Source organism: Paenibacillus sp. J31TS4 (genome assembly GCF_018403265.1).
Classification (GTDB): Bacteria; Bacillota; Bacilli; order Paenibacillales; family NBRC-103111; genus J31TS4.
Genome location: NZ_BOSI01000004.1, coordinates 173,015 through 229,435, shown reverse-complemented (window position 1 = coordinate 229,435; position 56,421 = coordinate 173,015). Strand labels below are relative to the sequence as shown.

The following is a 56,421-nucleotide window of genomic DNA, read 5'->3' as shown; positions in this document are numbered from 1 at the left end:
GGGACATGCTGGTGAGGCAGCCGGCAAGCCCGGGCAGGCGGGAGCTTTCCGTCTTCCTGTGGAAGGAGCGGGTTCGGGAGATAGCCACAAAAGGGGGAAAACTACTAGTAGCTTTCTAGGAAGGGCCGTGAGAGAATGGGAGAGAGGCGGATGCCGGGCGGCTGACAGCCGAGGCCTCCGAACCACACCATAGATACCGAGAGAGGAAGATCGAATCAGAATGACTTCACCGGACAAGGGCGGATGGCGGAAAGAGATCGCGCCTTACGAAAAGCCTCGCATGAAACACAGTGTGTGGCAGCTAATCAACACGATGGTTCCTTTCTTTCTGCTCTGGTTTTTCGCCTATTGGAGTCTATCTTTTTCTTATTGGCTGACTCTTGTTTTTGCGATCCCGGCCGGCGTTTTCTTGATCCGGGTGTTCATCATCTTCCATGACTGCTGCCACAAGTCGTTTTTTCGCAGCAAGCTGGCGAATGAGATCGTCGGAACGATCACCGGCATTCTCACCTTCTGTCCGTACTACCAGTGGCGGCACAGCCACTCCGTCCATCATGCGACGAGCGGCAATCTGACCAAGCGGGGCGTCGGCGACATATGGACGCTGACGGTGAACGAATACTTGGACGCGCCGCCTCTGCGGCGGCTCGCTTACCGGCTATACCGCAATCCGTTCATCATGTTCGGGCTCGGACCGATCTATATCTTCCTGATCGACTACCGCTTCAACCGCAAGCGGGCTGGCCTACGGGAACGTTTCAATACCTATTTGACCAATTTTGCTCTCGTGGCGATCGGCGGCCTGCTGTGCTGGCTGCTCGGCTGGCAGTCATACGTCTTGATTCAAGCGCCGATCTTCTTCGTATCGGGGGCGTCGGGCATCTGGCTGTTTTATGTCCAGCATCAATTCGAGGAAGGCTATTACGAGCAGGATGAGAATTGGGATTATGTGAAGGCGGCGCTGCAGGGAAGCTCCTATTATCGGCTGCCGAGGATTCTGCACTGGCTGACCGGCAATATCGGATTCCACCACATCCATCATCTAAGCCCGCGTGTGCCCAATTACTACCTGGAGTCGGTTCACAACAAGAACCGGATGTTCCAGGAGGTGGAGGGCATTACGCTCCTGTCCAGCTTGAAATCGCTCAAGTTCCGAATTTGGGACGAGACGACCAAGGATTTCATCAGCTTCAAGGAACTGAAGCGGCTGGCGGCGGAGCGCAAGCTTCAGACCACCGGGGTTTGACGCAGGATCAGAAAGAGGGGCTGCCCCGAAGCGGATCCATCCGCTGGCGGGACAGCCCCTTTTTGATGATTGGCTGCAAGCCGGAGTACAAGCCCCGGCCGGGCGGGGAGGGTCAGGTCGGCTGCATCGTCTCCAGCTCGTAGCGGACCTTGTCGATCAGGAGGCGGGAGGCGTTGGAGAAGTGCTTGTCGGCGGAGCGCAGCCAGCCGAGGTAGCGCGGCGGTATCGGCCCCGGTGCGGCCAGCGGAAGCGTGACGAGATCGCTTCCGGCTCCCCGAAAGGAGAAGTCTAGCCCGACGGTGGCGGCCAAGCCTTCCAGAACCGCCCGGCGGATCGTCTCGGTGTGGTTGGTCGAGAACAGGACGTTCATCGGCCCTGCTTTCTCCTCGAGCTGCTTGAGATAGGCGCTGACCGATTCGTCCTTGTACAGCACAAGCGGCAAGGCGGCGAGTTCTTCGGGGGCGACCGTGTGATGGAAGCGCAGAGGCGATTGGCGGTTGACCGCTACGACGAGCCGCACTTCCATCAGCTTGCCGAAGATCAAGCCTTCGAGCCGATCCGCCTGCTCCTCGGTCAGCACGGTCAGCCCGAGGTCGATCCGATTGTGCCGGATGCCCTCGAGAATTTCCTGGGTGCCGTCCTCCAAAATCTCGATCCGAATGTTCGGATAATCATGCTTGAACGCCATCAGCGATTCCAGGACGACGGACAGCGGGCCGGGGATGGACGCGAGCCGGATCTCGCCGCTCTGGGTATTGGTGACGGCGGCGGCTTCGTCCCGAAGCTCCTGCAGCTTGCTGACCACCTCGATCGCCCGGCGGATGATGCGCCGGCCCTCTACCGTGGGAGTCGAGCCTTGCCGGGATCGTGTGAACAGGACGACGCCGAGCTCCGACTCGAGCCCCGAGATGGACTGGCTGACGGCGGAGAGGGTAATGTTCAGATTGCTCGCAGCGCCTGTCAGGGAGCCGGTTTTGGCCACCTCCACGATACATTCCAGCTGCTCCAGATGCATATGGCTTTTTCCTCCAGTCGATCGTGAATCTTCCTAATAGCCACTATAGCCAATGGCCCTGAGCGGAGCAAGGCGGCCCGGCTATATGATATCGTTTCACTATGAAAATAGCCTTGTAGGATGGAGGGTTGTTCATGGAATGCCTGGGATGTAGAATCGCTAACGGAATGGAGCCCAACCTGAATCTTGTTTTTGAAAACGAACGGATTGCTTGTGTGCTTGATATCGCTCCGTTTAATGAAGGGCACATCCTGATCCTCCCCAAAAACCATTATGGGGATGTCGAAGAAATGGAGTCTCAGACTGCTTATGCTATCATGGATGCTTCCCAAAAACTCTCCATTGTCTTGAAGAAATTGTTTAGCCCTGATGGGATAACCATTTGTCAAAATGGAGGGAAATTTAACGATCTGACCCATTACCATATGCATCTCATTCCAAGGTATGAAGGCGATGGATTTGCCTGGAGCGAACCACTGCACCCGCACGGTGCCGAAAAACGATTAAGCCAAACCAAAGAGAAGATTCTAAAGGCACTAATGGAAGAGAGAAGGAGCCGATGAAGACTCCTTCTCTTCTTGAAAATCACATTTTAGTGAAACATAGCTTTGTGCAAAAAAAAAAGAGCCGCCTGTTCAGGCGGCTGCTCCATGAGGGAAACAAGAGTTCTATTTATTTGAAGGAAGCGTAGCCTTGGTCGACCATGACGACGCTGCCGTTAATCGCTTCCGCTTCGTCCAGCGAAACGAGATAGACCGACTTGGCGACGGTCTCGGGTTTGGTCAGCTCGCCGCCCATCACCTTCTGGCGCATGCTGTCGATCATGCCGGCGTCCTTGTACCCCTGGATAATAGGCGTATCGACGGCGCCAGGTGCGACTGCCACGACCCGGATGCCGTGCGGAGCCAGCTCGAGGGCGGCAGACTTGCTCATCATGATCACGGCGCCTTTGGTCGCATGGTAAGCAAAGGTGCCGGGCGACGCCAGGAAGCCGAAGACCGAGGCGGTGTTGATGATGACGCCGCGGATGCCGAGCTCCTTCATTTTGTTGCCGGCCGCCATAATGCCGTAAGCGACGCCGTGCTGGTTGACCGCGATCGTCCGGTGATACAGGTCCATGTTCTGGCTCAGTACCGGACCGGCGCCGCCGATCCCTGCGTTATTGAACATGACGTCGATTCGGCCGTATGCTTGTACGGCTTGGTCGACGAGGGCATTCACGCTCTCTTGCTTGGATACGTCGACTTGGATAAAGATGGCTTCTCCGCCCTCCGCCTCGATCATTTCGACCGTTTCACGTCCGGCGGCTTCATTGAAGTCCGCGACGACGACCCGGTCGCCCTTGCGGGCAAACTGCAGGCAGGTTTCTCTTCCGATACCGCTTGCTCCGCCGGTAATGACGGCTACGCGTTTTGTCATAGTGGTTGCCTCCTTATTGCGGGCTGGGTGCCCGTCCCCTTGCAGGGGTATCCGGTCCTCGCGGCGAACCGTTGTCCGTCCGTCGCTGCAAGGGCCGATATCAATAGTTTAGACCTCCCTTTTAATTAAGTAAATTTAAACCTTTTTAAGTATGCTTTAACTATACTTAAGTAAAGACATAGCGGAGGTGCCAAGAGAGGAACGCTGCCAAGAGAGGGGACACCCAGCAGAGCCGCCGAGAGATGAACGCCAAGTGAGGGGATACCCAGCAAGCTGCCAAGAGATGAACGCCAGGAGAGGGACGACAGCAGAGCCGGCCGGGAGGTGGGCGGGGGGACACACCCGGCCCGATCCGTTACCGAAGAATACACGGTAGGAAGGCAGCGCAAACAGGCGCCCCAGCAAGGGCGCCTGTCTTAGACTCGGCTGGTCCGGTACCGGCCAGCTTAATCCCGGAAAATCTCGCTGGTCGCTTCCGCTTCCTCTGCCGTGAGTTCTATATCCAGCGTTTTGAGATTGTTCGTCACCTGTTCCGGCTTTTTGGCCTGGGATGGGGGAGAAAAGTGCCGTCCGAGTCCCGGCTTAGGCTTGCCGCTCGAACCGCTGGACGATCTCGACGATCACCTGGATCGCCTTCAGCATGTTGTCCACCGATATGTACTCGAATTTGCCGTGATAGTTCTCGCCGCCGGTAAAGATGTTCGGCGTGGGAAGGCCCATGAACGACAGCTGGGAGCCGTCGGTCCCCCCGCGGATCGGCTTGATGATCGGCTCGATCCCGAGGCTGCGCATCGCCTGCTCGGCAATGTCGACGATTTCCTTGACCGGCTCGATCTTCTCGCGCATGTTGTAGTATTGGTCCTTCATCTCCAGCTCGACGCTGTTCGGTCCGTACTCGCCACGGAGCTCCTCGGCAATTCGCTCCATCGTCGCCTTGCGGGCGTTGAACTTCTCCCGGTCGTGGTCACGGATGATGTAGCGCAGCTCGGTCCGTTCAACGTCTCCCTTGATGGAGTTCAGATGATAGAAGCCTTCGTATCCTTCGGTATGCTCCGGCGCCTCTTGGACCGGCAGCCGGCTGTTGAATGCCATGGCGATCTTTGTCGAGTTGACCATCTTGCCCTTGGCGGTGCCGGGGTGCACATTGGTGCCCTTGAACGTCAGCTTGGCGGACGCGGCGTTAAAGCTCTCGTACTCCAGCTCCCCGAGCGGCCCGCCGTCCATCGTGTAGGCGAACTTAGCGTCGAAGGCCGCTACGTCGAAGCGGTGCGGTCCGCGGCCGATCTCTTCGTCTGGGGTGAAGGCGACGCGGATGCGGCCGTGCTTGATCTCCGGATGATGGATGAGGTACGCCATCGCGGTCATGATCTCGGCGACGCCGGCTTTGTTGTCCGCGCCGAGTAGCGTCGTGCCGTCCGTCGTGATGAGGGTGTGGCCCTTGTAGCCGGCCAGCTCCGGAAATTCGCGGGGCGACAGAACGACGTTAAGCCCTTCGTTCAGTACCAGGTCGCCGCCATCGTAATTCTCCACCAGCTGAGGATTGACGTTCTTGCCAGTGAAATCGGTCGCCGTGTCGACGTGGGCGAGGAAGCCGATCGTGGGGACCTCCTTGTCCGTGTTGGCCGGCAGCGTCGCCATGACGTATCCGTTGTCGTCTATGGTGATGTCCTGCATCCCGATCTCCCGGAGCTCCTCCACGAGCATGCGGGCGAGCGTCAGCTGCCCGGGTGTGGACGGGCACGTCTCGCTGCTTTCGTCGGATTGGGTATCCACTTTGACGTAGGAGGTGAAACGTGCAATCAATTCCTCTTTCATATCCTTCATCCCTTCGTAGGTTCTATCCAAGCTTGCTACCCATTAGTGTAGCACGTTCCGGGCATTTTCGGCATCGGGGGCGCCGGTTCGGCAAAACCGCTGATTGCACGCGGACGGCCGGGAGAGGATTTTCCTCCGCCCCTACCCAGCCGCGGTTAAGCGGGCTCGGCTTCCATCTCGCGCTTGGCCTCGGCCAGCAGCTCGTATGAATGGAGCCGGGCTTCGGGGTCGTAGATCTGGGCGGCGACGATCAGCTCGTCGGCACCCGTCTCTTGGAGCACGAGCGGGAGCTGACGCTTGATGGTCTCCTTGGTGCCGGCGATCGTATAGCCGAGCGTCTTGCGGACGAGCATCTCCTCCTGCTCCGACCACAGCGGGGCCATGCTGTCCACCGGCGGCAGCAGTGGACCTGTCCTTCCCCGGATCAGGTTCAGGAACTGCTGCTGCTGCGAGGTTGCGAGTCTCCGGGCTTCCTCATCGCTGTCTGCGGCGATGATGTTGACCGCCACCATAGCGTGCGGCTCCGAGAGGTCGTCGGACGGCTGGAAGCCGCTCCGGTACAGATCGAGCGCCGGCAGCAGATAGTCCGGGGCAAAATGGCTCGCGAACGCGAACGGAAGCCCCAGCTGGGAGGCGAGCCGGGCGCTGAACCCGCTTGAGCCGAGCAGCCAGATCGGGATCGAGAGGCCCTCGCCCGGGATAGCCCGCACGCGGGACGTCGGAGCGCTGTGGGCGGCCGGGTGGAAGTAGGCGCGCAGCTCTTCGAGCTGCGCGGGGAAGTCGCTGCCGTCGCTGCCGAGCCCGCGCCGCAGCGCTCGGGCCGTCATCTGATCGGAGCCCGGCGCACGGCCGAGGCCGAGGTCGATCCGCCCGGGGAAGAGCGACTCGAGCGTGCCGAATTGCTCGGCGATGACGAGCGGGGCGTGATTTGGCAGCATGATGCCGCCGGAGCCGACGCGGATCGTCTTGGTGCCGGCGGCGACATGCCCGATGACGACGGACGTCGCCGAGCTGGCGATGCCGGGCATGTTGTGATGCTCCGCCAGCCAAAACCGGCGGTAGCCCCACCGCTCGGCATGCTGGGCGAGCTCGAGCGAGCGCCGCAGCGATTCCGCCGGTGAGCCCCCCGCTGTGATGGGGGCCAGATCGAGTATGGATAATGGAACCATGAGGATCCCTCCTAGGATAGTAATGGGGAAGAAAAGGCCGTTACGGGTAGACAGTTCTCATATCTAGATATCGAACATTCTAGATATGAGTAGAAGGCTCGGCGAAACGGCCGCGCTTCCTCCCGTGGAAACCGCCCGCCGCTCGCCGCCCTCCGTCACACCTGCTCGCCGATGAAGGCGGCCAGCTCCCGAAGCGTTCGCTCGTTGCGGCGGTAATAGGTCCACTGGCCGCGCCGCGCCGCTTCGACCAGGCCGGCCCGCTGGAGCAGGAGCAGATAGTGGGAGACGGTCGACTGGGACAATCCGGCTTTCTCCTGGATATGGCTGACGCATACGCCGAGCGACAGTCCGTCTCCTCCCTCGTGAACAGGGAAATGCTTCTCGGGCTCCTTGAGCCAAGAGAGGATTCGCAATCTTGTTTCGTTGGATAACGCTTTGAAGATGAGAATAGGGTCCATACGATCCATTGTATCGAAAAACCTCGATAGGTCAATTTAGCAGGGGGATATCCGCCAGTGCCGTGAGACGGTCCGGCCGCCGGCGGCCGGACCCCGGCTTCAACAGGCTATTGCGGGTTCGTGGTCCAGATCCCGGCCGTCTTGACGAAGACCCGTTCCGGCAGACGCAGCGTCGCCAGGATAAGCTCAGCCACGTCCTCAGGCTGCATCATCCGGTCTTCCTCGCCGATTTTGAGTCCTGCGTTGACTGCGAGATCCGTGTTCACGGTGCTTGGCGTCAGGGCGGTGACGCGGATGTTCGACTTGCGGACCTCCTGCAGCAGCGACTCGGTGAAGCCAAGCACAGCGAATTTGGATGCGCAGTAGGCCGAGCCGGTCGCGAAGCCCTTTTCGCCGGCGGTCGACGCGACGTTGAGAATGGTGCCGGACTTGCGCTCCAGCATCGAAGGCAGCACGGCCCGCGTGACGTAGTAGGTTCCCATCATGTTCACCTGCAGGATGCGCTGCCAGTCGGCCGGATCCATCTCCATCACCGTGCCGAATTGGGCGATGCCGGCGTTGTTAATAAGGATATCGACCGTGCCCAGCTGGCCGATCAGCTGGCCGATGGCCGAGTTGACCTCTTCCTCGCTTGCCACGTCCGCGGTCGCCCAATAAACGTCGACGCCGTACTCCGTCTTTAATTCTCCCTGTAGCGCCTCCAGATCGGCGCGGGTGCGAGCAACCAGGCCGAGGCGAACGCCTTCCTTGGCGAGCGCCTCCGCCGCTGCTTTGCCGATTCCTTTGCCGGCACCGGTAATAATGGCGGTCTTGTTTCTGAAGTCCATGCTCAACACTCCTTTATCGCGAATAAGCTGAATGGGACGAGCCACTGATACCTGCTAGTGTATCGCAACGGCGTGCCCTGGCACAAATGGGCGGGCCTTCCAGCAAGGGCACGGAATCACGTATCCGAAGCGGCCGGAGTTTTGTTTCGCCGGAAGGAGCGCAGCGAGTCGACTGCCAGGTAGAGCACCGGGATCAGCCCCAGGAACATCAGGAAGGCGGCTTCTCCATGCGCCATCACTTCAATAATTTCGGCTGTCGATTTCAGCATGATCAGCGAGAGGAACACCATGAAGGCGGCCATGGAGTACGAGAACGGCTTGTGATCGTTCAGTCCGAGCAGATGGGTCAGCCCCTGCACGGCGATGAGCAGGAAGAACCCGATCTTGAAGAAGATGCTCGACAGCCAGAACACGATGAGCAGTGGATCGAGATTCTCAAGGAACGCCCCGGCCCGCAAATACCGGATCAGTTCCAGCGTCGGGTAGGTCAGGCTCATCGTCAGCTGGGGACCGAACAACAGAATGGTGGGAATAAAGTTCGCCAGAATGACACAGCTCGCCGTGATACCCGCCCAGACAAGCGCGCGCATAGTGTTTTTGCCCGGCTTGGCGAGGTAGGGATAGAAGTAGACGAGGTAGGCCAGCTCGCCGATCAGGCCCGCGATTGTTATCGCCCCGTTCCACGTGCCCGGCAAGTCGACATTCGTCACGAACGCGATCAGCATGTCGCGTTCGATCGAGCTCGTAACGAACAAGGGTATCGTTAGCGCCGCGGCGATGCTGAAGAAGAACAGGCCCTGGCCGCTGCGAAAAAACGTGAGGGGCCCGGCCCGAACCGCCTGTGCGACGCAAAGCCCGAACAGAGCGGCTACCGCCCAGTCAGGCGTGCCGGGCAGGTAGATCTGGACGAGAAAGTCGATCAACTGACGCAGGATGAAGGCGGCGGCGAACAGATTGACCAGGACGACGAACAGCATAAGCGGGACATGCACCCATTTGCCCAAAATGTCTCGCCCGTACCGCCAGAACAATTGATTGGGCCGCCGCATGCTGAGCCGGTGAGCGGCGTACGCGAGCAGCAGGCCGAGCAGGCAGCCGAGGATGACGGATACCCAGACCATATACTTGGCTTCCCCGACCAGGGGACTGACGAAGAAGCCGATCGTCGTCGAGAACAAGATTTGCGAGAAAAGCATGTACACCTGAAGATTGGTAATCAGTCGCATGGCGGCCTCCTCTATTTCTCGAAAAACAGCGCCCTCTGAAGGGGAAAGAAGATCCCTTCCATGACCGAGATGACCGTCCACCGATCCTTGAGCAGATAGAGCACCTCCATGCCCAGCAGCATCAGGACCGCCGTACCCAGCACGATAGCGATCGTGCGCCGCTTGCGCTTTTTGCGCCGCATGTACCGCCATTCATGGTAAAGAATCGCTGCGAAAACCAAGAAAACGGCGATCATGATCCCGATTCCTCCTCCTGGTGAAATCGGCGGTTCCATTCCGGCCCCTGCGCCGCTCCGTACCATTTGATCGAGACGTCGAATTCGGAGCGGACTTCCGTCCGTTCGGCAAAATAGTCGCGCCAGTCCGGCTGGAGACCGGCCCACAGCTTGGGGTAGGTCCACTGGATGTGCTGGCTGAATTTGTAGGGCTCCGTTTTGTGCTTTTTGGCCCTCTCTACAGCCTTTGTCAGTTGCTCCTCCAGCTTCGTTTCCAGCGGAAGCTTCAGGCTCGCCAGCTTGGCAGGATCGGTCAAGTCCATATCGGAGTCGGTGGCAAGGACAGTTGCGACGGCGCTGCATCGGATGGCGATGACAAGACGGGTGCCGTCCCATTTCGGCTCAATCTTCGTTTTGCTGTGCCGGACTAGGTAACTGACCATTTTGCCGTCCTCCGGGGACGGGGCCACATACTCCAACTCCTTGAGCTGACCGAGGATCCACATGGCCCCTTTGGACTCCTCTGTGCTCAGGCTGCCGGCCATCCGGCCTTTGCGGAGGAGCATGGAGCCGTTGGTGCTCATCCATTGGGCGGCGCGCTTCTCCTGCGCCGCTCCCTGGTTGCCGAACACCAGTGTAGGAAGCAGCAGATCGCCTCCGCTCAGCATAGCGGTCAGCATATCCTTCACCGTCGCCGTAATGGTAACGTGCTCCTTGACAAAGTTGGCGAGAATGTCGGTGGGAAACCGCTCCGTCGTCACCGGAATGGTGGTAAAGGCTTTGGCGTCTCCTTCTGTGGCATAAAGGCTGGCGTTAATATGCAGCCGCGTCTCCCTCGCCGCAAAGTCCAGGAGCGGCTCGATCCCCTCCTTGGCAAACGCTTGCCCGATGACGATGCTGCGCAGCTGGCCGAACGTGATCCGCCGGGACATGTCGGCTTGTATCCGCCGGTATGCCTCTATTAGGCTATCTCCCGATTTGGTTATGAACGTGAACGGCTGGCCGCCCGACATGTCGCTGCCGCCCGTTCCTTTGCCGGATGTCATGCGGTTGGGGAGCGGGAATCCGAGCGTCAGCTCGAGGCCGTGTTCCCCCTTGTCGATCAGCATGACCCGGGCGAAGGCGCGCCGGTTCAGCTCAACGCCCGACCAGCAGCCGGTGAGAGAAAGCAGCAGGGCCACGGCCAACGTCCCGTGCAGAAGCTTGCGGACGCATGCTCGCATCGGCTCACTCTCCTTCCTCGGAAGGCTTCGCCCAGGCGCGGGCCGCTTTGCTCTGCCGCCCGTGCGCCCCCTCGAAGGAAGGTCTGGTGCGCATCGCCCACCAGGGGGCCCGGCCCAGCGTATCCTTCAGATCGTTCGGCCGGAGAGGGGCCAGCGGCGCCATATACGGGACGCCGAAGGAGCGCAGCTCGAGCATATGGATATAGAGCAGGAGCAGCCCGCAGGCGATGCCGATCAGGCCGAACGCCCCGGCCAGTATCATAATTGGAAAGCGGAGCAGCCGAAAGGCGAGCCCAAGGTCGTAGTGGGGGATGATGAACGAGGCGATCCCGGTCAGAGAGACGATGATGACCATCGCCGCCGATACGATCCCCGCTTCGACCGCCGCCGTTCCGATGATGAGCGCCCCGATGATGGATACCGCCTGGCCGATCGCCTTCGGAATCCGGAGGGACGCCTCCCGCAGCGCCTCGAATGACAGCTCCATGATGAACGCCTCGAGCAGAGCTGGGAAGGGAACGACCTCGCGGGAAGACGCGATGGTGACGAGCAGCCGCTCGGGAATGATATCCGGATGGAACGTCGTGACGGCGACGTAGAAGGAAGGCAGCAGCAGCGAAATTAGGGTGAAGATATACCGGATATACCGGATCCAGCTCGCGGCGACATACCGCTGGTAATAATCCTCGGGGGACTGCAGGAGCGTGAAAATGGTGACGGGAGCGAGAATCGCGATCGGCGTCCCGTCGACCTGAATGACAATGCGGCCTTCCAGCAGGGCGGCGGTGACCAGATCGGGCCGCTCGGTATACTGCAGCTGCGGGAAAGGCGAATAGGGGTTGTCCTCGATCATTTCCTGCAGATAGCTTGTTCCGAGCACGCCGTCGATCTCGATGTCCGCAAGCCGCCTCTTCACCTCGGCCACCAGCTGGTCCTGGCAGATGCCCTGGATGTATGTGATAGCCGTCTGCGTCTGCGTTTGCTTGCCGAACTGCATGAATTCCACCTTGAAGGACGGCGACTTGATCCGCCTGCGCAGCATGGTCAGGTTCGTCTCCAGATCCTCCACGAACGCCTCCCGCGGCCCCCGGATCACGATCTCATTGGGCGCTTCCTCGATGGATCGCTTTGGGAATGACGTGATGGCGAGCGCCAGCATTCTCGGCTCGCCGTCGACGAGCAGCAGCACTTCGCGATTCAAAATCCGGTTGATCGCCTCGTCCTCCCTAAGACACGGATTCTGTTCGGCGACGGGAAGCCGCCGTTCCTCGAACACCTGGCGGAGGAAGTCGCCGGGAGATTGCCCCGGATTCGGTACCGTAAGAACCTCCAGGACGCTGCGCTCCAGCAGCTTGCGGTCGACCATTCCCTTCAAATAGAACAGGGCTCACGCTATGCCCGGACCGGCGGCAAAGGAATGACAGGCAACATCCCCAGAACAGGCGAGCCGGGTCCGGATCGCTTCGACTCTAGCGGCAAGCTCGGCCGGCCCCTCCGTTCCGTTTCTCTCTCCGAGCGTGGCGGAGGGGGCTTCGGACGCCGGCCGTGTCTGTCTCGGACCTCCCGAAGCGACCGGCCGGGCGCGGTCCTGCCCGCCTGCCCGCAGCGACTGTCTAAGCACACGCCCCAGCCAGGATCGGATAGACATAGGTTCCCCTCCCAATCGTTTTGTCTTTTATTCTCCCAACCGGCGCCTTTTGTATGCGTGCGTTGTTCAGAATCGGTTCAGAGGGAGCGGGGAGAGAGCGTTGGAGAATTTCGTAAACCAGTAGAGAAGAAGAGTCTGTCCGCCGATAATGAAAGTAACTGGAACAAGAGAACGACAGCTAGAGCGGCAAAGAGGACGGGAGCTTCTAAAGAGAATGAGCAAAAAATGGATGCAAGCAATCGCGGGAGCGCTGCTGGTGGTGCTGCTCCCGCTCTATTGGGCGGTGCAGGGGCTGCTCGAAAGCCGGCCCTATCCGGAGGCGGTGCAGGGCGTTCTCGATCTGAGCGGATACTCGCTGGAACAAGAGGGGCCAGTGGAGCTGCTGGGCGAATGGGAATTTTACCGGGGGCAGCTGCTGACGCCGGAGCAGTTCGGCCCAGGCCGCTCCGCGGAAGCGGAGGAGCCCAGACTGACCGGCTATGTCGGGATTCCGGGCAAATGGAACGATTACATCTCGGAGGAGCCGGGCCGGCATGCGACCGGATACGGCACCTTCCGGCTTCGGGTGCAGCTGGGGGCGGACAGTGGAGCCGTCTACGGCGTCCATACGAACAACATCCGGACGGCGAACAAGCTGTACCTGAACGGGCAACTGGCCGGACAGAGTGGTACGCCCGGAGCCGGACCCGCCGCCACCGCCGCCAATAACATCCCGTACACGGCGTACGCCGCTTCGGATGGCGATCAGGTCGAGATTCTCGTTCAGATTGCCAATTACAGCTATTCCTCCGGCGGCATGATCTACCCGATTCTGTTCGGGACGACCCAGGATATCGGGAATAGCCGGGAATGGGGCGCGTTCGGCGACCTCGTCTCGGCGGTCGGCTTCGCGCTGCTCGGCGTTTATTTTCTCGTGCTGTACCGTCTACGTCCCGGGGAGAACGCCCTTCTCTATCTCGGGCTGTTCTGCCTGGCCGGGTTCGTCTATACCCTGACCCACGGAGAGAAGCTGATCGGGGAGCTGCTCCCTGGACTCTCCTACGAGGCCGTTCTGCGCACCCAGCTGGTGGCGACCGCATTCGTTTACTTCAGCCTGCTGCATTATGTTGCCGCCTCGCTTCCCACGGTCGTCCATCGCAGAGTCCTCATGCTCTCCAAGACGGTGACCGCTCTCCTCCTCGCCGGCCCCCTGTTCCTGCCGACGCTGGTCTTCGCGAAGTACGAGGTGCCCATCCTGGTCTACTCCCTGCTGGTCGTCTGCTACGTCGGGTATGCCCTCCTGAAGGGGCTGCGGCTAAGCGCGGAGGACACCGGCTACCTGCTGATCAGTGTGGAGAGTATTCTTGTCGTGCTGCTGGACCGGATCCTGAACGTCTTCGGCGTCCTGGATAACCGCTATCTGGCCGCGTACGAGATGCTGATCTTCGTCATCGCTCAGTCGCTGCTGCTAGCGAAACGGCATGCCCGCTCGTTCGTCGAGGTCGAGGACTTGTCCCGCAAGCTGCTGACGCTAGACGGGCTGAAGGACGAGTTCCTGGCCAACACGTCCCACGAGCTGAGGACGCCGCTGCACGGCATCCTGAATATCGCCGAGTCCATGCTCGACGGTGCGGCCGGGCCGGTGACCGCGAAGCAGGCGGGGAATTTGGGCATGATCGTCTCCACCGGCCGCCGGCTCACATTCCTCATCCAGGATCTGCTCGACTTCGCCAAGCTGAAGCACGGCGAGCTGAAGCTCCGGCCGCAGCCGGTAGACGTTGATGCGGCGGTCTATACCGTGCTCGAGGTGATTGAGCATACGACCGGAGGCCGGGACCTCCGCTTCGTCCGGCACATCCCGGACGATCTGCCCGCCGTTCACATGGACGAGGACCGGCTGCGCCAAATCTTGTACAACCTGCTCGGCAACGCCGTGAAGTTCACCCTGCGGGGGGAAATCCGCGTGACGGCCGCCCGCACCGGGGAAATGGTGAAGCTGTCGGTTGCCGATACGGGCATCGGCATTGCAGAGGATCGGCTTCCCGGAATCTTCCAGGCGTTCGACCAGGCAGGCTCTTCCGTCGACCCGAGCTATGGCGGCACGGGCCTCGGCCTCAGCATCACCAAGAAGCTCGTAGAGCTGGGAGGCGGGCGCATCTGGGTGGAATCCAGACTGGGAGAGGGCTCGGTGTTCCACTTCACGCTGCCGGCCGCCTCCGGCCGTTCCGAAGCCGTGTCCGGGAGAGCGGCCGCCATGGAAGCGGCTGCCGGCCTCGAAGGCGCAGCGGCCGGCCCCGCGGCCGATCCGCCGCCTGCCGTAGAAGCCCGGGAGCCGTTCGAGACGGCCGTCCTCATTGTGGACGACGATCCCGTCAACCTGCAGGCGCTGCGCGGCCTCCTGGCCTCGGAGCCATGCGAGGTCATTGCCGTTCACTCCGGTGCGGAAGCGTTGGAGGAGCTGGCGGCCAACCCGCTCGTTGCGCTCGTCATCACCGACTGGATGATGCCGGGCATGTCCGGTCTCGAGTTGAGCCGGGCGATCCGTGAGCGGTTCTCGCTTTCCGACCTGCCGATCCTCATGCTGACGGCACGGAGCCGTCCGGAGGACATCCAGGTTGGCTTTCAGGCGGGCATCAACGATTTTCTCTCCAAGCCGGTCGACGGCCGGGAGCTGCGGGCCCGGGTCCGGACGCTGCTCGAGCTTCAGCGCTCGGTGCGGCAGGCGGTACGCACGGAGATGGCGTTTCTGCAGGCGCAGATCAAGCCGCATTTTCTGTACAACGTGCTGAATACGCTGATCGCCATCTGTCCGTCCGACCCGCAGGCGACGACGCGGCTGCTTATCGAGCTGAGCAAATATTTGCGCGGCAGCTTCGACTTCCAGAACCGCGATCAGCTGATCCCGCTGCATAAGGAGATGGAGCTCGTCGAGTCGTTCCTCGCGCTGGAAAAAGCCCGGTTCGAGGAGAGGCTGCGCGTCGAGATTCAAGTGAAGGCCCCGCCGCAGCTGCTCATTCCGCCGCTTACCATCCAGCCGATCGTCGAGAACGCCGTCCGCCACGGCATCATGCGGAGAGCCTCCGGCGGCCTCATCCGGCTGACGGTAGAGGAGAAGGGCGGGGGCCTCGCGGTGACGGTGGCGGACGACGGCGTCGGCATCGAGCCGCAGAGGCTGCAGGAGCTGCTAGCCGGAAGCAAGAGCGCGGGCGGCGTCGGTCTGCTGAACATCCACCGGCGGCTGATGACGCTGTATGGGGAGGGCCTGCTGCTGGAGAGCGAGCCGGGACGGGGAACCACCGTCCGTTTCAAGGTCAAGAAAGAAAGCCGGCATTAACCGGACGATAGGCAGGCGCTCGGGCGCTAGGGTGGCAGGGTTGGCTGGTCGGAGAAACGGCCAGCAGGGAAGCGGAAGGAGCAGCCGGCGGAGAGTGAGCGGGAAGAGTCGTCCCGCCGTCGTGCGGCCTTCCTTTTTTTTTGATTGACGTGAAACCAAAAGGTTTCCTATAATAAAAAACGAAACCAAAAGGATGCATATCGCAAACCCGATTGCGAAAACTAATCGCGACAACGATTCTAGGAGGGATTCTTTTATGACAGAGACAAAGACGCCGGGGCAGCCGCTGCCGGATATTCGCAAAACGGTGGAGATTCAGGCGCCGATCGCTAAAGTGTGGAACGCCGTCGCCACCTCGGAGGGCCTCGCCGCCTGGTTCATGCCGAACGACTTTGAGCCCGTCGCCGGCTCCACGTTCCACCTCAACGCCGGGCCGTTCGGACATTCGCCGTGCCGCGTGACGGAGCTGGAGCCGCCGCGCCGCCTGTCGTTCGCGTGGGGCAAGGACTGGACGCTGACGTTCGAGCTGGAGGAGATAGAGGAAGGGAAAACGGTCGTCACGCTCATCCACAGCGGCTGGAGTGCCGGCCAGGTGACCGAGTTCGGCCAGCCGCACGAGGATGTGCGCGGCAACATGGACCAAGGCTGGACGGGTCTCGTCCAGAAGCTCGCCAGAACCGTCGAGGGCCGGGAATGAGCGAAGCGTCTCCGAAGCACGACGTCTTCCAGGCGATCGCTGATCCGACGCGCCGCCGGCTGCTCCTGCTGCTGGACGACCGCGAGCTGCCGGTAACCGCGATCAGCGGCCATTTTCCGATCAGCCGGACGGCGGTGTCCAAGCATCTGCGCATTCTGGCCGACGCGGGGCTGGTGACGGAGCGGAAGGTCGGGCGGGAGACGCGCTACCGACTCGACCCCGATCCACTCCTGGAGCTGAAGCGCTGGCTGTCCTACTACGACCGGTACTGGGACAACAAGCTGGCCGCGCTGCAAAGGTTTGTCGAAGCGGACAAGACAGAGGAAGCTCCGCCATCCGGTCCCCGCGCACTTTCGTCCGGTTCCGGCGCCGCCGACGCGCCGCCCGACTCCAGCAATCGTTAATTGTCAGCGCCCCTTCTTTTGTGCTATAAAAAAAAGATGCAGGACAAGCGAGTTCTGTTCGGACCGGCGCTAGGCATTCACGTGAGAAGGAGCTGTAAAGCAGGATGACCATGCAGATGAATACGGAAGACGTCATCAATCTGATCAAGACAAGCAAGAAGAAGACTCCGGTGAAAGTATATGTAAAGGGCGACCTGGACGGAATAGAGTTCGGGGAAGGCGTGCAGACGTTCCTCTCCGGCAAGACAGGCGTCGTCTTCGGCGACTGGGCCGTCATTAAGGAAGCGCTGGAAGCGAACGCCGGCAAGATCGAGGACTACGTGGTCGAGAACGACCGCCGGAACTCGGCAATCGCCCAGCTGGACATTAAGAATATCAACGCGCGGATCGAGCCGGGTGCGATCATCCGCGATATGGTCGGGATCGGCGACAACGCCGTCATCATGATGGGCGCGGTTATCAATATCGGCGTGACGATCGGGGAAGGCACCATGATCGACATGGGCGCCGTGCTCGGCGGCCGCGTGCAGGTCGGCAAGATGTGCCACGTGGGCGCAGGAGCCGTTCTGGCGGGCGTCATCGAGCCGCCGTCCGCTCAGCCGGTCATCGTGGAAGACGATGTGCTGATCGGCGCGAATGCCGTCGTGCTCGAAGGTGTGCGCATCGGCAAAGATGCGGTAGTCGCCGCGGGCGCGGTCGTCGTCGAGGATGTGCCCGCGAACACGGTCGTAGCCGGAACGCCGGCACGCGTCATCAAGCAAGTGGACGACAAGACGAAGTCGAAGACGGAAATTTTGAAAGACCTGCGGACTCTGTAAGAGGCCGTCAGGCGGGAGGACAGGCCCGGCAGCCATTGCCGGGCTTTTTGGCGAAGGCGGCGCGAGCCTCCTCCGCCGGTAGGTTCTATTAAGGAGCCCGTCCCCGGAGAACGGGAGAGGGTTAGGGGGAGTCCATACGATGAGCAACGAAGCCACGCTTCATCCGCTGATTCGCATCCGCCGGGATCTGCATCAGATTCCCGAGCCGGGCTTTCAGGAAGTCAAAACCCAGCGGTACCTGCTGGACTATCTCGCGACGCTGCCGCAGGAGCGGCTGGAGATCCGCACCTGGCGGACGGGGATCCTCGTCCGGATCAAGGGAACCGATTCCCGCCGCCGCTTCGGCTACCGGGCCGACATGGACGGGCTGCCGATTTCGGAGGAGACGAGCTATTCGTTCCCATCTACGCATCCCGGCTACATGCATGCCTGCGGCCACGATTTGCACATGACGATCGGGCTCGGCATCGTGACGGAGATCGTGCGGGAGCCGATCCGCGACGATCTGATCGTGCTGTTCCAGCCTGCGGAGGAAGGCCCGGGCGGCGCCGAGCCGATGCTGGCGAGCGAGGAGCTCGCGGACTGGATGCCGGATCAGATGGTCTCGCTTCACATCGCGCCGGAATACCCGGTTGGCACGATCGCGACGAAGCACGGCATCTTGTTCGCCAACACGTCGGAGCTGTTCATCGACCTGACGGGCAAGGGTGGCCACGCGGCCTATCCGCACCGATCGAACGACATGGTGGTCGCCGCCTGCCAGCTGGTCGGCCAGCTGCAGACGATCCTCTCGCGCAACATCGATCCGCTCGACCCCGCGGTCATTACGATCGGCAAGATTACGGGCGGCACCAAGCAGAACATCATCGCCGAGAAGGCCCGGCTGGAGGGAACGATCCGCACGCTGTCCGCGGAGACGATGAAGCTCATCAAGAGCCGGATCGAAGCGCTCGTTGCGGGCATCGAGACGGGCTTTGCCTGCCAAGCCGAGATCGATTACGGCTCGACCTACATGCAGGTATTCAACGAAGCTGCCGTCACCCGGGAATTCATGGACTGGCTGGGGCAGCGGGATGATGTGCAGCTCCTTGAGTGCACGGAAGCGATGACCGGCGAGGACTTCGGGTATTTCCTCGAGCGGATTCCCGGCTTCATGTTCTGGCTCGGCGTCGATACGCCGTACGGGCTTCACCACGCGAAGCTCGAGCCGGACGAAGGAGCGATCGACGTCGCCGTGCGCGTCGTCACCGATTATTTCAAATGGAAGGCGCAATAGACCGCCTGCTCGGCTGAACGGCCGGCAGCCTGGCGGCAGCGCCCCCGAACGAGCAAAGCTCCCTGTCTGCATAGGAATGCGGACAGGGAGCTTTGTTGTTGGTGGGAAACGAGGGATCGGCGGGCGGGACTAGCCGCTGCGCCGGAACAGTCTAGAGGGTGCGGAGGAACGCCTCGAGCCGGTCGAGTCCCCGCTCCAGCACGTGCTGGGCGTACGCGTAGGAAATCCGGATATAGCCTTCCCCGTACACGGAGAAGGCATCTCCCGGGACGACGGCGACGCGCTGCTCGTCCAGCAGCCGCATCGCAAAGTCCATGGACGGGAGACCGAACTGCTCGATGGACGGGAACAGGTAAAAGGCGCCTTCCGGCTTCTCAAGCGGCATGCCCATCGCGGTCAGCCGGTCGAAGACGTAGTCCCGCCGTTGGCGATACGCCTCGCGCATCAGAACGGCGTCGTCGATGCCGGCCGTCAATGCCTCGAGCGCCGCGTACTGGCTGATCGAGCTGGCGCAGGTGACGTTGTACTGATGCACCTTCACCATATGGCGGGTGATGGCCGCGGGCGCGAACGTAAAGCCGATCCGCCAGCCGGTCATCGAATGCGATTTGGACAGGCCGTTGATCACAATCGTCTTCTCCCGCATGCCGGGCAGAGCGGCGATCGAAGTGTGTACACCCTCGTACAGCAGCTCGCTGTAGATTTCGTCGGAGAGGACGAACAGCTCCCGGCTCTCCAGCAGCCGGGCGATGTCCGCTAGCTCCCCGGGCGATAGCACCCGTCCCGTCGGATTGGACGGGTAGCCGAGAATAACCGCTTTGGTCCGCTCGGTCAAATGGGGGGCGATCCGTTCGGCGGTCAGCTTGAAGCCGCTCGGGCGCGTGTCCACGTAGACGGGAACGCCTCCGGCCAGCCGGATGAGCGGCTCGTAGCCCGGATAGATCGGGCCGGGCAGAATTACCTCGTCGCCCGGCTTCACGATCGTGCGGAGGGCGATGTCCAGCGCTTGGCTGGCCCCGTTCGTGACGATGATCTCATCGGCACTCGCGTAGGAGAGCCCATACTTGGCCTTGACGAAGGCGGATGCCGCCTCGCGCAGCTCGGGCAGGCCGGGATTCGGCGTATAGACCGTCTTGCCGGCGTCGACCGCCCGGTGGGCGGCCTCGAGGATATGCTGCGGCGTCGGAAAGTCCGGCTGCCCGATCGTCAGGGAGAGGGCGTCGGGGTACTGCGCCACGAGGTTGGCAATTTTGCGGATGCCGCTGATTTGGATGTCCTGCACGCGTTCGTTGATTAAATGCTCCATGGCTTGCTTCATCCTTCGTCTGATGGAATCGGAGATGCCGACCGGAGGGCCGGCTCCTTCCGGCGGACCCCACTCGCAGGGGCCCGGTTCGATCTTTTCATTATAGTCCCATGCCGGGGAGCCGACAACAACAAGCCTGGCGGGGCAAGGGAGTCCGCCCGCATTTTGGGGATGAGCAGTCGGGCCTCCTGTCCTGGTAGAGCGACACTTTTTGGCTGGAAGGCTCATCTCCTGGTTCCGAGCAGCAATACTCTGGATGAGATCGAGCTGGAAAGGTATAAGTCAACGTAGGTATTACTTGGTAATACTCAATGTTGCCGTTTCCAAGTATACGGATGACCTCTCAAACCCTGCCAAACGCCCGTAGGCCTCGCGCTGCTTAGCTCTGCCAGTGGCCTTCCGCGAGAAAGTCCTCCATCGAATCCGACTTACTCTCCGCTCCCCCACATTAAGTGCCACATCCAATGCCCCGACAAATGGCCCATCGAACGTCCCATCCAATGCCTATCCACTCCCACAGCAGCCCCGCTATAAAAATCGCAATCAAAAGTATCCAATGCGGTTATTAACTAGACAACGGAAAAACGGGAGAGGGGGAGAGGAATGGAACGGTACCGGTTGGTCACGACTTGGAAGCTGGAGGCCGCGCGGGAGGAAATCTGGGAGCTGCTGACAGGCAGGCCGGAGAGGAATGAATGGAAGGGCGTCACGATCCGTCGGCTCGCCGGCGAAGGACCGGCGGCTATCGGTACGCGATACGAGTCCGTATTCCGCACCCGCCTCGGGTACAAGCTCGCTTTCCTGTCGACCATCGTGCGGATGGAGCGCCCTGCGCTGCTGGAGATCCGGGCGAGCGGGCATTTGGAAGGGACGGGAAGCTGCAGCCTGACGCAGGAAGGTGACGCCACCGTGCTGCGGTACGAGTGGGAGGTGTGCACCAAGAAGCGCTGGATGAACGCGCTGGCGCCGCTCCTGCGCCCGGCCTTTCTATGGAACCACGAGCAGGTCATGCAGGAAGGGGCCGCCGCTCTGTCCCGGCGCCTGGGTGTCCGGCTGGTCTCCCTCGCCCCCGGCCTGACCGCCGGCCGTCCGAACGGGTAGCGTCAGCCGGCGGCTGGTTCATACGATTGTCATATCTGTTCGCTCTATAAGTGAAAAATATCACATTGTTCGGCCGTGTGCCGCTGGTATGCTTTATCCTATAGGAAGCCGGTCGACCCGATCCGGCAAGAACCGTACGCCGTGGCTGGCGAATTCAGCCGTGTGCCGGCTGGCTGCCTGAACCGAGCGGACCCATGAAAGGCCTGCTGGGAATAAGGAGGACCTACCCATGAACGACCTTCATACGATTATCACCCGCAACCTGGCCCAATATTGCTATCCGTGCCGCAAATCGGATGAATGCGCTACAGAGGACAGCTGCATCGCATGCTGGCTGGAGAACGGCCTGCTCCTGGACGATCCGAAGCTCGAGGAGGAAGTGCGTCGGCTGCTGAAAGTATAGCGCCGCTCAGACAGGAGCAGCTCAGCTCCACGGAGCGAAGCCGGCAGGGCAGAGGGACAGGGTCCTAATGGCGTCGCAGCAAACCCGTGCAGATGCCTTTTTATCAAATGAAAATCCGTTCAGACGATGGGCGCTTCCTTGCAAGCTTGAGGAATAGCGCTCCTTTTGCTTGCGTTTAAAAGAAGAATCAACGGGTAAAAAAGAAGAGGCACTTGTCCCATATTCCTACCAACCAGAGAGTTTGCAGAAACTTAAAGGAGGCAGTGACGATGGAAAACAAAAAAATTGTAGGCGTCTTTGATACCGAACATGAAGCGACCCAGGCGATTGAGGAACTGAAGCGCCAAGGCTTCTCGACCGATGATATTTCCGTGATCGCGAAGAATAAAGGAGACGTATCGAATATCAGTGACGAAACCGGCACGAAAGCGCCCGAGGGGGTAGCCACCGGCGCGGCGACCGGCGGCTTGCTGGGCGGCTTGACGGGGCTGCTCGCCGGCATCGGCGCTCTGGCGATTCCGGGCATCGGCCCGATCGTCGCGGCCGGCCCGATCGCAGCTACCCTGACGGGAGCGGCGGTGGGAGCGGGAACGGGCGGCCTGGTAGGCGGCCTCGTCGGCCTCGGCATTCCGGAGGAGGAGGCCAAGCATTACGAATCCTATGTGAACGACGGCAAAATCCTCGTCATGGTCGATTCGGATGCGAGCCGCGACCGCGGCGTCTACAGCGCCTTCCGGCAGAACCATTCGCTGAACGCGTCGATGTATGACGACGAGCCGGCGGATAGAGAACACCTCGCCCGAGGAGAGCAACTCACCGGCACGCAGACCGATGTGACCTCACGGGAGCGGCTCGACCACAGCAGCCGCCTCGACGATGGCAGACTGGACGACGACCGTTCGGACCGCTCGCTCCGTCTGCGTGAGGAGCGGCTCGATGTAGACAAGGAGCGGGTTCAGACAGGGGAAGTCACCGTCCATAAGGATGTCGTAGAGGAGGAGAAGACGATTAACGTTCCGGTCACCCGGGAAGAAGTCGTCATCGAACGGCATAGCGTACGGGACGGCGAAACGGACGGAGCGCCGATCGGGGAGGACGAGACGATCCGGATTCCGGTCAGCGAGGAACGGGTCGACGTGGACAAGCACCAGGTCGTGACCGGTGAAGTGTCCATCGGCAAGCGCGAGGTTCGCGACACCGAACAGGTGCACGATACGGTGAAGCGCGAAGAGGCTCACGTCGAGCGGTCCGGCGACGCCCGGATGACCGGCTCGGGGGCGGGCAGCCCGGAGTTTGAAGCTCGCCGGGAAGGAGAGGCCCCGCTAAAGGATTCGGCGAAGGACAAGGGTCTCTACGGCGGCACGCGGCCGACAGCGGACGGCAGCCTGGATTACAACGGGACCGGGTTCCAGGATAATCCGGACTATGTGGAGGAGCAGAACGACGCGGAGCGCGAGAAGCTTTCGGGCGAAATCCGCGACCGTTACACGAGCCGCTGACGGCAAGCCGGCGGCCGAACGATACAGGAAAGAAGCCGATCCGTTAGGCGCCACGCCGGCGGGTCGGCTCTTCTTTCGTTTCTGGGCTCCGCTCCAATCCATACGTTCAGGCAATGTCGACCGCCAAGGTGGAGAGAGGCCCGGGATCGGCATAGAGAGACTGGAGGTCGTAGACGGAGATAGGGAACATGGGGAAACCGACGTAGTAGGGCGTAATTTCGTACAGCTCAAAGTAGACGACGAGCGCTTTGTCTGCCAGATAGAACGACTGGTCCGGGCGAATCGCCGTGAACCCGTTCAGGAGAGGGAGGTCCCGCCGCTTGATCTGGGCGGCGATCAGAGCCGAGATCGCCCCGACATAATCGGCGCCCGGCTTGAACAGCTCCGCCAGCGTGTAGACGCGGCCGGTGGCATTGTCGAACGTCAGCGACTTGGCGGCGGTGAAGCCGTGGGCCATCGGGGCCGAATAGGCCGAATTGGACAAGAGGAAGCTGAGCAGGCCGCGCTCGTTGGTCTTCACCTCAAAATGCCCGTCCATCACTTGCAGCGTGCCGCTCTGCGTCTGGCGCTGCTTGTCGATCAATCGGTTCGTCTCGAGGCGCAGCGTGCGGTTGATAGCCGCCTGCGCAGGGGCATGCGCCAGTCCGCTGACCACCGGCGTGTCGATGCGTATCACGCCGGCATGGTAAGGATGCACCTGCACGAGGGCAGGCCGCTGGTAAACCGTCATCGGCCGTCCGCCTTTCTGTCGGGAATGAAGATGCTTCTTTCTAGCCTATGCACCGCGGGGCGGCCGGAGACGCGGGGGACGGGGCCGCTCATTGAGAGACGGGGGCTTTTGGTATATGATGTAGGAAACCCTAGATAAAGTGAGAGATGCCTGCATGTATCCACGTGAGTTGAAGTTTTCCATGCCCGCCGAATGGGCTCCGCATACAAGAACGCTGATTTCCTGGCCCGTCCAGGATTCGATGGTTTACCCGGAGGATTATGAAGCCGTCTGCCAAGGCTACGCCGAGACGATCCGGGCGATCGCCGAATTCGAGCCGGTGGCCGTCGTCGTGAACCCTGACGACCTGGAGCTGGCCCGCCGTCATATCGGAGAGGGCGAACGGATCGAATTCCTGCAGATTCCGCATAACGATGCCTGGCTGCGGGACAACGGTCCGACGTTCGTCGCCACTCCCGAGGGTGAAGTGGCCGGCATCAACTGGCAGTTCAACGCATGGGGCGGCAAGTATTCGCCCTGGGATCTCGACGACGCCGTCGCGCCGCAGCTGCTCGAGCATTACGGCATCCGCCGCTTCGACGCTCCCCTCATCCTTGAGGGCGGCTCGATACATTCGGATGGCGAGGGGACAATACTGACGACCCGCGAATGCCTCCTGAATCCGAATCGCAACAAGGGGATGAGCCAGGAGCAGATCGAGGAGGAGCTCGCGCGCTACTTGAGCGCCCGCCGGGTTATCTGGCTGAACAACGGCCTGTTCGGCGACGAGACGGACGGGCATGTCGACAACGTCGCCTGCTTCGCCGCTCCCGGCAAGGTGCTGATGCAGGTGTGCGACGACCCGGAGGACGAGAACTACGCGATTACCCAGGAGAACCTGGCTATCCTGCGAGAAGCGACAGACGCCGAGGGGCGGCCGATCGAGGTGCTCCCGATCCAGCAGCCGCCCAAAACCTTTTACAAGGGCAAGCGGCTCACCCTCAGCTACTTGAACTTCTACTTCGTCAACGGCGGGATCATCCTGCCGGTGTTCGGAGGAGAGGCGGCTGAAACCGACCGTCTAGCCGAGGAGGCGCTGCAGCGGGCGTTCCCTAACCTGCGCATCCGTACGGTGAACGGGATGGCGATCATCCGCGAGGGCGGCAACGTGCACTGCACGACGCAGCAGATGGCGGCTGGCGCGCGCTAGAGCTTTTCCAGCAATTCGTATGCTGACGGCAGCCGCTTGGGCGGGTAGGATAGAAGGGCATGTGCCCGATTACGCATTTACCGAGAAAGAAGGGATACGCTAATGAGAAAGGTAACGGTGGCAGCCACCCAGATGAGCTGCTCCTGCGATATAGAAGAGAACATTGCGAAGGCGGACAAGCTCGTCCGTGAGGCAGCGGCCCGCGGGGCGCAGATTATTCTGCTCCAGGAGCTGTTCGAGACGCCGTACTTCTGCCAGAAGGAGAAGGCGGATTATTACGTCTACGCGACCGAGCTGGAGGAGAACCGGGCGATCAACCATTTTCGCAAGGTTGCCAAGGAGCTGCAGGTCGTCCTGCCGATCAGCTTCTACGAGAAGAAAAACTACGCCCGCTACAACTCGCTGGCCGTCATCGACGCGGACGGCGAGGTGCTCGGCCGGTACCGCAAAAGCCATATCCCGGACGGTCCGGGCTATGAGGAGAAATTCTACTTCAACCCTGGCGACACGGGCTTCCAGGTGTGGAAAACCCGCTACGCCAAGATCGGCGTAGGCATCTGCTGGGACCAGTGGTACCCCGAGTCCGCCCGCTGCATGGCGCTTATGGGCGCCGAGCTGCTGTTCTACCCGACGGCGATTGGCTCCGAGCCGCAGGACACCTCGATCGACTCCAAGGATCACTGGCAGATGTGCATGCGCGGTCATGCCGCCTCCAACCTGATGCCGGTCATCGCCTCGAACCGGATTGGCCTCGAGGAGGATGAGGAGTCCTCTATCACGTTCTACGGCTCGTCGTTTATTGCCGGGCCACAGGGCAACCTGGTGGAGGAAGCTGGACGCGACGAGGAGACCGTGCTGGTTGCCGAGTTCGATCTCGATCAGCTGGAGACCCAGCGGATCGAGTGGGGCATCTTCCGCGATCGGCGGCCGGATCTGTACAAGATCATCACGTCGTATGACGGCGAGCGGATGGTCTAAGGAACGAACAATAAACCCGGAAGGGCTCTCCGCGAGAGCCTTTCCGGGTTTTCTTATGCCGTCGCGTGCATCCGGCCGCCCGGATCACCCTTCAACGGCGGCACACGCCGCGGCCGCCGTCCGGCGGACGAGCGAGGGGAGGACGAGCCAGTAATAGAGGCAGGCCGCAAGGATGCAGAGGCCGAGCAGCGTGTACAGCAGGCCGATTGTTAGATAAGCGGGATAGGCAACAGCAATGAGGCCGAGGGCGAGCGACTGGCCCAGCATAAGCAGCGGCTCCATCCATGCGTTGACGCGTCCCATGCTGCCCGGGTCGACGAGCTCGGGCACCCAGCCGCCGAGGACGACGTTGACAGGAGCGATAACGACGCCCACGATGAGCACGATCGACAGATACAGCCACATGTCGCCGATCAGGCCGAGGACGATGGACAGAACGCCCGACAGGAGAAGGCCGCCGATCAGCACCGCATGCTTGGAGGTTGACTTGATCAGCAGGGAGGCGAGCGCGCTGCCGATCAGGAAGCCGATCCCGAGGAACACGGTGATAAGCGAGGCGTACAGCTCGTAATGGTCCGGGCTCAGCTTGTATTTCATCGTGAACAGCGGCAGCACCGCGAACACGCCGTCGATCGCCCCGAACAGGAAATAGCCGAGGATGATCGCGAGCAGAAGGGCGTTCCGGCGGATGATGACCCACCCTTGACCAAAATCGGCCGAAATAGCGCGTAAACGCAGCTGTCGGAGGCGTATAGGGCCGTTCGGCTGCCGGACCTCGGGGGAGAATCGGCAGAGGGCGATGAGAAGGCCGGAGACGACGAAGCTGGCGGCGTCGATGAGGAGCGCGCCTTGGATGCCGAGGAAGTGATAGGCGGCCGAGCCGAGCCCCATGCCGAACAGCATGAACAGGCCTCCGACCATCTGGTTCAGCCCAGCGGCTTCCACATACTGGCCGGTGCCGAGAACGCCCTGCAGCAGCCCCATCTGGGCAGGGCCAAAAAATTTCGCGACCGCGCTGCGCAGGAAGAGCAGCACGAAGGCGGTGGCGATCCAATCGAGCGATACGGCGGCGATCAAGAGCAGCGTGCAGGCGGCCCGGATCCAGTCGCTGTAGGCGGCGATTTTCTTGCGGTCGAGCCGGTCCGCGAAGACGCCGGTGAACAGGAAGACGGCTAGCGCCGGCAGTGCGTACATGAGCTCCGCCAGCGTCGCATAGAACGGGCGGGTGCTGAACCGGTCGAGCAGATAGAAGGCGAACGCCATCGTGCCGACGACCGTGCCGAGCTGCGAGGTGAAGTTCGCGAGGAACAAGCGGGTAAAGGCGGGATTTTTGAACAGCTGCATAGAGGTGGACTCCTTCTCTTAATGTGAGGATGACGAGGCCGGGCGGGAGACGCCCAGCAGGGTGCCGAGATAGGCGAGCAGCGCGTCAATCTGCACCGCGGCCGCGGATTCCTCGGCACCGACCGCCAGCACGTGCATGTGGATGCCATCTATCTGGGAAGCGGCGATCCGGGCGATCTGGCCGGTCTCGAGCGTCGGACGAAACTCTCCTTTGTCGACACCGCTCTGCAAGAGAGCGGTGAGCTCGCGGATCGACCGCCGGTAGCGGAGGCGCAGCAGCTCCTGCCGCCGTTCGTTGCGCCAGCCGGTCAGGAAGAATTCGTAGAAGGCGGGAATGACCGTCTCCGAGAGGGAGGCGAGCTCCCGCTTCCCCTCTTCCATCCACAGCTCGAGCAGCTTCCAGACACTGCCCGTCTGGTCGCCGAGCTGCCGAATCCGGACGGCGTTCTCCTGGTCGAGCTTCTCCATCATCGCCACGAAGATCTCCTCCTTCGTCTGGTAGTAGAGGTAGATCCAGCCGCGGCTCATAGCGGCCTCCTCGACAATATCCTTCATCGTCGCCGGCTCGTAGCCTTTGCGCGCAAAGACGCGCTCCGCCGCCTCCAGAATTTGCAGCCGCCGCTGCTCCTTGTGTTCGTCCGATACTTTGGGGGACACGCTCTTCACCTTCCTTATCCGAACAATCTATAATCTGAACAAAAATGAACCACGTGTCACTTATAATAATGACACGCGGTTCATTTTGCAAGAAAAATTTGGCTGGCGCTTCAAAATCAGCCGGTCCGGTTCTCGACAAGCTCGGCAATCCGGCCTTCAAGCTGCTCAGGCTTATCCGTGGGCGCATACCGTTTGACGACGCGGCCGTCCCGGTCCACGAGAAATTTGGTGAAGTTCCATTTGATCGCCTTCGTGCCGAACGCACCCTTCGCCTCTTGGGTCAAATAGCGGAAGAGAGGGTGGGCGTTCGGTCCGTTGACGTCGATCTTGGCGAACATGGGGAAGGTCACGCCGTAGTTCAGCTGGCACGTCTCAGCGATCTCGCTGTTATCGTTCAGCTCTTGGTTCAGGAATTGGCCGCACGGAAAGCCGAGCACCGCGAAGCCCTTCTCCCGGTACCGGTCGTAGAGCTTCTGCAGCCCCGTCAGCTGAGGGGTGAAGCCGCATTTGGTAGCCGTGTTCACGATCAGGAGTACCTGGCCCCGGTAGGGGGCCAGCGTCTCCTCCTCTCCGCGGATCGTGGTCACTTCGAACTCGTATAGGGACATGGCGGGATCGCTCCATTCGTATGAAATAGGGATGCCTTCATCGTAGGCGGGAGCCCGCAGCGCTGTCAAACGATTCCGCGGGTACCAAGGTCCCCTCGGGGGGAAGCGTTGCGCGCCTATAAGCGGCGCCAGCGGTACGAATCGGGAGGCCGGGCGGGAGAGGGCGCCCCTGTGCCCGCTCATTCCCCGCCCGGAAGCTCCGCCCAGGCGCGGATGAGCGGCCCGTTCGCCCCCTCGACCGGGTCCGTGCTTGGCGGCGGCACCCGGCGGATCTCCTCCAGCACGGCCGGCCGTTCGCCCGCCTTGCCGGTATGGAGATTGTACTCCATACCGCCGGGATAGGCGCCGGCCACCTCGAAGTCAGCCGAAGCGCTGAGCTTCTTGTGCCCGGTTCCGGCCGGGAGCACGAGGACGTCTCCGGCCTTCACCTCAAGTTCTTTGCCCTGTTCGCCGCCCAGCTGAAGCACGGCAGAGCCCGCCGTGACGGCGAGCGCCTCGTGGGTATTGCTGTGGTAGTGATGGTAGTCGAAGACGCCGCCTGTCCAGCTGTTCCCCCAGCCATTGCTCCGAAAGACCTGCTCGGCTTCGCCGGCCCTGCCCTTGAGAGCGCCGGGGAGCAGCACGACCGGCAGGGTCGGGTGATTGGGAATCACGCCGTCGTCATAGAACCGGTACAGTCTGGCTTCCGTCTGCTGCATAGAATCTCCTCCTGTCCTTGCTTATTGTGTCCTCGGCCCCGCCGCCTGCCGTCCCCAGAGCAGATCAGCCGGGTCGCGTGCAAGCCGTCAAGCAGCAAAACTCCCGCAAGCGGCGTCGGCCGCCCGCGGGAGTGTGTGGTTAGCGTTATGGGGGCCGGGCGTCCATGAGCCGCGGCGAACGGACTAGTCGTTGTCCTTCATTTCGCCGATCTTCTCTTGGGCCTCGCCCTTCAGCTTGTCCTTCTTGCCGTCCCACTGAAGAGAGTGGTTGTCCGTGGCGTTGCCGATCTGGTCCTTGACTTCACCCTTTGCCTTGTTCACGCCGCCTTTGATTTTATCGCCAAGTCCGTTATGATCTGTCATCGTCTAACCTCTCCTTTCGAAATTGAGGATGTCTATTCTTACCCGATTCGCAAAGGGGCTAAACAATCGGACTCGACGAGGGCGAAAGAGGCGGAAGCGGCAGATCTTTGGCCCTTAGCGACAAGTTGCCCCTCCTAGATAGGGGAGGCGTCTGCCTGCGGAAGAAGCAGCGGACAGGCGTAGAACGGCAAGACGCCCTTCCCCGAAGGGAGAGGCGTCCGCCGGCGGAAGCGGGTGCAGCTCTCTAGCGCGCAGCGACAAAAACGCCACTCCCAAATGGGAGTGACGCTTCCGGCGTAAGCAGCCGCGGATGGCAGGACGGCGCGAGCGGTCTCCTGCACTTCCCTCCTACGGCTCGTCTTAGCGGCCTGTCGTCCAGCTGTAGCTGTCGGCGCGGTCCTGATGCCGCTCGTCCCGCAGCACGTCGCCGAAGAAGGCGATCGGCACGTACGTGACGCTGTCCTTCAGAACGGGAGCCGCGCCGAGCGGAGCGGGAGCCATCTTGCCGAAGGCGTAGGCGTCCGAGCCGATGTAGATGCCGCTCCAGACAGCGCCGCGGATCACGTCCACGCTCTGCGTGTCCCCATGCCAGACTACCTGGTAGCCGAGCGCCTCGGCGATGGCGCGCAGCGGCACCATCAAGAGGCCGTCCTGGAGATAAGGCGAACTGCCGGCGAGATCGACGGGCTTGCCGTCAACCAGGAAGCGGGTGGGCAGCTCCGAGCCGGCCGGCATGCGGGTCGTTCCGACTACCTCGCCCGCTTCGTTATAGACAGGGAAGACGGGAAGCATGGACTCGTCCGGGGCGTTTGCACTGATCGGAACGGCCTGAATAGGCGCGCTGATCGGCACGGCCTGCACGGGTGCGGCAGGCTCCGGGCTTGCCGCATAAGCGGCGGAGGCGGAGAACGAGAGAGCGGTAACGAGAGCGGCGGTTAGTAGAGTAGATTTAGTCATGAGGCTTGTCTCCTTTGCGAGTATCGTGTTGGATGGACGGGGTGGCCCGCAGGCGGCCCCATCTCTAACACCGACGGGAGAGGGCTGGAAAATGTTGCACATACACAAAAAAGCCCCGCCGTCCGGCGGGGCAAAGCTGTCGCTAAATTCAAATCGGCTTAGACGTGGGCGAGCTCCTGCTGCAGCATCGTGCCGTTCTGCTCCAGGTTGATATGCCAGGAGAGCGCCTTGGCCAGCAAATGCGGCGTTTGGCCGCCGCGCTTCAGCGCTTCCTCGTAATACTCCCGAAGCTGCGGCCGGTACATCGGATGGGCGCAGCGCTCGATAATGAGCGGAGCCCGTTCTCTCGGCGCCAGGCCGCGCAGATCGGCGTAGCCCTGCTCGGTGACGAGAATATCGACGTCGTGCTCCGTATGGTCAACGTGGGAGACGAACGGCACGATGCTCGAGATCGAGCCGCCCTTGGCGATCGACTTGGTCACGAAGATCGACAGCCTTGCGTTGCGGGCGAAGTCGCCCGAGCCGCCGATTCCGTTCATCATTTTGCTGCCCAGGACATGGGTGGAGTTCACATTGCCGTAGATGTCGGCCTCGAGCGCCGTATTGATCGCGATGATGCCGAGCCGGCGGATAATCTCCGGATGGTTCGACATTTCCTGCGAGCGGAGGACGAGACGGTCGCGGTACTTGTCCATATTCGGGAACACCTCGTCCATCTTGGCGCGGGAGAGCGTAATCGAGCAGCCCGAGGCGAAGCGGACCTTGCCGGAGTCGAGCAGGTCGAACACCGAATCCTGGAGCACCTCCGAATAGACCTCGAGATCGGTGAAATCCGATTCCAGCAGACCGTACATGACGGCGTTAGCGACCGAGCCGATGCCGGCCTGCAGCGGCGCCAGATTGGCGGGCAATCGGCCGGCGCGAATCTCGGCGCGCAGGCAGTCGATGAGGTGACGGGCCATCGTAGCCGTCTCCTCGTCCGGCGGCACAATCTTGGAGGGCGAGTCCTCCTGGTTCGTCAGGACGATCGCCTTGATCTTGTCCAGATCGACAGGGATGCCCGGGACGCCGATGCGGTCGCCTACCTTGGTGAGCGGAATCGGCTGACGCGAGCCCTGCGGACCCGGCTCGTACACGTCGTGGACGCCCTCGAGTCCCAGAGGCTGAGCCAGGTTGAGCTCGACGATGACCGCCTTGGCTTTCTGGACGAAAATCGCCGAGTTGCCGACGGACGTCGTCGGGATGAGATACCCGTCCTCCGTGATCGCGATCGCTTCGATAATCGCGAAGTCGATTGGCTGCAGCACGTCCGCCCGGACGAGCTCCGCCGTGTGGGACAGATGCTGGTCGACGAACAGCATGCCACCCTTGTTGATCTCGGCGCGCATCGTGTTGTCCACCTGGAACGGCAGCCGTTTGTTCACAATGCCCGCTTCGGCCATCAGCCGGTCCACATCGGACCCAAGCGAGGCGCCTGTATATACATTCACTTTGAATTTTCGCTGGTTGGCTTGCTTTGCTAGGGCGGTGGGGACTGCTTTGGCGTCTCCCGCCCGCGTAAACCCGCTGAGACCAAGCGTCATGCCGTCTTGGATCATGGAGGCGGCCGTATCGGACGAAACAATGCGCTCTTTTAGACGAGAATCTCTGAGGATGCTGGAAGCGCCATCATTCATGGATATCCATCCTTTGCAATGGGTTTACGCCAGTTTAACAAATTCACCGAATGTTCACATTCTGCTTTGCGCAAAAGGCGGGAAATCGGGAACGAAGCAGGCAAAACACGACATGAAGACAATTGGCGAGCACTTCCATATTCTCCCGAAAGCGGCAAAAATGGACGGAGAAGACCCCCCCCCGGCAGGAATATCCATTCACGAATTAGAAAGCCCCGCTCGCTACGGGAGCGTCCTTAGAACCCGAGAAGCTTGCGGAAATGCCCGGCGTACGTCTGGCTGACGGGCACGCGGGACTTGTCCTTCATGATCAGTTGGAGCGTCGAGTGAAAGTCCGGCAAAATCTCCGCGATCTGATGGACGTTGACGATGAACGCCCGGTGGCACCGCACGAATGTATGGGCGGGCAGAAGCTCCTCCAGCTCGGACAGGCTCGCCCGGTGAATGCCGGTGCCGCGCTCGGAGAGGACCTTGGTCTTGCGGTTGTCCGCTTCGAGCACCAGAATCTCCTCGTGGGGCACGGGAAGCCAGCGGTCTTCGGTGCGGATGGTGAGCAGGGGCGGAGAGGAGGTCGGCATCGAGGGCAGGATCGCCGTGACGCACCCCTGCGGCACACCGTTGTCCACGATCGGGACGGCCATCCCGTAATAAGGCACGCCGAGGACGCTGCCGTCGATGCGCTCGCTGACGTTTTGCCGGACGATCAGCGCCTTGTGCGAAGCGGAGCCTTCGCGGATCCGGTCGCCGGGACGGATCTTCAGGTCAATCCGCCGGCTCGGCTGATAGTAGAGGTAGCGCTGGGCGTCGGTGACGGCGATCGACGTATCGGACGGCACGAGCCCCCGCACAACCTCCATGAGAGTAGAAACGGTTCTTGCATCCATGTTTGGATCCCCCCGTTGCGATAGCGTATAGCTTGTTTAGTCTACTTAAATTATATACCGTTTGCTTGTAAGCAACAATTCCACTTGCAGGAAGGCGTTGCTAGCAAGAAGAGCGCATGCGGAAAGGCAGTTGCTTGCAGTATGACCTGCTAGTCGATACTCGCCTAAACAGATCCTCTTCTTGAACTGTCTATGTTATTGAAGGGAAGTAACCCCATTAAAATAAGTTCAGACTAACAAGGAGGTAATCAGCATTCTTAAAACAATTGGTTTATCGTTGTACAGCATATTCACTTCATTACTACTATTCCGAGTAATAATGCGCAAAGGAATAAACAAAAATCTCAAAGAGAATACCATTCTTTTGGTATCTTCCTCAATCATCATAAGTGTTACTGAGGTTTCGAATCCAATCAAGTTGTCCTTCTTATTTCTTGAATTAATACTGCTTATTATTTTAGTAACTTTGTCTATTAGGAATAAAAAATAAAAGTCGTTGTGTTAGTTGTAGAGACCGGACGGCCCGGCAGGCGGCGAGGAGTTCAGCCGCTTCCGGCGCGCAGCCGCCGCCGTCCCGCGTCCCGCCGTCCGCGATGTCCGCGCCTACGAGCTGATATAGTCGCCTCCGTTCACATGCATCGTCTCCCCGGTCACGTACCGGGAGTCGTCGCTCGCCAGATACACGTAGGCGGGAGCCAGCTCGAACGGCTGCCCGGCCCGCTTCATCGGCGTATCCGTGCCGAACATCGCCACCCGCTCCGCGGAAAAGCTGGACGGGATAAGCGGCGTCCAGATCGGTCCAGGCGCGACGGCATTGACGCGGATGCCCTGCTCCACGAGCGACAGGGCAAGCGAGCGGGTGAAGCTGACGACGGCGCCCTTGGTCGCAGAATAATCGAGCAGCGTCGGCTCGCCGCGGTAAGCGGTGATAGAAGCGGTGTTGACGATGGAGGCGCCCGCTTTCAGATAGGGAAGCGCAGCTTGGGTCATGAAGAAGAACGAGAAGATGTTGGTGCGGAACGTCTGCTCCAGCTGCTCCTCGGTAATATCGGTCAGCCGCTGCTGCGGATATTGGACGCCAATGTTGTTGACGAGGACGTCCAGCCGTCCGAATGTCTCAACCGTCTGCTCGACGACCGCCGAGCAGGCGGCTTTGGTCCGGAGATCGGTACGGATCGCCAGACAGCGGCGTCCGAGCTGCTCGATCCGCGCTCTCGTCGCTTCCGCGTCGATCTCCTCGTACAGGTAAGCGATAACCACGTCCGCCCCTTCCTTGGCGAAGGCGATCGCGGCCGCGCGCCCGATGCCGCTGTCGCCCCCCGTCACAATCGCGACGCGGTCCTGCAGCTTGCGGCTTCCGACATAGCCGGGATTCTCAAAGATCGGCGGCGGAACCATCACGTATTCCAGCCCCGGCTGGCGGTCCTGATGCTGGGGCGGGAAGGCGACCGGCTTTCCTTCGCATTCCGTTTTTTTTCCGTAATACGGGTAGATCGGATAGGGACTCATGCGGGTTTCCTCCTTGGACCTCGGGCGGCAGCCCAGAACTTCTATTGGTCTCACCATATTCAGCGGCCGGCGATCGGTGCCGCCGGTTCCCGCGCTGCAGCCGAATTGTTCCGCAGGTGGGTAAACCTATACCAGTTGGGGGTAAATATAGAGGAGACTTTAATGAAGGAGGGAACCTGCATGAGCGATCTATTGAGAAAAGCAATCTCGCTCGGCCTCGGCATTACGGCCGTCAGCCGGGAGAAGGTGCAGCAATTCGTCGACGAGCTGGTCGTCAAGGGGGAGCTCGGCCAAAGCGAGGCGAAAGAGATGGCGAACAAGCTGATCGCCCGCGGCGAGGAGCACCAGGGCGAACTTAAGCGGATGGTCCAGGAGCAGGTGCGGAAGCTGCTGGCAGAGTTTGACGTGGCGACCAAGCAGGATCTTAGGGAGCTCGAGCAGAGGCTCACCTCTGCGCCCGACCGCCTGCCGCCGGCGGACTAGCAATGGCATTCAAGCTCCGGCACACGAACCGGTACCGGGAGATCGCCGTCGCTCTCGTGCGGCACGGCTTCGGCTACGTCGTGGAGGAGATGGGGCTGCTCAGCGTGCTGTCGCTGCCGCGCAAGTGGCTGCGCCGCAAGAGCTCCCAGCCGGACGGCAAGACGCTCGGCGAGCGCATCCGCCTCGTGCTCGAGGAGCTCGGTCCGACGTTCATCAAGCTCGGACAGCTGTCGAGCACGCGGGAGGATCTGCTGCCTCCCGAGATCATCGGCGAGCTGAAGAAGCTGCAGGACCGGGTGCCGCCGTTTCCGATGGAGGAGGTGCGGGCCATCCTCGAGGAGGAGCTGGGACGGCCGATGGATGAGCTGTTCGCGGAGTTCGGCGAGACGCCGCTCGCCGCGGCCTCCATCGGGCAGGTACATAAGGCGGTGCTGCTTACCGGCGAGTCGGTTGCGGTCAAGGTGCAGCGGCCGCTGGTCGATGAGATCGCCCGGCTCGACCTGGACATCCTTGAAGACTTCGCGGCGCTGGCGGAGCGCCGGCTCGACTGGGCGGCCCGGTACCAGATCCGGACGGTTGTGGCCGAGCTGGCCCGCTCGATGCGGGAGGAGCTCGATTACAGCCGCGAGGGACGCAATGCCGAGCGGCTAGCCCGGGGAGCAGCGGTCGCCCGGGACATCCGGATTCCGGACGTTCACTGGACGCATTCGACGTCCAAGGTGCTGACGCTGGACTATGTCGGGGGCATTACGCTCGGCCAGCCCGAGCAGCTCCGGGAGCGGGGACACGACCTGAAACGGACGGCGGAGCGGCTCGTCAATGTCATCCTCCGCCAAGTGTTCGTGGACGGCGCCTTCCATGCCGACCCCCATCCCGGCAACGTGCTTGTGCTGCCCGACGGGACGCTCGCCTTCGTCGACTTCGGCCTGGTCGGGCGGCTGGACGAAGAGCTGCGCGACCAGCTTGGCCAGCTGCTCATCGCTCTCATGCGCCAGGACAGCGCCGGGGTCGCCCGGTCGATTCTGCGCCTCGGCATGGTCTCCGAGGACAGGGATACGACGGCGCTCCGCCGCGACCTCGATCTGCTGAGGGAACAATACTACGACGTCCCGTTCGCCCAGATGAGCCTCGGCAAGGCGCTCGGCGACCTGTTTGCCCTCGCGAACCGGCACCGCATCTCGATGCCCACCGATCTCACCCTGCTCGGCAAGACGCTGCTCACGGTCGAGGGGGTGGCCGAGGCGCTCGATCCGGAGCTCAGCATCCTGAAGCTGGCCGAGCCGCTCGGCCGGAAGCTGCTGAAGGACCGGCTGCATCCGCACCAGATGCAGAAGCGCTGGTGGCGGCGGCTGACGGGCTACGCCGATACGCTGATCAGCTTTCCGCAGCAGCTGAGCCAGCTGACCAAGCAGCTGCGCACCGGGCAGCTCAAGGTCGAGATTGGGATCCCGGAGATCGAGCTGCTGCTTCGCAAGCTGGACCAGGTCAGCAACCGGATCTCCATCAGCATTGTGCTCTTATCCTTCAGTATTATTATGGTCGGCCTCATCATCGCTTCCTCGGTCGGCAACGTGCCGGCGCTCGTGCTGCATTTTCCGGTGATCGAGATCGGCTCGGCGGTGGCCGGACTCATGCTCCTATGGCTGCTTTATTCCATCTTCAAGACCGGCCGGTTCTAACGGAGAACCCGTGGGGCAGCCGTTCCGCCATCGATTATCCTTCTCGGAGGCAGGGAGGCTTCCCGGTGAGCCAGGCCACCCGCTGCTAAGCTTTCCCGTCTCGGCTCCGTCTCTTGAACGCCCCCTTGGTGCCAGCCGGATTCTGCAGGATGCGGCAACAGCCCCTTTGGGGGCTTTTTTTGTCCGAGCCATGCCTAAAAAAGGAAAAAGCTAGTGACTTTTCTCCCCTATAGGAGTAAATTAGTTAGTAGGCTAATTAAATGTCCGGAACATGGGATGGAGGGCTCGCTATGTTGAAAAAATACATACGCAAGTATTGGAAGCTGTTCCTGGTCGCGGTCGCCTTCCTGACGGTCGAGGCGGTGTGTGATCTGCTGCTGCCGACCATCATGTCGCATGTCATCGACGAGGGGGTAGCGCAGAATCGGATGGATTACGTGCTGCGGACGGGCAGTTACATGCTGCTCGTCACCGGCATCGGCGCGCTGGCCGCGACGATGCGGAACATCATCGCGAGCAACGTGTCCCAGAGGTTCGGGGCCGAGCTGCGGAGCGACCTGTTCAAGAAGATCCAGTCGCTCTCGTTCGACGGCATCGACCGGTTTGACCGCGCCTCGCTCGTCACCCGGCTGACGAACGACGTAACGCAGGTGCAGAACTTTACGAACGGCCTGATGCGCATCTTCGTCAAAGCGCCGCTCGTCTGCGTCGGCAGTCTGATCATGGCGACGCGGCTCAATCCGCCGCTGTCCGTCGTCCTCGCGGTCGTCGTGCCGATCGTCGCCATTCTGATCGTCTTCAATATGCGGATCGGATTCCCGTTCTTCCTGCGGGTGCAAAGAGCCCTTGACCGCGTCAACGGCAATATCCGCGAGTACCTGTCGGGCGTCAGGGTGGTCAAAGCATTCAACCGCTTCGATTACGAAGTCGACAAATTCGCGGTATCAAACGCCGAGCTGCAGGCGAGATCGGTAAATGCGAGCCGGGTGGTGGCAGTCTTCAGTCCGACCATCTCGCTCACCGTCAACATCGGCATCATCGCGGTGCTGTGGATCGGCGGCCTGCGGGTCGACGGCGGACAAATGCAGGTCGGGCACATCATCGCCTTCATCAACTACATGACGCAGATTCTATTCTCGCTCCTTATGATCTCGAACGTGTTCAATATGTTCGTGCGGGCCAAGGCGTCGGCCGGCCGGGTCGGCGAGGTGTTCGCTCAGGACAACACAATGAAGTGGAGCGAGGAGCGGACTCAGGCGGATATCCCCGCGGAGGCACGCGGCCGGGTCGACTTTGAACGCGTGTCGTTCTCCTACGAGGGAGCGGCGGGCGAGCCGGTGCTGAAGGAGATTACCTTCTCCTGCCTGCCGGGCGAGACGGTCGGCCTCATCGGCTCTACCGGCTCGGGCAAGACGACGCTGATCAGCCTTATCCCCCGCTTCTACGACGCAGCCGCGGGTACGGTCCGGGTGAACGGGCAGGACGTGCGGGACATCGACCCGCACAAGCTGCGCGAGACGATCGCCATCGTCCCGCAGAAGACGGTGCTGTTCACCGGCACGGTCGCGGACAATCTCCGGTGGGGCAAGGAGGACGCGACGCAGGAGGAGATGGAGCAGGCGGCCCGGATGGCCGAAGCGCACGACTTCATCGCCGCTTCGCCGGAGGGCTACGGCTCCCGGATCGGCCAGGGCGGCGTCAATTTCTCGGGCGGCCAGAAGCAGCGCCTGTCCATCGCGCGGGCGCTCGTCCGGCAGCCGGAGATCCTCATCCTCGACGACTGCACGAGCGCGGTCGACGTCGCCACGGAGGCGAGGATCAAGGAAGCGCTCAAAACGTATGCGCAGGGGCTGACGTGCCTCCTGATCGCCCAGCGGATCACCTCGGTCATGGACGCGGACCGGATCGTCGTCCTCGAGGACGGCGCCGTCGTCGGTACCGGCACCCACGAAGAGCTGCTGCGCGATTGCCTCGTCTACCAGGAGATCTTCCGCTCCCAAATCGGAAAGGAGATGCAGCCGAATGCCACAGCCAACTGATCGGAACCAGGGAGCCTCCCAGCAGTCCGGCATGCCGGTGCCGCCTATCCCGGGCCGCCCCGGCGGCATGGGTCACCGCGGACGCGGAGGTCCCGTCGTCAAGCCCAAGCAGTTCAAGGAAACGATGAAGCGGCTCTGGCGCTATTTTGGACGGGAGCGCAAGCTGCTGACCTTCCTGTTCGTCGTCATCATCGTCGACGCCGCCATCCTGCTCGCCGGCCCTTATCTGATCGGCCGCGCGGTCGACGCGATGGCCGGGGGAGCGGGGGGCGTCGACTTTCGGCTGCTCGAGATCGCCATTCTTGCGCTGGCTGCCGCGTACGTGGCGGACGGGGCGCTTACCTTCCTGCAGGGCTGGATGATGGCCGGCGTCTCCCAGCGGATCGTCGCCGGGCTGCGGCGTCACCTGTACGAGAAGCTGCAGAAGCTGCCGGTATCCTACTTCGATACGCGCTCGCACGGCGAGGTGATGAGCCGGCTGACGAACGATATCGACAACGTCAGCAGCACCATCTCGCAGTCGACGACGCAGCTGATGGCCGGCGCCATCGCCATCGTGGGCTCTTTGGTCATGATGCTGGTGCTCAGCCCGCTGCTGACGCTGGCCAGTCTCATCACCGTGCCGCTGCTCGTCCTCCTGACCAGGACGATTACCAAGAAGACGAGCGTGCTGTTCAAGGAGCAGCAGAAGGAACTGGGCCGGCTCAACGGCCATATCGAGGAGACGATCTCGGGCATCCAGATCGTCAAGGCGTTCAATCACGAGGACAAGGCGATCGCCGAGTTCGAGGAGGTCAACGCTCGGCTGTGCGAGGTCGGACTCAAGGCCCAGATCCGCTCGGGCTTCATGATGCCGCTCATGAACGTCATCAACAACATCGGCTTCGCGGCGGTCGCGATTGTGGGCGGCGTGCTCGCCATCAACGAGCTGATCACGGTCGGGATCATTGCGAGCTTCCTGAGCTACTCTCGGCAGTTCGGCCGCCCGCTCAACGAGCTGGCGAACATCTATAACCTGCTCCAATCCGGGGTGGCCGGAGCCGAGCGCGTCTTCGAGGTGCTCGACGAGAAAGAAGAGCCGGACGATAGGCCGGGCGCGGTAGAGCTGAAGAATCCGAAGGGGCATGTCGTCTTCGAGAACGTCAGCTTCGGCTACCGGACGGACGTCCCGATTCTGAGCGGGATCAGCTTTTCCGCCGAGCCCGGCAGCAGCACGGCGCTGGTTGGCCCGACGGGGGCGGGCAAGACGACGATCGTCAACCTCCTTACCCGGTTCTACGATGTCACCGAGGGCACGATCTATATCGACGGCCGGGACATCCGCGACTATACCCGGGACAGCCTGCGCCGGTGCTTCGGCATCGTTCTGCAGGACACGTATCTGTTCTCCGGCACGATCAAGGAGAACATCAAGTACGGCAAGCCCGACGCGACGGATGCGGAGGTCGAAGCGGCGGCCGCGATGGCGAACGCCGACGTGTTCATCAAGCGGCTTCCGGCCGGCTACGAGACGATGCTCTCGGAGAACGGCGGCAACCTGAGTCAGGGTCAGCGGCAGCTTCTGGCCATCGCGCGCGTCATGCTCGCGAAGCCGGCGATTCTCATCCTCGACGAAGCGACGAGCAGCATCGACACCCGGACGGAGCTGCATATCCAGGATGCGCTGCTGACCGTAATGGAGGGCCGGACCTCCTTCATCATCGCCCACCGGCTTAACACGATCCGGGACGCGGATACGATCATGGTTATTGACCGCGGACGGATTATCGAGCACGGAGCCCACAGCCCGCTCATCGAGCAGCAGGGCGTCTACTATCGCATGTTCTGGGGACAGTTCAAAAACCTCGAGCCTGCGCTGGATTGACCTTCGGCGCGTCGACAATGTCGGACGGCTCGCCCACTTGGCCAGTCCTTGCTTTGCCATCCTCGCTCTCGCCCATCCGATTCGCCGCGGTCCTTGGAGGCCGCCAGCCCGCTTTCCTTGCCCTGCGCAGGAGAGCGGGCTTTTTTGTGTTGGATAGAGCGGATGGCGGAGTGGGGCCGGGCCGGCCAACGGGATCATAAAAACGGGTTGCGGGCGGCTAGGGGGCATGCGGAAGACGCGGTATTCGGGGAAGGTGCAAAAGAACACAAATAATGGTTGACAAAACCAAGTTAAGTGGCATACAATCAGTTACGTGATATAAAATAATAAGTGAATGATAAATAGTAAGCATATAAAAAACTATGGGAGGTTTTTCTCATGAGCAAAACCAAATGGACGGTTGACCCGACACACAGCAGTATCGACTTCACGATCAAGCATATGATGATCGCCAAGGTGAAAGGAGCATTCCACACCTTCCGCGCGGACATCGAGGCCGACCCGGCCGACCTGACGACCGCCGACATCCAGTTCAGCGTCGATCTGAACAGCATTGACACGCGCAACAGCGACCGCGACAGCCATTTGCGCTCGGGCGATTTCTTCGACATCGAGAATCAACCGCAGATGACGTTCCGCTCGACCAGCATCGTCAAGACGGACGACGACGAGTACGCAGTGACCGGAGACCTGGCGCTGCACGGCGTAACCCGGTCCGAGACGTTCTCGGTTACGTTCGAGGGCGCGGGCAAGGATCCGTGGGGCAACGAAAAGGTCGGCTTCAGCGGCAGCGGCAAGATCAAGCGCAGCGACTACGGCCTCACCTACAATGCCGTCCTTGAAACGGGCGGCGTCCTGATCGGCGACGAAGTGAAATTCACGATCGAAGTGGAAGCATCCAAGCAAGCTTAAGCGTCCCTTCGTCTCGCGGCGGCAAGCCGCATGCACCAGCCTCTCGGCGAGAGGCTGGTTTTTTTTGTGCCGGCACTTCCGGCGGGGGAGGGGCCGATTCCTTCTGGTGAAGAATCAATAAACGTTCATGCCGGTTGACGAGTGAAGAAAAATCAGCTAGGATGTCTTTAGTAAATCAGTAATTTAGTAAATTAGTAAATCAGTAAATATGTGAATATAAATCCGAACAGGAAAGAGGAGATCTCTATGAAAATTCCAACTACCTTGAAGCATAAACCGGTTGTCGTATCGGAAAATTACGAGCAAATTGACGGAAGAATGGCCAATCATACGGATGCGAAAGGAATTTCGCTGGGATTGGCCCAATGGAACGACAGAGGCAAGGTCGATATTTCGGCCAAAGTATGGAGATACACGGGGGAAAAATGGTCTCGGCAGTCGGAGGAATTGCCCCTTCACCGCGTTCTGGATTTGACCATCCTGATCTGCCGCACGATGGAGCATTTTCGGGAAGCTTACCGGTACGAACACTTATACGATCCGCAGAAGCCGGTCATCGACCGGATCGGGCTGCAAGGGGATGCCATGACCGTGGCCATCTGCACGGACAACGAACGAATCAACGAAGACATCAAGCTGTTCAACCAATCGTTAAGCGATGACGGGGAAATGATCGGCGAGCGGCTGCGTACGTTGTCCAGGATCTTAAAGGAGATGGGGTATTAACGGCGTGCCGCGAGGAAGCGCATGGTTAAGCCCCTGCATGCAAACTTTGCCGGCAGTCGGGCGGCTTCCGGCCGCCAGTAGAAAGAGTGGATTCCCATGAGTAACCAAGAGTATCTCTTGTCCCCGGACAGACAATGGACGGACACAGAGGTAGAGCTTATCTGGAAGAAGCCGGCATCCCATACAGCCAGCGAGGAAGAAATCCGCATCTGCCAAGAAATCAAGCGCAACTGGAACCGCGGCGAAATGAAGATCGCCAATCTGTTGCTGGAAGGCGACGCGGGAAGCGGCAAAACCCAATTAGCCAAAGCGTTGTCGGCTAATTTCAGGCTGCCTTACACGAAAGTGACCTGTTTTGCCGATATGGACAAATCGGATATTATTGGTGCTATCTTGCCCGTCCTTTCCTCGGAACGACTGGAAAAGCTGGAGCTTGAGGACCGGGAAGCCTTGCAGGCTCTGTATGATAGCGATGGGTTTCAAAGCGCGGCTGAAGTGCTGATGAATGCGCTCGGCCTTTCGCAAGAGGAGGCGGCCGGTAAGCTGAGGCAACTTTTCAAGCAAGCCGCAGACGATCGGAATGGCGAATCGGTCGAATACCGGTTCTACCCTTCCGAGATTGTTAGAGCGTATCAACATGGCTATCTGCTGGAAATCCAGGAGCCGAATGTGATTCGCGACGCCGCCGTATTAATGGCACTGAACTCCGCTCTGGAACTGGACGGCAGCTTGAACCTTCCTACGGAAGTCATCCGCAGACATCCTGATTTCATTGCGGTCATTACGACGAACCGGAGCTATGCGGGGGCGAGGCCGCTTAACGAAGCGTTGCGTGACAGGGTACAGCATTCCGAGAAGATGGATTTGCCGGCCAAAGCGGTCATGATAGAGCGGGCGATGGCCAAAACCGGCTACCGGAACGAGGAGGTGCTGGACGTTCTTGCCCAAACGATTATCGTTCTGGACCAGACCGCCAGGGCCAACGCGATCAAAGGCATAGCAGGCATGCGTTCTTATTTCTACTGGGTGGACGCGGTTGCGGGAGGCGCTGCCGCGGCGGAATCCCTTTACTATAAAGTGATTTACAAGATGACAACCGACTCCGAGGAAATCAAACTGCTGGAGGACGCGCTCCGAGACCGTCGATTGCTGGAATCGCTGCATGAGATGGAGATCAAAAAAAAAACGAGTTCTAGACACGGCGGAGATGCGGGTTTGGGGAACGATCGACGATTTCGATTTTGCCTTTGACGATGGGGAAGAAGAAATGGGGATCGCGTTTAAGAAGTCTGCGGACAGCGACGAAAGCAGCTCCTTCAGAACCTCCGATTCCGACGAAATCGGCGGGACGGAAAGCCAGGATTTGGGGGAGAACGGTGCGCCCATGATCCATGAAGGAAATCCGGATCCCAAGCCGAACGAAGCGCAGCGGCAAGAACGGGATTTCCGCAAAAAGCTGAACCAAGAGGCCCGGGAGGCGGTCTCCCAGTCTCTTCACAAGGGCGTCAAGCTGATCGTTCACCGTCCGGAGTTTACGCCGGAACAGAAACAGGAATATAGCGTGATCAGCCAGGAGCTCATGCCGATCGTCCGGGAGATCGCAAGAAAGACGCTTCCGCTGCTGGAACACGACGAGGCTGCCGAATTTGCGAGAAATCATCTTTATGGAACCAAATTCCAAGTGGAATCCGTGGCCTATCGGGATTACAGGTATTTTGCCAAGAAGCGGCCGCCGACGGATTCCCCTTCCCTCGTTGTCGGACTGAGGATCGACGAATCTGCCTCGATGTCGGCCTTCGGAAGGCTTGCGGCGGCAAAGCGGGCCGCGGTTGCGGTCTACGAATTTTGCCAGCTTTGCCGGATTCCCGTCTTAATCTACGGCGATACGGCGGATGCCTCCAGATTGGAGCAAATGTCGATCTATGCCTATACCGATTATGAGAAAGCCGATCCGAACGACCGATTCAAACTCATGGGGCTCCGTCCCAGAAGCAACAATCGCGACGGGATGGTGCTCCGCATCATGGCGCAGCGGTTAGCCGCTTCGCCTCAGCGAACGAAACTGCTCATCAGCATGAGCGACGGGCAGCCGAAGGCCATGGACGATTATACCGGGAGTACTGCCGCGCAGGACATGCATGAGACCATTGCGGAATACGAAAGGAAAGGCGTCACCTGGCTAGCGGCCGCCATTGGCCAAGACAAAGAAGTCATCAGCCAGCTATATGGGAAAGAACGATTTTTGGATATGACCAATCTTCATGAGCTGCCCGGGAAGCTGGTTCGCATCATTTCCCGTTATTTGTAACGTTCTCCTCCAGACAGACTCATAGGAGAGAAGGGAGAGGACAGAGACATGGACAAGAGCAAGCGAAAAGAATATCCCAACTTAAAGAACAAATGGGTGACGCTGCAGGCGCAGCTCGATATGGGGCGCTTCGCGAACTTCGACCTGCAAAAAGATTGGAAGTCGCTTGGGCCGGATGCGTTCGCCTACGACGTGCTGGAGCAGAAGGAAGCAGACGAAGTGGCCGACCCGCGCTGGGAGCTTAAGCAAATGGAAAAGCGCTGGCTGGAAAAGCTGCAGCCTTACGGAGACCGTGGGTACAACAGACTCCGCCGGCACGGACGCTAGGGCAGCGGACCGGCCGTTCTGCGCTAATAGGTCTGACTGGCAGAACGCCCGCTGGCTTGCAGAGGAGCTTTCCGAGAAAGCTCCTCTTTGTGCTGGGACGCGAACGGGTTCACGACGATTAGATTTAAGTCGCCGTGAGGGGGTTCGGTTCCGGAGTACGTACTCCCCCGACCCGGGTCCGGTTTGTTTCCGCGCCCGGTTGGTCTACAATGGAGACGGACGCGGGGCCGGCGGTTCCCGCATCAGTCTCTATAGAAACGGAGCATCCTCATGAAGCAGAAGCACATTCTTTATATAGAAGACGACCAGGAGATCGGCAGCTGGGTGAAGGATTATTTGACGCAAAAAGGCTACGTCGTCCATTGGCGGACGAGCGGCGACGGCGCCGAGGAGCTCGCGGAGGGTGCCGACCTGGCAATCCTCGACGTGATGCTGCCCGGCATCGACGGGTTCACCGTCGGCCAGCGCCTCAAGAAGAAGGCGGCGGATCTGCCCGTCCTGATGCTGTCCGCGCGCTCGTCCGTCCACGACAAGCTGGACGGGCTGCAATTCGCCGACGATTATATGACCAAGCCGTTCCATCCGGAGGAGCTGGCGGCGCGGGTGGAGGTGCTGCTGCGGCGGTATGGACGGTCGGGCCAGCAGGAGATAACGCTCGGCCATCTGTCGGTCTACCCGGACGAGAACCGGCTTGTCGACAGCCGGACCGGAGAGGAGATCCTGCTGACCGGCAAGCAGCACCAGCTGTTCATGCTGTTCCTGCGCCATCCGAATCAAATCCTGACGAAGGAGCAGATTTACGAGACCGTCTGGGGGGAATCCTATCTACCCGGAGACAAAACGCTGAACGTGCACATCCGGTACCTCCGCGAAAAGATTGAAGCCGACCCCGGATCGCCCGCCATCCTCGAGACGATCCGGGGAATCGGCTATCGGGTGAAGCAAGGATGAGGCGCCCGCGGCTCCGGTTCCGTTTTCGGCTTCTCCGGTCGCTCCTTTCCAAATACGTCCTGATCATCCTGCTGGCGCTCGTCTTCCTTCCCGTAGCGATTCCGCTCGTCTCCTTCCTCTTCTTTTTTCCGTTCCAGGAGGAGCCGGCCGGTCCGTACCGCAGCGGCATCGATTTGGAGAACCAGTGGCATGCGGAGGTGAATCGGCTGGACGGAGCGAGCCCCGAACAGATGGGGGAGGCGCTTGCCCGGCTCCGTGAGGCCTATGCGGGCTCGTCCGTCTTTTGGGTGGACGGAACGGGGCGAACGCGTCTCGAGCTGCCCGAAGGACAGGGACTGCCTGACCTGTGGAGCACCTCGTACACCGTCCAATTTATGAAGGCGCGCTACGACGCCGATCCGTTCACGGTTGTCGCCTTCGTCGGCGGCGATCCGGCTCAGGGCTTCGCCGTGCTTCAGCTGCCAAGGGAGATTTTGAAGGGCGAGAGCGCCGAGCGGGACAAGGTATACGGCTCACGGATGACGATCGGCCTCCTGTCGGTGCTGGCGTTCTTCCTGTTCATCTCATGGTCGTTCTTCTACCGGATCCGCCGGCGCCTGCTGCGTCTGGAGGAAGCGATGACGAAGCCCGGCCCCAACGGACTGCCGGAGCCGGTCGCCGTCAAGCAGAGCGACGAGATCGGCAGCCTCGAGAACGCGTTCAACGCAATGCTCGGGCAGCTGGAGGAGAGCCGGGCACGCGAGCAGGAGGAGGAGAAGCTCCGCAACCAGCTGATCGCGAGTCTCTCCCACGACCTGCGGACGCCGCTTACGACGCTGCGCGGACACGCGTTCCGTTTGTCCCAGGAGCCCTTGACGGGACAGGGGAGCGAGCTGGTCGGCCACATCGACCGCAAGATCGACTACATGGAACGCCTCATCGAGAATCTGTTCTCGTATACGCTTCTGACGGCGGGCAAATATCCGTACCAGCCGCAGCAGGTGGAGCTCGTCCGGCTCGTGCGCACGCTCTTCGCCAATTGGTACCCTGTGTTCGAGCAGGAAGGCTTCGAGCAGGAGCTGGAGCTGCCGGATACGGCTGTCTACTGGCGGCTCGATCCGCACTGGCTGGAGCGCATTCTCGACAATTACTTCCAGAACATGCTGCGGCATGCCCGTTCGGGCCGGTACGTGGCCGTCCGGGTGACCGAGGACGAGCGGGGCCCCGCCCTCCGGCTCGAGGACCGGGGACCCGGCATGGGAGCCGACTCCGCCAGCAAGGGGGCGGGGATGGGGCTCGCGATCGCAGCCTTGATGGAGCGGGAGATGGGCCTCGTCCGGGAGGTCCGGACCGGCAGCGGCGGGACGGAGATCGTGCTGCGGCAGCCCTCGGCGGGCGATGCCGGGAAGGCCGGGAGCTACTGAGCCCGGCCACCGGGGAACGAAGAGCGGGTGCTCACCCACGGACGCCGGAGCCGTAGAGAGTGGAGCCGGATCGGGATCGCAGGAAACGAAAGAGGAAGCAGTCGCTTCGGCTCCCATCCCACGGAGAGAACCGTGCGCGCCGGATTCGTTTCCAGAATCCGGGTTCGTCTCTAAACCGGCCCTCTTCCCGCATGGAATAAAGGGAAAAAAAACGGGGAAAATCGAAAGAACGAAGGGGAATGGCAAGCTATCGCGGAGAAATGTCGAAAACCAATCGAATTTCCTCGGATCCGGCCTATTTTCGCTTTGAAGTTCTGGCGAGAAAGGACTATGATAGGGAGTATGAGTTCCGTTTGAATACCGGCTTGAACCCTAACCCGTTCAGTCCCCGGTCTGCCTATGTTAGTGAAATTTGTAACAATATCAGCGGGGGCCTAGCGTCTTCGCTAGGGCGGCGGGCTTCCGCGTCCGCTGCCGGCAAGCGCCAGAACAGGTTTGGCGATTCAGAAAAGGGACGGATTTTACAGCAAAGGAGGACGTTATACTATGTCAGCAACATCTTCGGACAATACCGTAAATGCCGTGCAAGAAACGAGTGCTTCCCAGGCGAAGCCGGATGTGCTCGACCAGCTGATGAAGCCCGAGGTGCAGGAGTCGCTAACCGTCTTGGTGGAGAACCTGCCCAAGCTGGCGGAGATGGTCACTCTGATGACCAAAGCCTACGACGTCGCTCAATCGGTCGCTAGCGACCGCGTTCTGATCGAGGATCTCAAAGGCGGCATGGACGAATTCGTGAAGCCGATCACGACCAAAGCGAAGTCGGTTGCTCAGGCGGCTATCGAGGCCGGAGAGCGCGCTCAAGCGGAGCCTGCCACGATCGGTCTGTTCGGCCTGCTCAAAATGCTGAAGGATCCGCAAGTCCAAAAGACGCTCCGGTATACGCAAGCGTTCCTGGATGTACTGGGCGAGAAGCAGCAGAACCGGTAGTCAGTTAAGAGATCTTAATACGAAGGACGGAGGATGAGCATGGCTAAGCAAATATTGATTTTAGGCGGCGGCTACGGCGGTTTGCTGAGCGCCCTGACCGCACGGCAGAACATGACGGCAGCGGAAGCCTCCATTACGGTTGTCAACCGCACGCCCACTCACCAGATCATTACCGAATTGCACCGTCTGGCTGCTGGCAGCCTGAACGAGAAGAACGTGGCACTGCCGCTTGACAAACTGCTCCGCGACAAGGACATCGAGCTGCGGATCGATACGGTTCAGGGCATCGAGCTCGAGAAGAAGCAGGTGCTGTTCACCGGCGGCGTCTCGCTGAGCTACGACGTTCTCGTCATCGCTCTCGGCAGCGAGACGGCTTTCTTTGGCATCCCTGGCTTGCAGGAGAACAGCTTCATCCTGAAGTCGGTCGACGATGCCAACCGGCTGCGCGCCCATGTTAGCGAGCGTCTCGACGCTTACGCGCAAACCAAGAACAAAGCCGACGCGACGATCGTCGTTGGCGGCGGCGGTCTGACCGGCATCGAGCTCGTCGGCGAATTCGCGGACAAACTCCCAGTGTTGTGCAGAGAAAAGGGCATCGATCCGAAGGACATCTCGCTCTACTGCGTAGAGGCGGGTCCGTCCATTCTGGCTGGCTTCGCGCCTGACCTCGTGGAGCGCGCGCAGACGAGCCTCGAGAAGCGCGGCGTCAACTTCCTGATCGGCGTGCCGATAACGGAAATGACCGAGACCACCGTCAAGCTGAAGGACGGCGGCTCCATCGATACGAATACGCTCGTCTGGACTGGCGGCGTGCAGGGCCACACGGTCGTGGCGAACTCGGGCGTGGAAGTCAACCGCGGCCGCGCGACGGTGAACGAATTCCTGCAATCGACCTCCCATCCGGACGTGTTCCTTGCCGGCGACAGCGCCGTCGTCATGCCTCCGGACGGCGGACGTCCGTATCCGCCGACCGCTCAGCTGGCTTGGCAGATGGGCGAGCTGATCGGCTACAACATCTTCGCTTCGTTCAAAGGCGCGCCAATGGAAACCTTCCAGCCGGTCTTCTCCGGTACGCTCGCCAGCCTGGGACGCAAGGACGCCATCGGTACGATCGGCGGCAACCAGACGAAGCTGAAGGGACTGCCGGCTTCCTTGATGAAGGAAGCGAGCAACGTCCGTTACCTGTCGCATATCCACGGTCTGTTCTCGCTCGTTTACTAAAACGGCGCGAACGGCTCTTACAAGACGTCCCTCGGGGCGTCTTTTTTTATGCTTTTCGGAGGAAGATGGGCAAGGAGTGTTTGGGACCGAGGAAAGGGGCACATAAGAAGAGGCAGCGAGCCGGTCGTTCGGTCGGTGTCCGGGCGCGGACGAAAAAAAATTTGTCGCTTGCTGTAACTATTCCCGGTCCCGGGTTGTCTATTAAAGTGAGCGGTTTCATGGACGGCCGCGTCACCTTGACCGAAGGAGCATGCCAGATGACCTTGATCGACAAGCTTAAGCACAAGCAGGCGGCCGTATGGGAACTGCCGGCCTGGGGAGAAGTGCTGCGCCAGCAGTGGGAATCCCAATTCGCCGCCGACCTTAGCCGGGCCGACAAGACGGCGATCGGCATGAATCAATATTTGTGGCACGCCTTCAGCTTCAACCGGCTTCCCTGTCTGCAGAGGGAGCGGGCCATTCAGGCGTTCCACCACCAATCCGAGAAGAATTGCTATGTCTTCTTCCAGCATTCGGACGATGCGCTGCTGCTGGAGGGAGCCGGCGATATAGCCGCCGAGGACTTCTCCCAGGAGGGGGATGTCTACGTCGTCGACCGCGAGTTCCGGTGGACGTTCGTCAAGACGCACGAGACGGAATGGTGCGGCCCGTATTTCCTGGCCGCCTCCGAGGCGATGGAGGGCGAGCAGTGGCAGGAGCGGAGCGAGATGCGCCTGTCGATGCCGGGCTAGCCCGGCGGGGCGCCGTTCGCCCGAGGCGCCACGCCGCCGGAAGCGCCACGCCGCCGGAAGCGCCACGCCGCCGGAAGCGCCACGCCGCCGGAAGCGCCACGCCGCCCGATGCTGGCGGCCGGACGTCCGCCAGCAAGAAGAGCCCGCAGCGGGAGCTGCGGGCTCTTCTTGCGCTTGCGGGCCCGGCGGGCGGCGGAAGCTGGAGCGGGCGGCCGAGCGAAGCGCTGGCGGCGTCAGGAGCCGCCGAGGGCGAGAGGGCGCCAAGCGAAGGCTGAGGCGGCGTGAGGGCCGCTGAGGGCGGGAGTGCGCCTGTCCCGTAAAGGCCACGCCGCCTCCTCCTTTCGCTGCCAAAGCTGTTCTTTTTACGACCCATGCGAATCCGTTTGACAACCTACGGAAGCCGCCATATACTTAAACTGCTTAACCATTTTGCCGCTAAGGTTTATTCTAGTGAACGGAGCTGAGGGAATGAAAAAGCTGTTCCGCTACTTGAAGCCGTATCGGTTTCCGATCGGCTTTGTACTTATCCTTATTTTTCTTCAATCGCTGTCCGACCTCTATCTGCCTACGCTGCTCGCGGACATTGTCGACCACGGCATCGTCCTGGGCGATACGCCTTATATCTGGCGGATCGGCGGGCTCATGCTGCTGGTAGCGGCGTTCGGAGCGATCTGTTCCGTGGCGGCCGGCTACTTATCCTCGCGCGTCTCCGCCGGCTTCGGCATGCGGCTGCGGGGCGAGATGTTCCGGCATGTGGAGAACTTCTCCCTGCAGGAATTCGACAAGATCGGAACCGCCTCTCTCATTACGCGGACGACGAACGACATCACGCAGGTGCAGCAGGTGCTGACGATGATGCTGCGGATGATGATCAGCGCGCCGATGCTCTGCATCGGGGGGATTCTGATGGCCGTCTCCAAGGACGCCAAGCTGTCCCTTATCTTCGTGGCGGTCATTCCGATTCTGGCGCTCGCCATCTTCACCATCGTCAGCCGAGGCATGCCGCTCTTCAAGGCGCTGCAAAAAAAGCTCGACCGGCTCAATCTGGTGCTGCGCGAGTCGCTGACCGGTATCCGGGTCGTCCGCTCGTTCAACCGCATCGAGCATGAGAAGCGGCGCTTCGGCGAGGCGAACCGCGACCTGACCGATACCGCGACCAAAGTCAACCGCATTATGGCGGCGATGATGCCGGTCATGATGCTGATTATGAACTTCAGCTCGATTGCGATTATCTGGTTCGGCAGCATCCGGATCGACAACAACCATATGCAGGTCGGCGACCTGATGGCGTTCTTGCAGTACGCGATGCAGATTCTGTTCTCGCTCATGATGGTCTCGATGATGTTCGTCATGATTCCGCGGGCGTCGGCGTCGGCCACTCGGATCAACGAAGTGCTGGACACCGTACCGGATATCAGCGACCCGGCGGAGCCCAAGCGGGGAGACGGCCGCCGCGGCTGGCTGGCGTTCGAGAACGTCACGTTCCATTATCCCGGTGCCGAGAAGCCTGCTCTTGAGCGCATCTCCTTCGAGGCGAGGCCCGGCGAGGTGACGGCGATCATCGGAGGGACCGGCTCCGGCAAGTCGACGCTGGTCAGTCTCATCCCGCGGTTCTACGACGTAACCGAGGGCAGCGTTCGCATCGACGGAGTCGACGTGCGGGAGCTGTCCCAGGCGGAACTGCGCGCCAAGATCGGCTATGTGCCGCAGCAGGCGGTGCTTTTCTCCGGCTCGATCGCCGAGAACATCCGGTACGGCAAGGAGGATGCGACCGACGAGGAAATTACGCACGCTGCCGAGGTGGCCCAGGCGGCAGACTTCATCTCCGAGATGAAGGACGGGTACGATTCGGTCATCGCCCAGGGCGGCACCAACGTCTCCGGCGGGCAGAAGCAGCGCCTCTCCATCGCCCGCGCGCTGGTCAGGCATCCGGAGATCTACGTGTTCGACGACAGCTTCTCGGCGCTTGACTTCAAGACGGATGCGAAGCTGCGCGCCGCGATGCGCCGGGAGACGACGGAGGCGACCGTGCTGATTGTCGCCCAGCGGGTCAGCACCGTCATGGACGCCGATCGCATCGTGGTCCTCGAGGACGGAGCGATTGCAGGGATGGGCACGCACCGGGAGCTCATGGAATCGAGCCAGGTTTACCGGGAAATCGTAGCTTCCCAGCTTGCGGAGGAGGAGATCGCATGAGCGAGGAGAAGAACAGACCCCGCGGCCGGGCCGGGGGCGGCCATCCGGGCGGACCTATGGGCGGAATGGGGATGCCGGTCCAAAAGGCCAAAGACTTCAAAGGCACATTCCGGCGGCTCGCCGGTTACCTGAAACCGCACAAAGGGGCGCTCCTGTTTGTGCTGGCAGCCGCCATTCTGAGTACGGTGTTCAGCATCGTCAGCCCCAAAATTATGGGCAAGGCGACGACCAAGCTGTTCGAAGGCTTGATGATGAAGATGAAGGGCGTGCCGGGGGCGGCGGTCGATTTCGGATATATCGGCGACATTTTGCTGCTGCTGGTGGGCTTGTACCTCGTCAGCTCGCTGTTCGCCTACATTCAGCAGTATGTCATGGCCGGCGTCGCGCAGCGGACGGTCTACGACCTGCGCCGGGAAGTGAACGAGAAGCTGGCGCGCCTGCCGCTCAAGTTCTTCGATTCGCGCACCCACGGCGAGATTCTGAGCCGCGCCGTCAACGACGTCGACAACATCAGCAGCACGCTGCAGCAGAGCCTGACGCAGCTTATCACCTCGGTTGTCACCTTGGTCGGCGTGATTGTCATGATGCTGACGATCAGCCCGCTTCTGACGCTCATCGTGTTCCTGACGCTGCCGCTCAGCGTGTTCGTGGCCAAGTCGGTCGCGACGCGGTCGCAAACTTTTTTCAAAGGCCAGCAGAAGTCGCTCGGCGAGCTGAACGGCCATGTCGAGGAGATGTATACGGGGCACCGGATCGTCAAAGCGTTCGGCCGGGAGGAGAAGTCGGTCGCCGCTTTCCACGAAATCAACGAGAAGCTGTACGAATCCGGCTGGAAAGCCCAGTTCGTCTCCGGCATCATCATGCCGCTCATGAGCTTCGTCAGCAACATCGGCTATGTCTTCGTCAGCGTCGTCGGCGGGATTCTCGTTACGAAGCGGTCCATCGAGATCGGCGATATCCAGGCGTTCATCCAGTATACCCGGCAGTTCTCGATGCCGATCACACAGCTGGCGAACATCGCCAACGTCATTCAGTCGACCATTGCCTCGGCTGAGCGCGTCTTCGAGCTGCTGGACGAACAGGAGGAGGTGCCGGAGACGGCCCGCTCCGCGGCCGGACAGCTGGGCAGACCGCGGGGGGACATCCGCTTCGAGCAAGTCGACTTCGGCTACAAAGAGGACGCTCCGCTGCTGAAGGATCTGAACATCAACGTCTCAAGCGGCCAGACGGTTGCCATCGTCGGGCCGACAGGAGCCGGCAAGACGACGCTGATCAATCTGCTGATGCGCTTCTACGAGCTTGATGGCGGGCGGATCACGATCGACGGCACGAATATTACCGAGCTGAAGCGGGGCGAGCTGCGCAGCCTGTTCGGCATGGTGCTGCAGGACACCTGGCTGTTCAACGGCACGATCCGCGACAACATTGCCTACGGCCGCGAGGGAGCGACGGAGGAGGAGGTCGTGGAGGCGGCCCAGGCCGCGCATGCCGACCACTTCATCCGGACGCTGCCGGAAGGCTACGACACGGTGCTGAACGAGGACGCCTCGAACATTTCCCAGGGCCAGAAGCAGCTGCTGACCATTGCCCGGGCGATTCTGGCGGACCCCGCGATCCTCATCCTGGACGAGGCGACGAGCAGCGTGGATACGCGGACGGAGGTTTATATTCAGAGGGCGATGAACCAGCTGATGGAGGGGCGCACAAGCTTCGTCATCGCCCACCGCCTGTCGACGATTCGCGAAGCCGATCTAATCCTCGTCATGAATCACGGAACGGTGATCGAGAAGGGGACGCACGAGGAGCTGCTGGCGCAGGACGGGTTCTACGCCGATCTGTACAACAGCCAATTTGCCGGCGGTATGGTCCAAGACGCCGGATAAGGATGAGGGCAAGCCCGCCATGAGCGGCGCTTCTTACAGCAAAAAAACATCCCGTATCGGACGGCCGCAAGCCGTGCGATACGGGATGTTTTCGGTTTCGGGGGCAGCGGCGGACCTCGCAGTAAAAGAGGCTTCCCGGAAGAATTACTTCACGATAAGGACGGGGCAGTGGCTTTGCTGAGACACCTTGTGGCTGACGCTGCCGAGGAACAGCTCCGAGAAGAGGCCGAGCCCCCGGCTGCCCATGGCGATGAGCTCATAGCCGCCCTCCTTGGCGAACCGGCAGATCGTATAGGCCGGATCGCCGTGCTCCTTTTGCAGATCGAAAGCGACGGAGGTGCCCTCCAGCTGGCGGCGCGTGTCTTCCAGAATAGATGCGCTCTCCGCTTCGATAAGTGCGTCGAGATCGATCATGGCGGCTTCATTCACGCTGATGACCGGATGGACATAGAGAATGGTGAGTCGGGCGTCGCCGCCTTGATTTTCCGCGAGAGAGCGGGCAGCCTGCACCGCTTGGCGGGCGTGATCCGAGCCGTCGACCGGCACGAGAATGTGTTTGTACATCGTTACTCCTCCTTATCAGTCAGGGCGTTCCGGCACGGGGAGCCGTGCGGGCCGGCCAGGATAGAACGAGAACGGTTCGTCCTAGTGGTGGCCGCCCGTGTCAATCCCTGCAAGGTGCCGGCGCCGAAGCCAGACGCAGGCGACGCCGAGCAGCACCATGGCGCCGCCGAAATAAAACGGAACCTGAGCATTATACCACTCGGCCAGCTTGCCGGCGAGCCATGGGGCGGCAGCGCCCCCCAGAAACCGGACGAAACTGTAAGAGGCCGAGGCGACCGACCGCTCGACCGGTGCCGACTGCATGACGGCGGTGGTGATGAGCGTGTTGTTGATTCCGAGGAAGACGCCCGCCAGGATGATCGCCGTAATGACGGCCGCCTGCGAATCGGAGAAGACGCCCATCAATACCAGATCGATCGCGAAGAGCGTCAGGACGGCGCACATCGAGCCGATGGAGCCGAACCGCCTTTGCAGCCGGGGAGCGACGAACACGGAGGTGATCGCCAGCATCAGGCCCCAGCCGAAGAAGACGTACCCGAGCTGCCGTTCGGACAGATCGAGCACGAACGGCGAGTAGGCCATGAGGGTGAAGAACCCGAAGTTGTAGAGAAAGGCGGTGATGCCGAGCGTCAGCAGCCCGGGATAGGCCAGGGCGCGGAACGGATCGAGCAGGGAGCTCTTCTGCTTCGGCTTCTCGATCTTCGGCAGCAGCACGAAAACCGAGAGCAGCCCGACCGTCATCAGCGCACCGACGCCGAAGAACGGTCCGCGCCACGACAGCGTGCCGAGCTCTCCGCCGAGCAGCGGGCCGACGGAGATGCCGAGGCCGAGCGCGGCCTCGTACAGAATGATGGCTCGGGCCGTACCGGAGGTGGACAGGCCGACGATGGCGGACAGGGCGGTCGCGATGAACAGCGCGTTGCCGAGTCCCCAGCCGCCGCGCAGCCAGACGATGCCGCCGATCGAGTTGGCTGTCCCCGCAAGCACGGCAAAGACGATGATCAGGAAGATGCCGCTGATCAGCGTCCACTTGATGCCGATGCGGCTCGAGACGAAGCCGGTGATCAGCATGGCGATCCCGGTTACGAGATTATAACTGGTGAACAGCAGCGAGACCTGGGCCGGGCTTGCGTCCAGCTGCTTGGCGATAGCCGGGAGGATCGGATCGACGAGCCCGAGCCCCATGAATGAGATGATACAGGCAAAGGCGACGGCCCAGACGGCCATCGGCTGCTGCAAGAGACCCGTACGGGCCTGCAGCGAATTTGGTGTAGAATGGGATGCCATATCGACAGAACCCTCCTGTTTTTTGGATACGGCTTATTATACGTAAGTAGTAACGTTTACGTCAACGTAAACTTTTGGAGCAAATTTCTGACAGATCGTCTTTTTCCTGTCTCTTTCTTGGCGAAGCGGCACGGTTCTCTCTTTTTTAGTATGACTCGCGAGACCCGGATTCATGACTGGGCCGTGCAG

General features: G+C 61.0%; 53 protein-coding genes. 29 read left to right on the top strand and 24 right to left on the bottom strand.

The window, feature by feature from the left end; all coding sequences use genetic code 11:
* Positions 1 to 220: 220 nt before the first annotated feature.
* On the top strand, positions 221 to 1,246 hold the full coding sequence (gene desA / locus KJS47_RS18425) for a Delta(5) desaturase DesA (RefSeq protein ID WP_213526535.1): 1,026 nt from the start codon (positions 221 to 223) through the stop codon (positions 1,244 to 1,246).
* Between the two features lie 112 nt (positions 1,247 to 1,358).
* Here desA and KJS47_RS18420 read toward each other — a convergent pair whose 3' ends face one another.
* The gene (locus tag KJS47_RS18420; protein WP_213526534.1) at positions 1,359 to 2,261 is read right to left on the bottom strand and encodes a LysR family transcriptional regulator; all 903 of its coding nucleotides are present in this window, start codon (positions 2,259 to 2,261) and stop codon (positions 1,359 to 1,361) included.
* Positions 2,262 to 2,395: 134 nt separating this feature from the next.
* Between KJS47_RS18420 and KJS47_RS18415 the strand changes: the two genes are divergently transcribed.
* Positions 2,396 to 2,824, top strand: coding sequence for an HIT family protein (locus KJS47_RS18415; protein ID WP_213526533.1), 429 nt, complete (start codon positions 2,396 to 2,398; stop codon positions 2,822 to 2,824).
* 109 nt (positions 2,825 to 2,933) lie between these two features.
* Here the strand turns inward: KJS47_RS18415 and KJS47_RS18410 are convergent, their stop codons facing one another.
* From KJS47_RS18410 to KJS47_RS24135, 10 genes are all read right to left on the bottom strand, one after another.
* Positions 2,934 to 3,680, bottom strand: coding sequence for an SDR family NAD(P)-dependent oxidoreductase (locus KJS47_RS18410; protein ID WP_213526532.1), 747 nt, complete (start codon positions 3,678 to 3,680; stop codon positions 2,934 to 2,936).
* A 582-nt stretch (positions 3,681 to 4,262) separates the two neighbouring features.
* The gene (gene pepT / locus KJS47_RS18405) at positions 4,263 to 5,495 is read right to left on the bottom strand and encodes a peptidase T (protein ID WP_213526531.1); all 1,233 of its coding nucleotides are present in this window, start codon (positions 5,493 to 5,495) and stop codon (positions 4,263 to 4,265) included.
* 155 nt (positions 5,496 to 5,650) lie between these two features.
* Positions 5,651 to 6,664, bottom strand: a complete 1,014-nt coding sequence (locus KJS47_RS18400) for an LLM class flavin-dependent oxidoreductase (RefSeq protein ID WP_213526530.1) — start codon at positions 6,662 to 6,664, stop codon at positions 5,651 to 5,653.
* Between the two features lie 155 nt (positions 6,665 to 6,819).
* On the bottom strand, positions 6,820 to 7,122 hold the full coding sequence (locus KJS47_RS18395) for an ArsR/SmtB family transcription factor (protein ID WP_213526725.1): 303 nt from the start codon (positions 7,120 to 7,122) through the stop codon (positions 6,820 to 6,822).
* 107 nt (positions 7,123 to 7,229) lie between these two features.
* Positions 7,230 to 7,949 (bottom strand): 3-ketoacyl-ACP reductase, encoded by a 720-nt coding sequence (locus KJS47_RS18390; protein WP_213526529.1) that lies wholly within the window; start codon positions 7,947 to 7,949, stop codon positions 7,230 to 7,232.
* A 116-nt stretch (positions 7,950 to 8,065) separates the two neighbouring features.
* Entirely contained in the window at positions 8,066 to 9,175 is a 1,110-nt protein-coding gene (locus KJS47_RS18385) for a GerAB/ArcD/ProY family transporter (protein WP_213526528.1), read from the bottom strand.
* Between the two features lie 11 nt (positions 9,176 to 9,186).
* Complete coding sequence (locus tag KJS47_RS18380) at positions 9,187 to 9,411, bottom strand: hypothetical protein (protein ID WP_213526527.1); 225 nt, start codon at positions 9,409 to 9,411, stop codon at positions 9,187 to 9,189.
* Positions 9,408 to 10,613: a Ger(x)C family spore germination protein gene (locus KJS47_RS18375; protein ID WP_213526526.1), complete on the bottom strand. Its 1,206-nt coding sequence runs from the start codon at positions 10,611 to 10,613 to the stop codon at positions 9,408 to 9,410. The genes KJS47_RS18380 and KJS47_RS18375 overlap by 4 nt, the downstream gene beginning before the upstream one ends.
* A 4-nt stretch (positions 10,614 to 10,617) precedes the next feature.
* Positions 10,618 to 11,979 carry a spore germination protein gene (locus tag KJS47_RS18370; RefSeq protein ID WP_249716542.1) on the bottom strand — a complete coding sequence of 454 codons (1,362 nt, stop codon included), beginning with the start codon at positions 11,977 to 11,979 and terminating at the stop codon, positions 10,618 to 10,620.
* Between the two features lie 21 nt (positions 11,980 to 12,000).
* Positions 12,001 to 12,261 (bottom strand): hypothetical protein, encoded by a 261-nt coding sequence (locus KJS47_RS24135; protein ID WP_249716531.1) that lies wholly within the window; start codon positions 12,259 to 12,261, stop codon positions 12,001 to 12,003.
* 214 nt (positions 12,262 to 12,475) lie between these two features.
* Here KJS47_RS24135 and KJS47_RS18365 point away from each other — a divergent pair, with 214 nt between their 5' ends.
* From KJS47_RS18365 to KJS47_RS18345, 5 genes are all read left to right on the top strand, one after another.
* Positions 12,476 to 15,574 carry an ATP-binding protein gene (locus KJS47_RS18365; protein ID WP_213526525.1) on the top strand — a complete coding sequence of 1,033 codons (3,099 nt, stop codon included), beginning with the start codon at positions 12,476 to 12,478 and terminating at the stop codon, positions 15,572 to 15,574.
* A gap of 256 nt (positions 15,575 to 15,830) precedes the next feature.
* Positions 15,831 to 16,271, top strand: a complete 441-nt coding sequence (locus tag KJS47_RS18360; RefSeq protein WP_213526524.1) for an SRPBCC family protein — start codon at positions 15,831 to 15,833, stop codon at positions 16,269 to 16,271.
* A complete protein-coding gene (locus KJS47_RS18355; protein WP_213526523.1) occupies positions 16,268 to 16,675 on the top strand; it encodes an ArsR/SmtB family transcription factor in 408 nt (135 codons plus the stop codon). The genes KJS47_RS18360 and KJS47_RS18355 overlap by 4 nt, the downstream gene beginning before the upstream one ends.
* A 104-nt stretch (positions 16,676 to 16,779) precedes the next feature.
* Positions 16,780 to 17,493 (top strand): 2,3,4,5-tetrahydropyridine-2,6-dicarboxylate N-acetyltransferase, encoded by a 714-nt coding sequence (gene dapD / locus KJS47_RS18350; protein WP_374707047.1) that lies wholly within the window; start codon positions 16,780 to 16,782, stop codon positions 17,491 to 17,493.
* A 139-nt stretch (positions 17,494 to 17,632) separates the two neighbouring features.
* Positions 17,633 to 18,769: an N-acetyldiaminopimelate deacetylase gene (locus KJS47_RS18345; RefSeq protein ID WP_213526522.1), complete on the top strand. Its 1,137-nt coding sequence runs from the start codon at positions 17,633 to 17,635 to the stop codon at positions 18,767 to 18,769.
* A gap of 151 nt (positions 18,770 to 18,920) precedes the next feature.
* Here KJS47_RS18345 and KJS47_RS18340 read toward each other — a convergent pair whose 3' ends face one another.
* On the bottom strand, positions 18,921 to 20,075 hold the full coding sequence (locus KJS47_RS18340; protein ID WP_213526521.1) for an aminotransferase A: 1,155 nt from the start codon (positions 20,073 to 20,075) through the stop codon (positions 18,921 to 18,923).
* Between the two features lie 603 nt (positions 20,076 to 20,678).
* Between KJS47_RS18340 and KJS47_RS18335 the strand changes: the two genes are divergently transcribed.
* From KJS47_RS18335 to KJS47_RS18325, 3 genes are all read left to right on the top strand, one after another.
* Complete coding sequence (locus KJS47_RS18335) at positions 20,679 to 21,176, top strand: SRPBCC family protein (protein WP_213526520.1); 498 nt, start codon at positions 20,679 to 20,681, stop codon at positions 21,174 to 21,176.
* A 229-nt stretch (positions 21,177 to 21,405) separates the two neighbouring features.
* The gene (locus tag KJS47_RS18330; RefSeq protein WP_213526519.1) at positions 21,406 to 21,579 is read left to right on the top strand and encodes a hypothetical protein; all 174 of its coding nucleotides are present in this window, start codon (positions 21,406 to 21,408) and stop codon (positions 21,577 to 21,579) included.
* Positions 21,580 to 21,848: 269 nt separating this feature from the next.
* The gene (locus KJS47_RS18325) at positions 21,849 to 23,078 is read left to right on the top strand and encodes a YsnF/AvaK domain-containing protein (protein ID WP_213526518.1); all 1,230 of its coding nucleotides are present in this window, start codon (positions 21,849 to 21,851) and stop codon (positions 23,076 to 23,078) included.
* 106 nt (positions 23,079 to 23,184) lie between these two features.
* Here the strand turns inward: KJS47_RS18325 and KJS47_RS18320 are convergent, their stop codons facing one another.
* On the bottom strand, positions 23,185 to 23,808 hold the full coding sequence (locus KJS47_RS18320) for a DUF3298 and DUF4163 domain-containing protein (protein WP_213526517.1): 624 nt from the start codon (positions 23,806 to 23,808) through the stop codon (positions 23,185 to 23,187).
* A 154-nt stretch (positions 23,809 to 23,962) separates the two neighbouring features.
* Here KJS47_RS18320 and KJS47_RS18315 point away from each other — a divergent pair, with 154 nt between their 5' ends.
* Positions 23,963 to 24,997 (top strand): agmatine deiminase family protein, encoded by a 1,035-nt coding sequence (locus KJS47_RS18315; RefSeq protein WP_213526516.1) that lies wholly within the window; start codon positions 23,963 to 23,965, stop codon positions 24,995 to 24,997.
* Between the two features lie 102 nt (positions 24,998 to 25,099).
* Positions 25,100 to 25,975: an N-carbamoylputrescine amidase gene (gene aguB, locus KJS47_RS18310; protein WP_213526515.1), complete on the top strand. Its 876-nt coding sequence runs from the start codon at positions 25,100 to 25,102 to the stop codon at positions 25,973 to 25,975.
* An 84-nt stretch (positions 25,976 to 26,059) separates the two neighbouring features.
* Here the strand turns inward: aguB and KJS47_RS18305 are convergent, their stop codons facing one another.
* The 9 genes from KJS47_RS18305 to KJS47_RS18265 form a co-directional block, all read right to left on the bottom strand.
* Positions 26,060 to 27,319: an MFS transporter gene (locus tag KJS47_RS18305; protein ID WP_213526514.1), complete on the bottom strand. Its 1,260-nt coding sequence runs from the start codon at positions 27,317 to 27,319 to the stop codon at positions 26,060 to 26,062.
* Between the two features lie 18 nt (positions 27,320 to 27,337).
* Positions 27,338 to 27,976 (bottom strand): TetR/AcrR family transcriptional regulator, encoded by a 639-nt coding sequence (locus tag KJS47_RS18300; RefSeq protein ID WP_213526513.1) that lies wholly within the window; start codon positions 27,974 to 27,976, stop codon positions 27,338 to 27,340.
* A 116-nt stretch (positions 27,977 to 28,092) separates the two neighbouring features.
* Positions 28,093 to 28,584 (bottom strand): glutathione peroxidase, encoded by a 492-nt coding sequence (locus KJS47_RS18295; RefSeq protein WP_213526512.1) that lies wholly within the window; start codon positions 28,582 to 28,584, stop codon positions 28,093 to 28,095.
* 179 nt (positions 28,585 to 28,763) lie between these two features.
* A complete protein-coding gene (locus KJS47_RS18290) occupies positions 28,764 to 29,282 on the bottom strand; it encodes a cupin domain-containing protein (protein ID WP_213526511.1) in 519 nt (172 codons plus the stop codon).
* A gap of 183 nt (positions 29,283 to 29,465) precedes the next feature.
* The gene (locus KJS47_RS18285; protein ID WP_213526510.1) at positions 29,466 to 29,645 is read right to left on the bottom strand and encodes a CsbD family protein; all 180 of its coding nucleotides are present in this window, start codon (positions 29,643 to 29,645) and stop codon (positions 29,466 to 29,468) included.
* 360 nt (positions 29,646 to 30,005) lie between these two features.
* The gene (locus KJS47_RS18280; protein WP_213526509.1) at positions 30,006 to 30,602 is read right to left on the bottom strand and encodes a copper amine oxidase N-terminal domain-containing protein; all 597 of its coding nucleotides are present in this window, start codon (positions 30,600 to 30,602) and stop codon (positions 30,006 to 30,008) included.
* 158 nt (positions 30,603 to 30,760) lie between these two features.
* On the bottom strand, positions 30,761 to 32,278 hold the full coding sequence (gene scpC, locus KJS47_RS18275) for a succinyl-CoA:acetate CoA-transferase ScpC (protein ID WP_213526508.1): 1,518 nt from the start codon (positions 32,276 to 32,278) through the stop codon (positions 30,761 to 30,763).
* Positions 32,279 to 32,514: 236 nt separating this feature from the next.
* Complete coding sequence (locus KJS47_RS18270) at positions 32,515 to 33,162, bottom strand: LytTR family DNA-binding domain-containing protein (protein WP_213526507.1); 648 nt, start codon at positions 33,160 to 33,162, stop codon at positions 32,515 to 32,517.
* A gap of 603 nt (positions 33,163 to 33,765) precedes the next feature.
* Positions 33,766 to 34,671: an SDR family oxidoreductase gene (locus KJS47_RS18265; protein WP_213526506.1), complete on the bottom strand. Its 906-nt coding sequence runs from the start codon at positions 34,669 to 34,671 to the stop codon at positions 33,766 to 33,768.
* Between the two features lie 180 nt (positions 34,672 to 34,851).
* On the opposite strand from KJS47_RS18265, the gene KJS47_RS18260 reads away from it, so the two are divergent.
* The 17 genes from KJS47_RS18260 to KJS47_RS18180 all read left to right on the top strand — a co-directional run bounded on the left by KJS47_RS18260 (position 34,852) and on the right by KJS47_RS18180 (position 54,381).
* Positions 34,852 to 35,154: a phasin family protein gene (locus KJS47_RS18260; RefSeq protein ID WP_213526505.1), complete on the top strand. Its 303-nt coding sequence runs from the start codon at positions 34,852 to 34,854 to the stop codon at positions 35,152 to 35,154.
* Positions 35,155 to 35,156: 2 nt separating this feature from the next.
* Entirely contained in the window at positions 35,157 to 36,833 is a 1,677-nt protein-coding gene (locus KJS47_RS18255) for an ABC1 kinase family protein (protein WP_213526504.1), read from the top strand.
* A 290-nt stretch (positions 36,834 to 37,123) separates the two neighbouring features.
* A complete protein-coding gene (locus tag KJS47_RS18250; RefSeq protein WP_249716530.1) occupies positions 37,124 to 38,872 on the top strand; it encodes an ABC transporter ATP-binding protein in 1,749 nt (582 codons plus the stop codon).
* Between the two features lie 31 nt (positions 38,873 to 38,903).
* Positions 38,904 to 40,736 carry an ABC transporter ATP-binding protein gene (locus KJS47_RS18245; protein WP_249716541.1) on the top strand — a complete coding sequence of 611 codons (1,833 nt, stop codon included), beginning with the start codon at positions 38,904 to 38,906 and terminating at the stop codon, positions 40,734 to 40,736.
* A gap of 378 nt (positions 40,737 to 41,114) precedes the next feature.
* Entirely contained in the window at positions 41,115 to 41,648 is a 534-nt protein-coding gene (locus KJS47_RS18240) for a YceI family protein (RefSeq protein ID WP_213526501.1), read from the top strand.
* A gap of 246 nt (positions 41,649 to 41,894) precedes the next feature.
* Entirely contained in the window at positions 41,895 to 42,374 is a 480-nt protein-coding gene (locus tag KJS47_RS18235; RefSeq protein ID WP_213526500.1) for a DUF6530 family protein, read from the top strand.
* A 96-nt stretch (positions 42,375 to 42,470) separates the two neighbouring features.
* Positions 42,471 to 43,625 (top strand): AAA family ATPase, encoded by a 1,155-nt coding sequence (locus KJS47_RS18230; protein WP_213526499.1) that lies wholly within the window; start codon positions 42,471 to 42,473, stop codon positions 43,623 to 43,625.
* Entirely contained in the window at positions 43,537 to 44,682 is a 1,146-nt protein-coding gene (locus KJS47_RS18225) for a vWA domain-containing protein (protein ID WP_249716528.1), read from the top strand. The genes KJS47_RS18230 and KJS47_RS18225 overlap by 89 nt, the downstream gene beginning before the upstream one ends.
* Positions 44,683 to 44,730: 48 nt before the next feature.
* Entirely contained in the window at positions 44,731 to 45,009 is a 279-nt protein-coding gene (locus tag KJS47_RS18220) for a GIY-YIG nuclease family protein (RefSeq protein WP_249716527.1), read from the top strand.
* Between the two features lie 270 nt (positions 45,010 to 45,279).
* Positions 45,280 to 45,960: a response regulator transcription factor gene (locus KJS47_RS18215; RefSeq protein WP_213526497.1), complete on the top strand. Its 681-nt coding sequence runs from the start codon at positions 45,280 to 45,282 to the stop codon at positions 45,958 to 45,960.
* On the top strand, positions 45,957 to 47,363 hold the full coding sequence (locus tag KJS47_RS18210) for a sensor histidine kinase (RefSeq protein WP_213526496.1): 1,407 nt from the start codon (positions 45,957 to 45,959) through the stop codon (positions 47,361 to 47,363). Before KJS47_RS18215 ends, KJS47_RS18210 begins: the two co-directional genes overlap by 4 nt.
* Before the next feature lie 546 nt (positions 47,364 to 47,909).
* Positions 47,910 to 48,350 (top strand): DUF1641 domain-containing protein, encoded by a 441-nt coding sequence (locus KJS47_RS18205; RefSeq protein WP_213526495.1) that lies wholly within the window; start codon positions 47,910 to 47,912, stop codon positions 48,348 to 48,350.
* 39 nt (positions 48,351 to 48,389) lie between these two features.
* Positions 48,390 to 49,571: an NAD(P)/FAD-dependent oxidoreductase gene (locus KJS47_RS18200; RefSeq protein WP_213526494.1), complete on the top strand. Its 1,182-nt coding sequence runs from the start codon at positions 48,390 to 48,392 to the stop codon at positions 49,569 to 49,571.
* 206 nt (positions 49,572 to 49,777) lie between these two features.
* Positions 49,778 to 50,302: a DUF4275 family protein gene (locus KJS47_RS18195; RefSeq protein ID WP_249716526.1), complete on the top strand. Its 525-nt coding sequence runs from the start codon at positions 49,778 to 49,780 to the stop codon at positions 50,300 to 50,302.
* Positions 50,260 to 50,577, top strand: coding sequence for a hypothetical protein (locus KJS47_RS18190; protein ID WP_213526493.1), 318 nt, complete (start codon positions 50,260 to 50,262; stop codon positions 50,575 to 50,577). Before KJS47_RS18195 ends, KJS47_RS18190 begins: the two co-directional genes overlap by 43 nt.
* Positions 50,578 to 50,770: 193 nt before the next feature.
* Positions 50,771 to 52,498, top strand: coding sequence for an ABC transporter ATP-binding protein (locus KJS47_RS18185; RefSeq protein WP_213526492.1), 1,728 nt, complete (start codon positions 50,771 to 50,773; stop codon positions 52,496 to 52,498).
* Positions 52,495 to 54,381 (top strand): ABC transporter ATP-binding protein, encoded by a 1,887-nt coding sequence (locus tag KJS47_RS18180; protein ID WP_213526491.1) that lies wholly within the window; start codon positions 52,495 to 52,497, stop codon positions 54,379 to 54,381. The genes KJS47_RS18185 and KJS47_RS18180 overlap by 4 nt, the downstream gene beginning before the upstream one ends.
* A 144-nt stretch (positions 54,382 to 54,525) precedes the next feature.
* Here the strand turns inward: KJS47_RS18180 and KJS47_RS18175 are convergent, their stop codons facing one another.
* Both KJS47_RS18175 and KJS47_RS18170 read right to left on the bottom strand, forming a co-directional pair.
* Positions 54,526 to 54,945, bottom strand: coding sequence for a universal stress protein (locus KJS47_RS18175; RefSeq protein ID WP_213526490.1), 420 nt, complete (start codon positions 54,943 to 54,945; stop codon positions 54,526 to 54,528).
* Between the two features lie 81 nt (positions 54,946 to 55,026).
* Positions 55,027 to 56,232: an MFS transporter gene (locus KJS47_RS18170; RefSeq protein ID WP_213526489.1), complete on the bottom strand. Its 1,206-nt coding sequence runs from the start codon at positions 56,230 to 56,232 to the stop codon at positions 55,027 to 55,029.
* Positions 56,233 to 56,421: the final 189 nt, after the last annotated feature.

What these genes read in the sequence shown, in the direction of transcription:
- KJS47_RS18215 (WP_213526497.1), top strand. Translation starts at nt 45,280, where the DNA reads ATGAAGCAGAAGCACATTCTTTATATAGAAGACGACCAGGAGATCGGC.
- KJS47_RS18420 (WP_213526534.1), bottom strand. Translation starts at nt 2,261, where the DNA reads ATGCATCTGGAGCAGCTGGAATGTATCGTGGAGGTGGCCAAAACCGGC.
- KJS47_RS18365 (WP_213526525.1), top strand. Translation starts at nt 12,476, where the DNA reads ATGAGCAAAAAATGGATGCAAGCAATCGCGGGAGCGCTGCTGGTGGTG.
- KJS47_RS18415 (WP_213526533.1), top strand. Translation starts at nt 2,396, where the DNA reads ATGGAATGCCTGGGATGTAGAATCGCTAACGGAATGGAGCCCAACCTG.
- KJS47_RS18200 (WP_213526494.1), top strand. Translation starts at nt 48,390, where the DNA reads ATGGCTAAGCAAATATTGATTTTAGGCGGCGGCTACGGCGGTTTGCTG.
- KJS47_RS18400 (WP_213526530.1), bottom strand. Translation starts at nt 6,664, where the DNA reads ATGGTTCCATTATCCATACTCGATCTGGCCCCCATCACAGCGGGGGGC.
- KJS47_RS18270 (WP_213526507.1), bottom strand. Translation starts at nt 33,162, where the DNA reads ATGGATGCAAGAACCGTTTCTACTCTCATGGAGGTTGTGCGGGGGCTC.
- KJS47_RS18395 (WP_213526725.1), bottom strand. Translation starts at nt 7,122, where the DNA reads ATGGACCCTATTCTCATCTTCAAAGCGTTATCCAACGAAACAAGATTG.
- KJS47_RS18185 (WP_213526492.1), top strand. Translation starts at nt 50,771, where the DNA reads ATGAAAAAGCTGTTCCGCTACTTGAAGCCGTATCGGTTTCCGATCGGC.
- KJS47_RS18285 (WP_213526510.1), bottom strand. Translation starts at nt 29,645, where the DNA reads ATGACAGATCATAACGGACTTGGCGATAAAATCAAAGGCGGCGTGAAC.
- KJS47_RS18340 (WP_213526521.1), bottom strand. Translation starts at nt 20,075, where the DNA reads ATGGAGCATTTAATCAACGAACGCGTGCAGGACATCCAAATCAGCGGC.
- KJS47_RS18320 (WP_213526517.1), bottom strand. Translation starts at nt 23,808, where the DNA reads ATGACGGTTTACCAGCGGCCTGCCCTCGTGCAGGTGCATCCTTACCAT.
- KJS47_RS18380 (WP_213526527.1), bottom strand. Translation starts at nt 9,411, where the DNA reads ATGATCGCCGTTTTCTTGGTTTTCGCAGCGATTCTTTACCATGAATGG.
- KJS47_RS18220 (WP_249716527.1), top strand. Translation starts at nt 44,731, where the DNA reads ATGGACAAGAGCAAGCGAAAAGAATATCCCAACTTAAAGAACAAATGG.
- KJS47_RS18330 (WP_213526519.1), top strand. Translation starts at nt 21,406, where the DNA reads ATGAACGACCTTCATACGATTATCACCCGCAACCTGGCCCAATATTGC.
- KJS47_RS18240 (WP_213526501.1), top strand. Translation starts at nt 41,115, where the DNA reads ATGAGCAAAACCAAATGGACGGTTGACCCGACACACAGCAGTATCGAC.
- KJS47_RS18355 (WP_213526523.1), top strand. Translation starts at nt 16,268, where the DNA reads ATGAGCGAAGCGTCTCCGAAGCACGACGTCTTCCAGGCGATCGCTGAT.
- KJS47_RS18180 (WP_213526491.1), top strand. Translation starts at nt 52,495, where the DNA reads ATGAGCGAGGAGAAGAACAGACCCCGCGGCCGGGCCGGGGGCGGCCAT.
- KJS47_RS18360 (WP_213526524.1), top strand. Translation starts at nt 15,831, where the DNA reads ATGACAGAGACAAAGACGCCGGGGCAGCCGCTGCCGGATATTCGCAAA.
- scpC (WP_213526508.1), bottom strand. Translation starts at nt 32,278, where the DNA reads ATGAATGATGGCGCTTCCAGCATCCTCAGAGATTCTCGTCTAAAAGAG.
- dapD (WP_374707047.1), top strand. Translation starts at nt 16,780, where the DNA reads ATGACCATGCAGATGAATACGGAAGACGTCATCAATCTGATCAAGACA.
- KJS47_RS18325 (WP_213526518.1), top strand. Translation starts at nt 21,849, where the DNA reads ATGGAAAACAAAAAAATTGTAGGCGTCTTTGATACCGAACATGAAGCG.
- KJS47_RS18290 (WP_213526511.1), bottom strand. Translation starts at nt 29,282, where the DNA reads ATGCAGCAGACGGAAGCCAGACTGTACCGGTTCTATGACGACGGCGTG.
- KJS47_RS18375 (WP_213526526.1), bottom strand. Translation starts at nt 10,613, where the DNA reads ATGCGAGCATGCGTCCGCAAGCTTCTGCACGGGACGTTGGCCGTGGCC.
- KJS47_RS18265 (WP_213526506.1), bottom strand. Translation starts at nt 34,671, where the DNA reads ATGAGTCCCTATCCGATCTACCCGTATTACGGAAAAAAAACGGAATGC.
- KJS47_RS18225 (WP_249716528.1), top strand. Translation starts at nt 43,537, where the DNA reads ATGAGATGGAGATCAAAAAAAAAACGAGTTCTAGACACGGCGGAGATG.
- KJS47_RS24135 (WP_249716531.1), bottom strand. Translation starts at nt 12,261, where the DNA reads ATGTCTATCCGATCCTGGCTGGGGCGTGTGCTTAGACAGTCGCTGCGG.
- KJS47_RS18170 (WP_213526489.1), bottom strand. Translation starts at nt 56,232, where the DNA reads ATGGCATCCCATTCTACACCAAATTCGCTGCAGGCCCGTACGGGTCTC.
- KJS47_RS18315 (WP_213526516.1), top strand. Translation starts at nt 23,963, where the DNA reads ATGTATCCACGTGAGTTGAAGTTTTCCATGCCCGCCGAATGGGCTCCG.
- KJS47_RS18370 (WP_249716542.1), bottom strand. Translation starts at nt 11,979, where the DNA reads ATGGTCGACCGCAAGCTGCTGGAGCGCAGCGTCCTGGAGGTTCTTACG.
- KJS47_RS18255 (WP_213526504.1), top strand. Translation starts at nt 35,157, where the DNA reads ATGGCATTCAAGCTCCGGCACACGAACCGGTACCGGGAGATCGCCGTC.
- KJS47_RS18295 (WP_213526512.1), bottom strand. Translation starts at nt 28,584, where the DNA reads ATGTCCCTATACGAGTTCGAAGTGACCACGATCCGCGGAGAGGAGGAG.
- KJS47_RS18260 (WP_213526505.1), top strand. Translation starts at nt 34,852, where the DNA reads ATGAGCGATCTATTGAGAAAAGCAATCTCGCTCGGCCTCGGCATTACG.
- KJS47_RS18410 (WP_213526532.1), bottom strand. Translation starts at nt 3,680, where the DNA reads ATGACAAAACGCGTAGCCGTCATTACCGGCGGAGCAAGCGGTATCGGA.
- KJS47_RS18205 (WP_213526495.1), top strand. Translation starts at nt 47,910, where the DNA reads ATGTCAGCAACATCTTCGGACAATACCGTAAATGCCGTGCAAGAAACG.
- KJS47_RS18280 (WP_213526509.1), bottom strand. Translation starts at nt 30,602, where the DNA reads ATGACTAAATCTACTCTACTAACCGCCGCTCTCGTTACCGCTCTCTCG.
- KJS47_RS18230 (WP_213526499.1), top strand. Translation starts at nt 42,471, where the DNA reads ATGAGTAACCAAGAGTATCTCTTGTCCCCGGACAGACAATGGACGGAC.
- KJS47_RS18235 (WP_213526500.1), top strand. Translation starts at nt 41,895, where the DNA reads ATGAAAATTCCAACTACCTTGAAGCATAAACCGGTTGTCGTATCGGAA.
- KJS47_RS18335 (WP_213526520.1), top strand. Translation starts at nt 20,679, where the DNA reads ATGGAACGGTACCGGTTGGTCACGACTTGGAAGCTGGAGGCCGCGCGG.
- KJS47_RS18390 (WP_213526529.1), bottom strand. Translation starts at nt 7,949, where the DNA reads ATGGACTTCAGAAACAAGACCGCCATTATTACCGGTGCCGGCAAAGGA.
- KJS47_RS18175 (WP_213526490.1), bottom strand. Translation starts at nt 54,945, where the DNA reads ATGTACAAACACATTCTCGTGCCGGTCGACGGCTCGGATCACGCCCGC.
- desA (WP_213526535.1), top strand. Translation starts at nt 221, where the DNA reads ATGACTTCACCGGACAAGGGCGGATGGCGGAAAGAGATCGCGCCTTAC.
- KJS47_RS18245 (WP_249716541.1), top strand. Translation starts at nt 38,904, where the DNA reads ATGCCGGTGCCGCCTATCCCGGGCCGCCCCGGCGGCATGGGTCACCGC.
- aguB (WP_213526515.1), top strand. Translation starts at nt 25,100, where the DNA reads ATGAGAAAGGTAACGGTGGCAGCCACCCAGATGAGCTGCTCCTGCGAT.
- pepT (WP_213526531.1), bottom strand. Translation starts at nt 5,495, where the DNA reads ATGAAAGAGGAATTGATTGCACGTTTCACCTCCTACGTCAAAGTGGAT.
- KJS47_RS18385 (WP_213526528.1), bottom strand. Translation starts at nt 9,175, where the DNA reads ATGCGACTGATTACCAATCTTCAGGTGTACATGCTTTTCTCGCAAATC.
- KJS47_RS18305 (WP_213526514.1), bottom strand. Translation starts at nt 27,319, where the DNA reads ATGCAGCTGTTCAAAAATCCCGCCTTTACCCGCTTGTTCCTCGCGAAC.
- KJS47_RS18250 (WP_249716530.1), top strand. Translation starts at nt 37,124, where the DNA reads ATGTTGAAAAAATACATACGCAAGTATTGGAAGCTGTTCCTGGTCGCG.
- KJS47_RS18345 (WP_213526522.1), top strand. Translation starts at nt 17,633, where the DNA reads ATGAGCAACGAAGCCACGCTTCATCCGCTGATTCGCATCCGCCGGGAT.
- KJS47_RS18210 (WP_213526496.1), top strand. Translation starts at nt 45,957, where the DNA reads ATGAGGCGCCCGCGGCTCCGGTTCCGTTTTCGGCTTCTCCGGTCGCTC.